Source organism: Paenimyroides baculatum (genome assembly GCF_008629655.1).
GTDB classification, from domain to species: Bacteria; Bacteroidota; Bacteroidia; order Flavobacteriales; family Flavobacteriaceae; genus Flavobacterium; species Flavobacterium baculatum.
The window spans coordinates 115344-163116 of record NZ_VWSG01000008.1; the positions used below are offsets into that span (position 1 = coordinate 115344).

At 36.1% G+C, this 47773-nt stretch carries 39 protein-coding genes (1 of these 39 running past the window's edge); 14 read left to right on the forward strand and 25 right to left on the reverse strand.

All coding sequences use genetic code 11. The annotated features are described in order from the left end of the window. The 3 genes from F0460_RS11510 to msrA form a co-directional block, all read right to left on the reverse strand. Positions 1-2558 carry the 5' portion of a response regulator gene (locus tag F0460_RS11510; RefSeq protein WP_150013360.1) on the reverse strand. 1357 nt of this gene lie to the left of the window's left edge, so only the first 2558 of its 3915 coding nucleotides appear in the window; it begins with the start codon at positions 2556-2558; its stop codon lies beyond the left edge, outside the window. Positions 2559-2803: 245 nt separating this feature from the next. Continuing rightward, a complete protein-coding gene (locus F0460_RS11515) occupies positions 2804-3262 on the reverse strand; it encodes a putative periplasmic lipoprotein (protein ID WP_150013362.1) in 459 nt (152 codons plus the stop codon). A gap of 22 nt (positions 3263-3284) precedes the next feature. Further along, a complete protein-coding gene (gene msrA, locus F0460_RS11520) occupies positions 3285-3974 on the reverse strand; it encodes a peptide-methionine (S)-S-oxide reductase MsrA (protein ID WP_150013364.1) in 690 nt (229 codons plus the stop codon). Positions 3975-4306: 332 nt separating this feature from the next. Here msrA and F0460_RS16200 point away from each other — a divergent pair, with 332 nt between their 5' ends. Next, positions 4307-4453 carry a hypothetical protein gene (locus F0460_RS16200; protein ID WP_190304142.1) on the forward strand — a complete coding sequence of 49 codons (147 nt, stop codon included), beginning with the start codon at positions 4307-4309 and terminating at the stop codon, positions 4451-4453. 1 nt (position 4454) lies between these two features. Here the strand turns inward: F0460_RS16200 and F0460_RS11525 are convergent, their stop codons facing one another. Then, the gene (locus F0460_RS11525) at positions 4455-4790 is read right to left on the reverse strand and encodes a hypothetical protein (RefSeq protein ID WP_150013366.1); all 336 of its coding nucleotides are present in this window, start codon (positions 4788-4790) and stop codon (positions 4455-4457) included. 5 nt (positions 4791-4795) lie between these two features. Continuing rightward, on the reverse strand, positions 4796-5236 hold the full coding sequence (locus F0460_RS11530) for a GNAT family N-acetyltransferase (RefSeq protein ID WP_150013368.1): 441 nt from the start codon (positions 5234-5236) through the stop codon (positions 4796-4798). A 119-nt stretch (positions 5237-5355) separates the two neighbouring features. Here F0460_RS11530 and F0460_RS11535 point away from each other — a divergent pair, with 119 nt between their 5' ends. Continuing rightward, a complete protein-coding gene (locus F0460_RS11535) occupies positions 5356-5904 on the forward strand; it encodes a lipocalin family protein (protein WP_150013370.1) in 549 nt (182 codons plus the stop codon). Positions 5905-6037: 133 nt separating this feature from the next. Here F0460_RS11535 and F0460_RS11540 read toward each other — a convergent pair whose 3' ends face one another. Then, positions 6038-6802, reverse strand: coding sequence for a TIGR03915 family putative DNA repair protein (locus F0460_RS11540; protein WP_150013372.1), 765 nt, complete (start codon positions 6800-6802; stop codon positions 6038-6040). Continuing rightward, a complete protein-coding gene (locus tag F0460_RS11545) occupies positions 6803-8068 on the reverse strand; it encodes a putative DNA modification/repair radical SAM protein (protein ID WP_150013374.1) in 1266 nt (421 codons plus the stop codon). It abuts the gene before it with no gap. A gap of 174 nt (positions 8069-8242) precedes the next feature. Between F0460_RS11545 and F0460_RS11550 the strand changes: the two genes are divergently transcribed. Continuing rightward, a complete protein-coding gene (locus tag F0460_RS11550; RefSeq protein WP_150013376.1) occupies positions 8243-8782 on the forward strand; it encodes a type 1 glutamine amidotransferase domain-containing protein in 540 nt (179 codons plus the stop codon). A gap of 40 nt (positions 8783-8822) precedes the next feature. Here F0460_RS11550 and F0460_RS11555 read toward each other — a convergent pair whose 3' ends face one another. Then, positions 8823-9668: an outer membrane beta-barrel protein gene (locus tag F0460_RS11555; protein WP_150013378.1), complete on the reverse strand. Its 846-nt coding sequence runs from the start codon at positions 9666-9668 to the stop codon at positions 8823-8825. Positions 9669-9677: 9 nt separating this feature from the next. After that, positions 9678-17717: a T9SS type A sorting domain-containing protein gene (locus F0460_RS11560; RefSeq protein WP_150013380.1), complete on the reverse strand. Its 8040-nt coding sequence runs from the start codon at positions 17715-17717 to the stop codon at positions 9678-9680. 423 nt (positions 17718-18140) lie between these two features. Here F0460_RS11560 and F0460_RS11565 point away from each other — a divergent pair, with 423 nt between their 5' ends. Further along, entirely contained in the window at positions 18141-19361 is a 1221-nt protein-coding gene (locus tag F0460_RS11565) for a response regulator transcription factor (protein WP_150013382.1), read from the forward strand. Between the two features lie 188 nt (positions 19362-19549). Here F0460_RS11565 and F0460_RS11570 read toward each other — a convergent pair whose 3' ends face one another. Next, on the reverse strand, positions 19550-20644 hold the full coding sequence (locus F0460_RS11570) for an IS200/IS605 family element transposase accessory protein TnpB (RefSeq protein WP_150013384.1): 1095 nt from the start codon (positions 20642-20644) through the stop codon (positions 19550-19552). A gap of 12 nt (positions 20645-20656) precedes the next feature. After that, the gene (locus tag F0460_RS11575) at positions 20657-21433 is read right to left on the reverse strand and encodes an RNA polymerase sigma factor (RefSeq protein WP_150013386.1); all 777 of its coding nucleotides are present in this window, start codon (positions 21431-21433) and stop codon (positions 20657-20659) included. 2135 nt (positions 21434-23568) lie between these two features. Between F0460_RS11575 and F0460_RS11580 the strand changes: the two genes are divergently transcribed. The 5 genes from F0460_RS11580 to F0460_RS11600 all read left to right on the forward strand — a co-directional run bounded on the left by F0460_RS11580 (position 23569) and on the right by F0460_RS11600 (position 26900). Next, complete coding sequence (locus tag F0460_RS11580; protein WP_150013388.1) at positions 23569-23916, forward strand: helix-turn-helix domain-containing protein; 348 nt, start codon at positions 23569-23571, stop codon at positions 23914-23916. A 177-nt stretch (positions 23917-24093) separates the two neighbouring features. After that, positions 24094-24444 carry an SMEK domain-containing protein gene (locus tag F0460_RS11585; RefSeq protein WP_150013390.1) on the forward strand — a complete coding sequence of 117 codons (351 nt, stop codon included), beginning with the start codon at positions 24094-24096 and terminating at the stop codon, positions 24442-24444. A 293-nt stretch (positions 24445-24737) separates the two neighbouring features. Continuing rightward, the gene (locus F0460_RS11590) at positions 24738-25676 is read left to right on the forward strand and encodes an IS1595 family transposase (RefSeq protein WP_150013392.1); all 939 of its coding nucleotides are present in this window, start codon (positions 24738-24740) and stop codon (positions 25674-25676) included. Positions 25677-25744: 68 nt separating this feature from the next. Continuing rightward, positions 25745-26617 (forward strand): hypothetical protein, encoded by an 873-nt coding sequence (locus F0460_RS11595; protein ID WP_150013394.1) that lies wholly within the window; start codon positions 25745-25747, stop codon positions 26615-26617. A 16-nt stretch (positions 26618-26633) separates the two neighbouring features. Then, entirely contained in the window at positions 26634-26900 is a 267-nt protein-coding gene (locus tag F0460_RS11600; protein WP_150013396.1) for a hypothetical protein, read from the forward strand. A 95-nt stretch (positions 26901-26995) separates the two neighbouring features. On the opposite strand, the gene F0460_RS11605 is transcribed toward F0460_RS11600, so the two are convergent. Then, the gene (locus F0460_RS11605; protein ID WP_150013398.1) at positions 26996-28444 is read right to left on the reverse strand and encodes a hypothetical protein; all 1449 of its coding nucleotides are present in this window, start codon (positions 28442-28444) and stop codon (positions 26996-26998) included. 302 nt (positions 28445-28746) lie between these two features. Between F0460_RS11605 and F0460_RS11610 the strand changes: the two genes are divergently transcribed. Then, positions 28747-29223, forward strand: a complete 477-nt coding sequence (locus F0460_RS11610) for a hypothetical protein (RefSeq protein ID WP_150013400.1) — start codon at positions 28747-28749, stop codon at positions 29221-29223. 55 nt (positions 29224-29278) lie between these two features. On the opposite strand, the gene F0460_RS16205 is transcribed toward F0460_RS11610, so the two are convergent. Together F0460_RS16205 and F0460_RS11615 are read right to left on the reverse strand one after the other, a co-directional pair. Beyond that, positions 29279-29419, reverse strand: a complete 141-nt coding sequence (locus tag F0460_RS16205) for a hypothetical protein (RefSeq protein WP_190304143.1) — start codon at positions 29417-29419, stop codon at positions 29279-29281. 44 nt (positions 29420-29463) lie between these two features. After that, the gene (locus F0460_RS11615) at positions 29464-30246 is read right to left on the reverse strand and encodes a hypothetical protein (RefSeq protein ID WP_150013402.1); all 783 of its coding nucleotides are present in this window, start codon (positions 30244-30246) and stop codon (positions 29464-29466) included. A 74-nt stretch (positions 30247-30320) separates the two neighbouring features. Between F0460_RS11615 and F0460_RS11620 the strand changes: the two genes are divergently transcribed. Further along, positions 30321-32936 carry an NACHT domain-containing protein gene (locus F0460_RS11620; RefSeq protein WP_150013404.1) on the forward strand — a complete coding sequence of 872 codons (2616 nt, stop codon included), beginning with the start codon at positions 30321-30323 and terminating at the stop codon, positions 32934-32936. 161 nt (positions 32937-33097) lie between these two features. Here F0460_RS11620 and F0460_RS11625 read toward each other — a convergent pair whose 3' ends face one another. After that, the gene (locus F0460_RS11625) at positions 33098-33460 is read right to left on the reverse strand and encodes a MerR family transcriptional regulator (RefSeq protein WP_150013406.1); all 363 of its coding nucleotides are present in this window, start codon (positions 33458-33460) and stop codon (positions 33098-33100) included. A gap of 128 nt (positions 33461-33588) precedes the next feature. Between F0460_RS11625 and F0460_RS11630 the strand changes: the two genes are divergently transcribed. After that, positions 33589-33837, forward strand: coding sequence for a type II toxin-antitoxin system ParD family antitoxin (locus F0460_RS11630; protein WP_150013408.1), 249 nt, complete (start codon positions 33589-33591; stop codon positions 33835-33837). After that, positions 33837-34136 carry a type II toxin-antitoxin system RelE/ParE family toxin gene (locus tag F0460_RS11635; protein WP_150013410.1) on the forward strand — a complete coding sequence of 100 codons (300 nt, stop codon included), beginning with the start codon at positions 33837-33839 and terminating at the stop codon, positions 34134-34136. The genes F0460_RS11630 and F0460_RS11635 overlap by 1 nt, the downstream gene beginning before the upstream one ends. A gap of 186 nt (positions 34137-34322) precedes the next feature. Here F0460_RS11635 and F0460_RS11640 read toward each other — a convergent pair whose 3' ends face one another. From F0460_RS11640 to F0460_RS11650, 3 genes are all read right to left on the reverse strand, one after another. Next, entirely contained in the window at positions 34323-35330 is a 1008-nt protein-coding gene (locus F0460_RS11640) for a TQO small subunit DoxD (protein ID WP_150013412.1), read from the reverse strand. Positions 35331-35380: 50 nt separating this feature from the next. Then, entirely contained in the window at positions 35381-35755 is a 375-nt protein-coding gene (locus F0460_RS11645; protein ID WP_150013414.1) for a hypothetical protein, read from the reverse strand. A 153-nt stretch (positions 35756-35908) separates the two neighbouring features. Further along, positions 35909-36625, reverse strand: a complete 717-nt coding sequence (locus F0460_RS11650) for a hypothetical protein (protein WP_150013416.1) — start codon at positions 36623-36625, stop codon at positions 35909-35911. 367 nt (positions 36626-36992) lie between these two features. Between F0460_RS11650 and F0460_RS11655 the strand changes: the two genes are divergently transcribed. Further along, a complete protein-coding gene (locus F0460_RS11655; RefSeq protein WP_150013418.1) occupies positions 36993-39980 on the forward strand; it encodes a response regulator in 2988 nt (995 codons plus the stop codon). A gap of 141 nt (positions 39981-40121) precedes the next feature. Here F0460_RS11655 and F0460_RS11660 read toward each other — a convergent pair whose 3' ends face one another. From F0460_RS11660 to F0460_RS11685, 7 genes are all read right to left on the reverse strand, one after another. Further along, entirely contained in the window at positions 40122-40766 is a 645-nt protein-coding gene (locus tag F0460_RS11660; protein ID WP_150013420.1) for a response regulator, read from the reverse strand. Positions 40767-40874: 108 nt separating this feature from the next. Further along, positions 40875-41045, reverse strand: coding sequence for a hypothetical protein (locus F0460_RS16210; RefSeq protein WP_190304144.1), 171 nt, complete (start codon positions 41043-41045; stop codon positions 40875-40877). Between the two features lie 40 nt (positions 41046-41085). Further along, entirely contained in the window at positions 41086-42519 is a 1434-nt protein-coding gene (locus F0460_RS11665; RefSeq protein ID WP_150013422.1) for a hypothetical protein, read from the reverse strand. A 10-nt stretch (positions 42520-42529) separates the two neighbouring features. Beyond that, the gene (locus F0460_RS11670; protein WP_223810806.1) at positions 42530-45328 is read right to left on the reverse strand and encodes a fimbria/pilus outer membrane usher protein; all 2799 of its coding nucleotides are present in this window, start codon (positions 45326-45328) and stop codon (positions 42530-42532) included. A 5-nt stretch (positions 45329-45333) separates the two neighbouring features. Continuing rightward, entirely contained in the window at positions 45334-46134 is an 801-nt protein-coding gene (locus F0460_RS11675; RefSeq protein ID WP_223810807.1) for a fimbrial biogenesis chaperone, read from the reverse strand. 80 nt (positions 46135-46214) lie between these two features. Further along, positions 46215-46757, reverse strand: a complete 543-nt coding sequence (locus F0460_RS11680; protein ID WP_150013424.1) for a peptidoglycan-binding protein LysM — start codon at positions 46755-46757, stop codon at positions 46215-46217. A gap of 209 nt (positions 46758-46966) precedes the next feature. Next, positions 46967-47509 (reverse strand): peptidoglycan-binding protein LysM, encoded by a 543-nt coding sequence (locus F0460_RS11685; protein ID WP_150013426.1) that lies wholly within the window; start codon positions 47507-47509, stop codon positions 46967-46969. Between the last annotated feature and the right edge of the window lie 264 nt (positions 47510-47773).

Genomic DNA, 47773 nt, shown 5'->3' on the forward strand with positions numbered 1-47773 from the left:
GAACTGTCTTCTTGCGTAAAAGCATCAAAAATGCGTTTTTGTCTTTCCTTTGGAATCCCAATACCTGTATCCCTTACAGAAAAACGTAATGTTATTTTTTCATCGTTTTGCTTTAATCTGCTTACGGCAAATTCTATTTCTCCCACTTCGGTAAATTTTACTGCATTACCCAGTAGGTTTATCAACACTTGTTTTATTCGGGCTTCATCAATCCAAACCGTATTTGGAAGCCCTTGTTCTATGTTAAGTAGTAATTCCAGTCCTTTACTTTGCGCCTGATACAGTATAATGTTAACTACATGGTTTGCCAAATCGTAAACATTGTATCGATCAATAAACAACTCTAGTTTGCCGGACTCAATTTTAGAAAAGTCTAAAATATCGTTTATAATACTTAATAAGCTGTTTCCAGAATCGCTAATGTAATTAAGATACTGCACCTGCATATCTGTTAAAGGCGTTTTAAGCAGCAGATCAGAAAAACCAATTACACCATTTAACGGTGTACGTATTTCATGACTCATATTGGCAAGAAATTCAGACTTTGCCTTACTTGCTAAATCTGCTAATGTTTTTGCTTCTTTTAATTCTTGATTTATTTTTACGGAATTTGTTATATTCTGGGTTGATATCACTACTCCACCAACCGTACCGTTAGATAAATGCCAAGGAATCACCTCCCAGTTAAAATGCTGTGGCGTGCTTTCACCCGGTATCTCAAACTTCTGATTTTCATTTTTGTACGCCTGTCCTTGAAGCGCTTTAGTGTATATAGCCCTTCTTTCGTCGGGAATATTCGGATTTACTTCATATAAATTCTGTCCGATGATATCCGAACAATTGTCATGAAATTCCTGCAACCATCTTTTACTTACCGATATATAATTTAAGTTATTGTCTAGCATTGCTACTGCAGCCGGCACGTAATTTACAAAATACCGTAACATGGCTTCTTTCTTCTCAAGTTCAAGATATGTGTTCTTCGACTGATCGATATCCTGAATAATTCCAAACACCCGCACACATACACCGTCTTCAAATTCAGGAATCCCTTTCACACGAACCCATATCAATGAACCGTCGTGCCTTCTTAGCCTTAGCTCTTCATCGTAAGGAAGTCCTTTTTCTACCGCACGCAAAAACAACTGCTCTATTCTTGGTTTGCTTTTTTCTTCATAGAATGCAATTGCACTATCTAAATCGGGGGTATACTGCTCCGGAACCCTATGAATTTTTTTTGTAGAATCAGACCAGAATATCTTATTCGTTTTCAGGTTCACTTCCCACCCTCCTACACTCGCTACTTTATTTGTTTGTTCTAAAATTTTCTGGGTATAAATCAAATCCCTTTCCAATTGTATCCGCTCGGTCATGTTCAGTGCTGTGCTTACCACATACTGTTTACCGTTCTCATCGGTTTCCAGCATATTGTTGTACATCCAGTAAATATCTTTTCCGGTCTTTGTACGTAGAATCATTGTTCCGGTATCTTCACCCTTTTCTATGATACGCTGCATATAATCATTTAAATTTTGCAGGTGTTGCGGCGGTACCAGTTGCTGTAATGACAAATTGCCGACATCTTCCGGTGAAAAGTCAAGTATTTCTCGCCCTTTTTCGTTCACGGCAAGAATCTTTCCATCTAGATCGTGCATACTCATAAGTCCTATTGCATTTTCAAAGAAATTTCTAAAACGGCGTTCCGAACTTTCTAGTTTTCTGTGTTCTTCAATATCATGAGTAATATTGCGGCCAAAACATATTATTTCGGTATTTTGTCTGTTAGGCTTAAAGTACCATTCTATAAACAACTCTTCCTGATCATCGAGTGTTGTTATTGTTGTGGTAGTAAATCCTCCTGAATTATAAGATAACGCGTCTAATTTTTGTTGCAAATCTGTACTGTTTCCCAATACATCTGATAACTTCAAATAAACCAGTTCACTTTTATTCTTTTGAAACAGAGCTTCGAATGCTGGATTTACATCTTTAAATACCTGATCATTTTTTAAGACACAAATAAGATTATTGGTAACATTAAAGATTTCAGAAAAATATTCCGCCTGAATATTCTCTCTTCTGCGAAGCAGTGTTTTAGTTACTGCTTTGCCCAGATTTTTTAAAGATACAATCTGTTTATCCGAAAGTGATTTAGGGACAAAATCTACCACACATATTGTTGCCAGAACCAACCCGTTTTCATCAACTAAAGGAACACCAGCATAAAACCTTATATTTCCATCGATTATCATTCTTTTGGATGATGTTCTTTCGTCAAGGAAGGTATCTTCAATAATAAGAACATCTCGACTCATGATAGTATACTGACAAACTGTTTCACGACGCGGAACAAAATCTACATCCATTCCAACACAGCTTTGTATACGCTGATGATTTGCCTCCATCACTCCAATGATCGCCACAGGGCAATCGGTAATCAAACATGCTGCTTCTGCAAAAATATCCAATTCAGGATCTTTTTTTAAATCCAATAATTCGTGGAGCTTTAAACTTTCAAGCCTTTGGTTTTCATTAGGCGGCATAGGGTATGTAGTCATATTACTTACAATTAATGTATCCCATAAAAGAGGGATATCTCCTGTAAAGTTATATTATTTTTTTTAAGACCTTAGAAATCTAAAAAAAATATTACATTACGTAGCAGTTTAATCTTTTAGTATTAAATGAATGCTCAATGAGGGTTAAAAGACCCACAAAAAGAAATTCATCTTAGTAATTAAGTTAAATTCCTATTTTGTATAGCCAAATTATTTTAAACCTACTCTTTATTATTAGGCTTAGATTATTTCTTTGTCAATACCAGCCCTTTATCATATTCCAAATTTGCAGGATCTTTAAACACCATTTTTCCGTTTATTTGCTCTACGTCGCCATAACCTTCAACCGCAGATGTTTCAGTTAGTTTAAATGCAACCTGTCTTTCAGACAAAACTCCTTCCGAAGAAAACGTATAATCTGCCAGCAGAATTCCATCTTTAATTTCGCCAATAAAAGTACCCGAATTTCGGTCTTTTTCTTTTAAGGCATACATTAGGTTTCCGCTTGCCTTATTGCCATCAACCATAAGCTGCAACGTTACAGTAGTACCATTTTCCTGGTAATTATACATTCCCGAAAAATCGGTTTGGCTTGAATTAGTAATTGTAGATGTAACCGTATCGTTACTTTCAATCTTTTCTGTTTTTTTGGCACATGCGCTTAACAATACAATCGCACCAAAACAATATAGGATCTTTTTCATAGGATTTCTTTTTAAATTAAAACTATTTTTTCAGATTTTCACTGAATGCTTTTCTAAATTTATCAACTTTTGGTTTAACTACCAAACGACAATATGCCTGATCGGGATTGTTTTCGTAATAATTCTGATGATAATCTTCTGCTTTATAAAACTTTTTAAACGGAGCCACCTGTGTAACAACCGGTTTATTATAAGCCTTTTCTTTATTGAGCTGATCTATGTAAAATTCGGTCAGTTGTTTTTGTTCGGGATTATGATAGAAAACCGCAGAACGGTACTGCGTTCCTACATCATTCCCTTGTCGGTTCAATTGTGTAGGATCGTGTGTTACAAAAAAGGCTTCCAACAGTTCTTTATACGAAATTACAGCAGGATCAAACACAATATTACAGGCTTCTGCGTGATTGGTGTTTCCGTTAGAAACCTCTTCATACGTTGGATTTTCGGTTGTTCCGCCGGTATAACCCGATGTCACGGAAACAACGCCTTCTAACTGTTTAAACTGTTCTTCCACACACCAAAAACAACCGGCTGCAAATGTAGCGGTTTCTGTTTTTCCTGATAAAACAGGCTGTTTTTCAGCAATAGTTTTATTTGTTGATTTTTCTTTAGTGTTAGATTTAGATGTGCTTTGTCCGCACGAAGAAAACGGCAGTGCAAAACAACACAAAAAGAATAAGTTAACCACATTCAGCATTTTAATACTTTTCATACATACAGCTTTTTAACGATTGATAGCTAGTGTAAAGTTCGTAAAATGATGACGGATTTGTTATAAATAAATGCTAAATTACCAATTGCAGGTTTTTTGCTTTTATATATCAAAATAACTAAAGTTCAAGTGCTTTTTCCCACAGATGCACCGATATATTTTAGGATGTACTGTAATTCTACATAATTTAATTTACACAGATTTTGAATGCTACGCATTCAATCATTTTAAACATTTATAAATTTACTATATAGTAACAATAAGAAATCTGTGTATCTGTGGTTTATTTTATAAACATTACAGGGTAATTGAATATCTTTATATAAAAAAGCATGAAAAAATCGTTTTTTAAAATACTGAACAGTATCAATAAAAAAATACTGCCCAGCTATATAGATAAAGATCCTGCAAAATTAAGCAAGGTTCAGCAAGCCGTTCTGGCTTTTCGCTATTGGGTTTTGGTGCAATCTAAAGAGTAAATTACTGTAATTCTGTTACGGTGATATACGTTACACCTTCGGTATCAACCCAGGTAGATCCTGAAACGGTAATGGTTTCACCTTCTTCGTAACGCTTATATTCACTACCCGATTTTTGCAAATTGATTCTGCTTATGGTAGCGTTGTACATTTTTTTGTCGGCAGCCTGTAACACCGCTGTGTAACCGTCTTTTCCGTTAGTTATAGTAGTTATCTTTCCTGTAACTGTTACGTTTTCCTGATTTTGTTCGGTTGTTTCTACCTTGTTTTTCTTACAAACACAACCGGTAGTAACCAATGTTGTAACGGTAAAAAATGCTAAAACTAAATTTTTCATAGTAATTATTTATTTATTGAATATTCTAAATGCAGTAACGGATAAGGTTTTCCCATACCGTCAGTTTCAGAGTAACCTTTTTGTTGATATCCCTGTTTTAAATAAAAGTCGACCGCCTGCGTATTTTGTTCGTTAACATCAACTTTATAAATCTGCAATGTGTTAATAATATAATCTACTGCAATTTTACCAAAGCCATTGCCTCTACTTTCGGCATCAACAAACAACATTTCCAGATTATCATCAGAAACTGAAAAGAAACATGGAATAATCCCAACATCTTCCACAACAAAAACATTCAATTGCGGTAGAAATTCGTTTGGAATCAATTTCTTAAACAGTTCTAAATCTTCTTTCTTCAGAAAATCATGTGTTGCTTTAACCGAACTTTCCCAAATTTCCATAATTCGAGGATAATCTTTTGTATCGGCTTTTCTAATTTTCATACTATTAAAATCAACACTCAAAAATATAAAATCTAAAGAACCAATTCCAATAATAATTTCGTAAATTCATATTGATTATTTCGAATGTGATTTTTTATGTTCGATCTAAATAATTTGCTATGAAAAGAAAAAACGTATTACTAACAGCTGCCGTTATAGTAATTGCAGGTGTTACCGGATTTGTGTATTCGTGCAAATCTGTTAAAGTTCCGGAAGGAATTACCGTTGTTAAAGATTTTAAAATCGAGCCTTACATGGGCACGTGGTACGAAATTGCCCGATTTGATTTTAAACACGAAAAAGATTTAAGTAATGTTACTGCGACCTATTCATTAAACGAAAATGGTACGGTGAAGGTTGTAAACAGAGGTTACAACTATGTAAAAGACAAATGGGAACAAGCCAACGGAAAAGCAACTTTTGTAGACAAAACAAACGAAGGTGCATTGAAAGTATCTTTTTTCGGACCTTTTTATGCCGGATACAATGTGGTTTTAATGCAGCCCGATTATGAAAATGCTTTGATTTTTGGCGAAACAAAAGATTATATCTGGATACTTTCCCGAAACAAAACCATTCCAAACAACGTAAAAGAAAAATTTTTGAAGGAAGCTGAAAATGCAGGTTATGATTTATCGCGATTGGTGTGGACGAAGCATGATAAATAATGTTATTGAGAATCAAAACTCCGTCACTTCGAGTAGCGGAACGTAGTGAAGCGTATCGAGAAGTCAATAAAAAATAAGTTCTCGACAAGCTCGAACTTACGTGCTGTGATGATTTATCTTTAAAGTAAATTATCTATCTCTGCTTCTCAACCAGATATTTCCAATATCGTTTAGGAACATGCTGTACGTGCAGTTTTATGTTCCTACGGGCTTCTATGTTGGTGCTTTTAAAATACTGTTTCCACAAACGTTTAAAAAGTTCGTCGCGTTCGTCCAAAGCAATTGTTAAACTGCTGCTCTGTAAATTTTTCTGTTCGGTGGTATCAATTTCAATTTCCGATACAGCAACGGTGTCATAATAAAATCCGTATTTGCGTTTAACATCGTAAATAATCCAGGGCATATCGGCATATCTATTTCTAAAAAACGATAAGATCAAAGGCAGCACATTAAAATCGGGTTCAATGATTGCATAATACAATCCGTCGTTACTTTTGCTGAAACGGATAAACGCCTTCATGCGGTGGCGTTCCCTGCTTACTTTCTTTAAGGTTTGATGGAAATACAGCACCTGTGTATCGCCAAAATTTTCCAACACATCGGTTTGTCCCTGAAATAATCGCACCATAATGTAATACGCAGCTTGCCATGCTACCGGATCTTCAGACAAAAATGCTCTGTAGATATCATCGACGATCAATTTTCCGAATTTACTTTTCAATCCATTCTGAATCCGCTGCGCTTTATCAACATCGGTAAAAATAGTTCGTTCAGGCAGGAATATATCCGGCTGAAACAAACCTTCGGCAACAGGTACGGCATGCCATTCCTTCATTTCGAAACACTCGAAAACGCAACACAAAAAACCCTGATAACTGCCATCGAAAACATAATTCATCTAAAACAGTTTTAACTGGTTTTCGGCAATTTCTTGCTTATACTTGCTGTTCCCTGTCTGCAAAATAATATTTTTTAACTGTGGCGCGTATTTAAAACCCAAAGGCGTAACCGAATCGGCACAAGTAATAAAATGTTTTGCCCTGTTATAGGCAATTCCCATTTTTTTAAGCTGGTATTCGCGCAAACTTCCATACTTTCTTGCAGAAACAATTTTCATAGCAGATCCTCTGCCGATTCCCGGAACACGGATAATGGTCTGATAATCGGCTTTGTTGATATCAACCGGAAACAAATGTAGGTTTCGCAATGCCCAACCTAGTTTAGGATCAATATCCAGATCCAACTGCGTAAAAGCAGGATTCAGAATTTCGTTCAAAGAGAAATTATAAAACCGTAACAGCCAATCGGTTTGATACAATCGATTTTCTCGGATTAATGGCGGACGCGTACCTATTTGCGGTAAATTGGTATCGGTATTATTTATAGGAATGTATCCGCTGTAATACACCCTTTTTAGCTGATATTTCTTATAAAATTCATCGGCAACACTCATAATTTCCCAATCGTTTTCAGGCGTGGCGCCAATAACCATCTGGGTACTTTGCCCGGCTGGAACAAAAGTAGGAGTATGTTTAATTAATTTTTTTTCGTTTTGAAACGTCTGTATTTTAGTATTTACAAACTGTAAAGGCTTGCGAACGGCATCGTGACTTTTTTCGGGAGCCACCAGTTTTAAGCCGGCTTCGGTTGGCATTTCTAAATTAATACTCATACGGTCAACGTACAAACCCGCTTCCTGAATCAGTTCTTCGCTGGCACCGGGAATCGTTTTTAAGTGGATATAACCGTTGTAACGCTCTTCTAATCGAAGTTTTTTAACGATTCGCAGCAGACGTTCCATGGTAAAATCGGCATTTTTAAAAATACCCGAGCTTAAAAACAAACCTTCAATGTAGTTTCTGCGGTAAAAGTTCATGGTTAAATCTACAACTTCTTCCACAGTAAAGGCAGCCCGTTTTACATCGTTACTTTTACGGCTTACACAAAAAGCACAATCGTAAATACAATGGTTTGTCAGCAGAATTTTAAGCAGTGACACACACCTGCCGTCTTCGGTATAGGTGTGACAGATCCCGGAAGAAGACGCATCTCCAATTCCCCCGGTATTTTTCCGCTTGCTTCCGCTTGAACTGCAACTTACATCGTACTTTGCGGCATCGGCAAGAATCATTAATTTCTCTTCAATTCGTTCCAAAACATTCATTCTTATGATCTTATCAAAGGTACTTATTTCCCAATTTTTAAAAATGTCGTTACCCTGTTAAAAACGACATGGAACTGTTAAGATTTTGATAAGATGTTCTTTAGTGACTGACTATGCATTTTTTAGCTGCCGAATTATTGCTAACTTGTAGTTTCATTTTTAAAAATTAAAGCTATGAATGATTTAAAAGGAAAAAAAGTTGCCATTTTAACCGAAGACGGTTTTGAAGAAATTGAATTGACAAGTCCGCGCGATGCCTTGAAAGAAGCTGGTGCCGAAGTATTGATTGTGTCGCCTAAAAACGATAAGGTAAAAGCAAAATCGGGTGATGATTGGACGAAGGAGTACGATGTTGATCTGCAGTTGGGTGATGCAAAGTCAACAGCATTTGATGCCTTGGTAATTCCCGGAGGAGTGATCAATCCGGACAAATTGCGTGTTAACAAAGAAGCTATAAATTTTGTTCAGGCTTTTTTTAACGAAAATAAACCCGTTGCCGCTATTTGCCACGGACCGCAAGTGCTGATTAATGCCGAAGTGGTTCGGAACAAAAAAATAACATCGGTAGAAGCTATTCAAGTTGATCTTAAAAATGCGGGTGCACATTGGGAAGACAAAGAGGTTGTTGTTGACGGAAACCTGATTACCAGCCGTACACCGAAAGACCTGCCTGCTTTTAACAAAACTACTATTGAAGTTATTGCCAACAGATAATAAAAAAAGCCCCACATACTGTGGGGCTTCTAAGTATCAACTAAAATTCAAATGCATATTTTATTTTAAAACCAAACATAAAGGGTGAAATTGTTTTGTCCTTATACTGCGACTGGTTTAAAACACTGTTTAACGTCAGTGGTTGATCCATGTCCGCGATGTATTCTACGGGTTGTGCTTCTGCTGCTGTTGATGGTCGCATATCGTTCAATCCCATTTCAAAGAATACACCCAAATACAAATCGTTACTGGTATTCAGTGTTTGTTTAACTCCTGTTTCCAAAACCCATGAAAAGGTATTTCGAAGCTTTACAGTACCCTCGGTACGTCGGTCACCAATATTCCCAAATCCTGCGAATTCCGGACCGTTAAGTTCTGCATCCCACTCCGGGTAATAACCGGATGTTTTGAGGTTGTTCCATTCCTGACGGTATTTAGAATTCCCTACCTGTAATCCATAAAGAACACCTGTTCTAAGATACCAGCGAACTACACCCGATGTTTCAAACTGAACTGTTAAAGGAACACGGAAACTCTGCCATTGTACCGACTCTTCAAAATAACCTGTGTTATATCTAAATTCAAATGAGTCTCCCTCTGTATCAACTTCTGCTGAAGTTCCTCTTATACCTGGAGCAGCAAATACAAGTTCTGTTTTTAAATACGATATTCCCGTACCGATACTCCAGTTATTATTCAGGTAATGACTGTACCCAAGACCGACTGAAAATCCTTCAGAATGTTTTGCCATGGGAAATGAATCATCACCCTGATGCTGGATTAAATGTCCTGCACCTTCAATCTGCCATTCCTGCGCTTGCGCTGCATTCACAAAAAGGAATGCAGCCAAGCAGCTAAAGAATGTATTTATGCTATTATTTTTCACTGTTTAAATTTATTGTTTAACAACTATCTTAACCGTTTCCTGTCTGCCTTCAATCTGCAGAACCAGCATATAGATCCCTTCCGAAATACCTGCAGGAAGCTTTACAGATGATACGTTCTCGTTTAATTTCACAGATTGTAAAAGTTTGCCCGATGTGGTATAAAGTGAAGCAGTTGCTCCTTTGAATGCCGACGCCGGATAATCAAATACCACCTCTAACTGCTCGTTTACACGTACCGGATTAGGATAAACATTAATTTTAAAATTATTTGTTCTTGTTATTTCAGAAGCACAGGTATGTATAACATCCCCATTTTCGGTTGTAAGAATTGCACTGTATAAAGCGTTTTCATCTAATACATCCTGCTTTGAATTCCCTGCAGAATAAACCTGCTCTGTACCAATTAACACATCGTTTCTGTACCATTCATATTTTACAAAACGATACCCACCGTTTGTCTGCGGATTATTATTAATTAATAACGTATTGTCAAATTTCTGCACTACGATATCGTCAAATGCAAACGGACGTTCTACGATGATCTGGTATCTTTGAACACTTGTTCCATCTTCTGAAACCACTTCTACTGTATTTCTGTACACACCTGGTTTTGGAATACCGATAACAAAATCACGCGCAGGTGAAACTGTTGCTCCGTATTCTGCATCAATTTGTACTGGTACTTCGTTAGTTGTGTCATTACAGTCCATCATATAGTAGATTACCGCATCCGGATCTGTATAAACAACACCGTTAATAACAATCTCTTGAACAGAAGCATCTTTGCTTTCAATAATCAGCCTACGTTCCACAGAAACCGCCGGAAGGTAGTTGCTGTTCCCTTGCTGCTGAGCTGTTATTAAAACAGAACCTGAATGAATTATTTCTACCCATCCTTGAGGAGATACCGTTGCAGCAGGTGTAGATTGATCATACGTATATGTATAAGTCACAGGAAGCCCTGAAGAAGCTACTGCGCTTAATTGAAAATTCTCTGCCTCTTCTAACTGAACTACTTCCAATTCATCAAACACAATGGTTTGCATTGCTTTTTCAATAACAAGTTCTGCTGTAAGCGTTACCGCTTCACAGTTTACTGCAGATGCAGGCGGGATAACAACAGCAGTAACCGTATAGGCGCCTGCATTTACCGCACCGTTAGCTTCTTCGGCCTGCGGTGTAATGTTATACGATACAGCCGCGCCTGCAGGTAGGTTATCTACCATTAATTTGTGAATAGTACCGTCATAAACTGTTGTAAGGTCATTTAGCAAGATATCAGCTAAAGGTGATTCTTCTACGATTACGGTCTGCTGCTGTACAAATGTATTTCCATTACCGTCATTATAGGTCCAATTAACTGTATAAGTACCTTGTTGTGTATAAGCCAATGCATCTGTTGTAGTTGCAGTTAAAGTTCCCGAACAATTATCTACAGCAGTTGGTACAGGAATATCTGTTGCAATTACAGCACATTCTCTTGTAATCGTTGGTAAGCTTGCCACTACTGGTACAGGTTTTGTAATATCATCAACAATTATTGTTTGTTGCTGTGTAGCCGTGTTACCATTACCGTCGTTGTATGTCCAATTAACCGTATAAGTACCCTGTTGTGTGTAAACCAATGCATCTGTAGTAGTTGCAGTTAAGGTTCCCGAACAATTATCCACAGCCGTTGGTACCGGAATATCTGTCGCAATTACAGCACATTCTCTTGTAATCGTTGGTAAACTTGCTACCACTGGTACAGGTTTTGTAACATCTGTGGTAGTATCTACAAAAATTTGTTTTGACAATGTACAGCCGTTTGAATCTGTTATAAGTACCTCATAAGTACCTTGTGCTAAATTAATTATTTCAGCAGAATTACCACCAATATTCCAACTGTAGCTGTACGGTGCTACACCTCCGCTTACTTCTACAGACGCCTTTCCGTCGCTTCGTCCAGGGCAACTTACTTTAGTTGAATTCATTATCCCTACCAATACAGCTGGTTGCGTTACTGTCACTGTTCTTGTAATGGTACATGCATTTGCATCTGTTACCGTTACTGTGTATGTTCCTGCAACTAATCCTGTAGCTGTTGCCGCAGTTCCGCCGCTTGGTGACCATGAATAAGTGTATGGAGCAGTTCCTCCCGTTACAACAATACTTGCTGTTCCGTTAGTTCCGCCGTTACATGCCACGTTCGTTTGAGAAGTTGTTGCACTCATTGCTGTTGGCTGAGTGATTGTAAAGGTTCTTGTAATGGTACATGCATTTGCATCTGTTACCGTTACTGTGTACGTTCCTGCTGCCAATCCTGTAGCTGTTGCCGCAGTTCCGCCGCTTGGTGACCATGAATAAGTGTATGGAGCAGTTCCTCCCGTTACAACAATACTTGCTGTTCCGTTAGTTCCGCCGTTACATGCCACGTTCGTTTGAGAAGTGGTTGCGCTCATTGCCGTAGGTTGCGTTACAGTAATTGTTTTTGTAATGGTACATGCATTTGCATCTGTTACCGTTACTGTGTACGTTCCTGCTGCCAATCCTGAAGCTGTTGCCGCAGTTCCGCCGCTTGGTGACCATGAGTAGGTATAAGGTGCTGTTCCTCCAGTTACAACAATACTTGCTGTTCCGTTAGTTCCGCCGTTACATGAAATATTCGTTTGAGAAGTTGTTGCACTCATTGCTGTTGGCTGAGTTACGGTAGCACTTACATTTCTTGTACATCCGTTAGCGTCAGTAATCGTTACCGTGTACGTTCCAGCAGCTAAGCCTGTACGGTCTTCTGTGGTGATTCCACCTCCCCAGTTGAAAGTATAAGGTGCTGCTCCTCCTGTTGGAGTTAAGTTAATAGCTCCGGTAGAACCTCCGTTACATGCAATGTTCGTAACTACTGTTGTTCCTGAAATTGCTGTAGGTTGAGTTATTGTTACTGTTCTTGTAATGGTACATGCATTCGCATCTGTTACCGTTACGGTATAAGTTCCTGCTGCCAATCCTGTAGCTGTTTCCGCAGTTCCGCCGCTTGGTGACCATGAATAAGTGTATGGAGCAGTTCCGCCCGTTACAACAATACTTGCTGTTCCGTTAGTTCCGCCGTTACATGCCACGTTCGTTTGAGAAGTGGTTGCGCTCATTGCCGTAGGTTGCGTTACAGTAATTGTTCTTGTAATGGTACATGCATTTGCATCTGTTACCGTTACTGTGTACGTTCCTGCTGCCAATCCTGTAGCTGTTGCCGCAGTTCCGCCGCTTGGTGACCATGAATAAGTGTATGGAGCAGTTCCTCCCGTTACAACAATACTTGCTGTTCCGTTAGTTCCGCCGTTACATGCCACGTTCGTTTGAGAAGTGGTTGCGCTCATTGCCGTAGGTTGCGTTACAGTAATTGTTCTTGTACTGGTACATGCATTTGCATCTGTTACTGTTACTGTGTACGTTCCTGCTGCCAATCCTGTAGCTGTTGCCGCAGTTCCACCGCTTGGTGACCATGAATAAGTGTAAGGTGCTGTTCCTCCCGTTACAACAATACTTGCTGTTCCGTTAGTTCCGCCGTTACATGCCACGTTCGTTTGAGAAGTGGTTGCACTCATTGCTGTTGGCTGAGTGATCGTTGCACTTACTGTTCCCGTACATCCGTTACCATCAGTAATCGTTACCGTGTAAGTCCCAGCTGATAATTCTGTACGATCCTCTGTGGTGATTCCTCCTCCCCAGTTGAAAGTATAAGGTGCTGTTCCTCCTGTTGGAGTTAAATTAATAGCTCCTGTTGAACCTCCGTTACATGCAATGTTCGTAACTACTGTTGTTCCTGAAATTGCTGTAGGTTGAGTTATTGTTACCGTTCTTGTAATGGTACATAAGTTAGCATCCGTTACCGTTACGGTATAAGTTCCTGCAACTAATCCTGTAGCTGTTGCCGCAGTTCCACCGCTCGGTGACCATGAGTAAGTATAAGGTGCTGTTCCTCCCGTTACAACAATACTTGCTGTTCCGTTAGTTCCTCCGTTACATGCCACGTTCGTTTGAGAAGTTGTGGCACTCATCGCTGTTGGCTGAGTTACTGTCGCACTTACTGTTCCTGTACATCCGTTTGCATCAGTAATTGTTACTGTGTAAGTTCCTGCAGCTAAACCTGTACGGTCTTCTGTAGTGATTCCTCCTCCCCAGTTGAAAGTATAAGGTGCTGTTCCTCCGGTTGGAGTTAAGTTAATAGCTCCTGTAGAATCTCCGTTACATGCAATGTTTGTAACAACCGTTGTTCCTGAAACTGCTGATGCAGGTTGAGTAATTGTTACTGTTCTTGTAATTGTACATGCATTAGCATCTGTCACTGTTACCGTGTAAGTTCCTGCGGCTAATCCTGAAGCTGTTGCTGCAGTTCCACCGCTCGGTGACCATGAATAAGTGTAAGGTGCTGTTCCGCCCGTTACAACAATATTTGCTGTTCCGTTAGATCCTCCGTTACATGAAATGTTTGTTTGAGAAGTTGTTGCACTTATTGCTGTTGGCTGAGTGATTGTTACCGTTCTCGTAATTGTACATGCATTAGCATCCGTTACTGTTACTGTATAAGCTCCTGCTGATAATCCTGTTGCTGTTGCTGCTGTTCCACCGCTCGGTGACCATGAATAAGTGTAAGGTGCTGTTCCTCCCGTTACAACAATACTTGCTGTTCCGTTAGATCCTCCGTTACATGAAATGTTTGTTTGAGAAGTTGTTGCACTCATTGCTGTTGGCTGAGTGATTGTTACCGTTCTCGTAATTGTACATGCATTAGCATCCGTTACAGTTACTGTGTAAGTTCCTGCTGATAATCCTGAAGCTGTTGCTGCTGTTCCACCGCTCGGTGACCATGAATAAGTGTAAGGTGCTGTTCCTCCCGTTACAACAATACTTGCTGTTCCGTTAGATCCTCCGTTACATGAAATGTTTGTTTGAGAAGTTGTTGCACTCATTGCTGTTGGCTGAGTGATTGTTACCGTTCTCGTAATTGTACATGCATTAGCATCCGTTACAGTTACTGTATAAGTTCCTGCTGCCAATCCTGTAGCTGTTGCTGCAGTTCCACCGCTCGGTGACCATGAATAAGTATAAGGTGCTGTTCCTCCCGTTACAACAACACTTGCTGTTCCGTTAGTTCCTCCGTTACATGAAATGTTTGTTTGAGAAGTTGTTGCACTCATTGCTGTTGGCTGAGTGATGGTAGCACTTATTGTTTTGGTACATCCGTTTGCATCAGTAATGGTTACTGTGTAAGTTCCTGCTGCTAAACCTGTACGATCTTCTGTGGTGATTCCTCCTCCCCAGTTGAAAGTATAAGGAGCTGCTCCTCCTGTTGGTGTTAAATTAATAGCTCCTGTAGAACCTCCGTTACATGCAATATTTGTAACTACTGTTGTTCCTGAGATTGCTGTAGGTTGAGTGATTGTTACTGTTCTTGTGATTGTACATGCATTGGCATCCGTTACTGTTACTGTATAAGTTCCTGCGGCTAAGCCTGAAGCTGTTGCTGCAGTTCCTCCTGTTGGAGACCATGAGTATGTATAAGGTGCTGTTCCTCCCGTTACAACAATACTTGCTGTTCCGTTAGTTCCTCCGTTACATGAAATATTCGTTTGAGAAGTCGTTGCACTCATTGCTGTTGGCTGAGTTACAGTAGCACTTACTGTTCCTGTACATCCGTTAGCATCAGTAATGGTTACTGTATAAGTTCCTGCTGCTAATCCTGTACGATCTTCTGTGGTGATTCCTCCTCCCCAGTTGAAAGTATAAGGCGCTGCTCCACCTGTTGGTGTTAAGTTAATAGCTCCTGTTGAACCTCCGTTACATGCAATATTTGTAACTACTGTTGTTCCTGAAATTGCTGTAGGTTGAGTAATTGTTACTGTTCTTGTGATTGTACATGTATTGGCATCTGTTACAGTTACTGTATACGCTCCTGCTGCCAAACCTGTTGCTGTTGCTGCAGTTCCACCGCTCGGAGACCATGAATAAGTATAAGGTGCTGTTCCTCCCGTTACAACAATACTTGCTGTTCCGTTAGTTCCTCCGTTACATGAAATATTTGTTTGAGAAGTTGTTGCACTCATTGCTGTTGGCTGAGTTACAGTAGCACTTACTGTTCCCGTACATCCGTTAGCATCAGTAATGGTTACTGTGTAAGTTCCAGCTGCTAAGCCTGTACGATCTTCTGTAGTGATTCCACCTCCCCAGTTGAAAGTATAGGGCGCTGCTCCACCTGTTGGTGTTAAGTTAATAGCTCCGGTTGAACCTCCGTTACATGCAATGTTCGTAACTACTGTTGTTCCTGAAATTGCTGTAGGTTGAGTTATTGTTACTGTTCTTGTAATGGTACATAAGTTAGCATCCGTTACCGTTACGGTATAAGTTCCTGCAACTAATCCTGTAGCTGTTGCTGCAGTTCCGCCGCTTGGAGACCATGAATAAGTGTACGGAGCAGTTCCTCCCGTTACAACAATACTTGCTGTTCCGTTCGTTCCTCCGTTACATGCCACATTCGTTTGAGAAGTGGTTGCACTCATTGCTGTTGGCTGAGTGATCGTTGCACTTACTGTTCCCGTACATCCGTTTGCATCAGTAATCGTTACCGTATATGTTCCAGCTGCTAAGCCTGTACGGTCTTCTGTGGTAATTCCTCCTCCCCAGTTGAAAGTATAAGGTGCTGCTCCTCCTGTTGGAGTTAAGTTAATAGCTCCGGTAGAAACTCCGTTACACGCAATGTTCGTAACTACTGTTGTTCCTGAAATTGCTGTAGGTTGAGTAATGGTAGCAGTTGCTGTAGTAGAACATCCAAGATTATCAGTAACTGTTACTGTATAAACTCCGACACCTAATCCTGTAGCTGTTGCCGCAGTTCCACCAGAAGGAGACCAAGAATAACTATACGGCGGAAATCCTCCTGATGCAGTAACTGTAGCAGTACCATTGTTGCCTCCATTACATGACACATTTGTTTTAGTTGTAGTCGCAGAAAGAGATGAAACCGTTAATGTTGCACTATTTGAAGTTGTCGAACCTGAAGAATTAGTTGCAACACAACGATATTGATATCCGCTCATCGTTCCCGTAGCCCCAGTTATCGTAAGTGTAGTTGTTGTAACTCCCGAAAACGGTGCCCCATTAGCTAAAGCAATAAAACCACTACCTGTATTTTGGTACCATTGATAAGAAGTGGCACCTGTTGCAGTAATAGAAAACGTTGTATTTCCGCCAGAACAGATTGTTCTATTTGGTGGATTTCCTGTAATTACCGGCTTACTACCGATAAATTGACACCCTGAGTATGCCGATGTACCTGCAGAAGCTGAAAGTGACCAGTAAGCCATATTCATTACCGCCAAACGTACTGAACCTGCTGTTGTAGTTGGTGTATCTGTACAGTTAAAATTTCCTGATTGAGCAACAGTATTTCCTGATTGCGCCCCTGTATAAAATGCACTTGTACCTCCAACAAGTCCGGGAGGCATTAATGATGAATTGGGACCTGTTGGAACTCCAACATTCCATCCTGCTGTTGTAGTGGTACCTCCTGGATAATACAAATAATTGATTCCTGCAATACAGTAAGCGCCGCCCGCTGTAATAACTCCGTTTCCTCCCTGAAATGCAATAATCTGATCCCCAGTATTGGCTAATGAAAGACCATTGAGAGATGAACCATCAGTAAGAGTAACAGTACCATTTGTGGTTGACGTGCTGGTTACCGGATTATAAGTAGAAGCTACAAGTCCTACTATGTGTACTTCTGTTCCCATGGGAATTGCCGTACTACTTACCCAGGTAATGCCAGATTCTGATCCTCCGGCAGCTTGCCATGCTCCAGAGCCGTGATACCCTCTATCGGTAAAGCTAATAGTTGTTCCAGCCGAAATATTTGTAAGCAGAACAAAAGAAAACTTGTCTCCCACTCCTGCTAAAGGAGAAGAGTCATAGCTTGTGAAAGCTATATCTCCTGCTGCGAGCGTTGTTTGCGCTACCGTGCTTTGCCGTACAAACATAGTACAGAAAAACACCATAAATAACAGTAATTGTTTTTTCATAAAAAAGTTATAAATTTTAATATATTCCCAATCTTGAGTTTTTATAGAAGTACTTTGACTTACTATTAACAAATTTTAGTTGAAGCGTATTTATTTTTTCATAGGTCCCTTTTTAGTTAAGATATTATTTAGCAATTGTTATACTGAAAGTCGAAAAAATTTCCCATACAAACCCAGTAACATGTTTATGCTACAAATGTGGAAATTTTGATAACGTTAACAAAGGATATATAAGGTAGTTTAAGTGTAGTATGTTAAAATATTTACTACCCGCATGGGTAGCAAAAACACAAAATGTTAAGTATCAAACACTTAATAAAATACTCATAAACCGTGATCTATTTTTAATCCTTTCTCAATAAAAAAAATGTTTTATTGATAATAATTCAAATAAATAGGTATTTTTGCTTAAAATAACATTTTATGAAAAAAATTATTACGCTTTTGCTGTTGTTTTCTACACTTTCCATCTTTGGAAGTACTATTTCTTTAAAAAAATTAAATCAGGAAATAGAACTTTCAAAAAATTTAGGAAATCACGAGGCATGTATCAAATTAGTATGTAATTTTTTAGCACAGCCAAATATAACTTCGGCAGAAAAATATGAAGCCTACGTATTAAAATCGGCTATATATAGAAGACTATATAAATACGAACATGCACTGCATTTTCTTGACCTGGCTCTTAAAGAAGGTATTAAAGGAGATAACAGGGCTACTGCAGAACAGGAAATAAAGGCTGAAAGGTCATTTATCTACTTCGATAAGCAGGCATTCGATATGTCCGAAAAACTTACAACCGAATTGGAGGCAACAGGCTACAGAAACCTTGAGCCAAAATACCTTTTATTTCTTTATACTCAGAAAGGGTATTTTCTATTAAAGAGAAAAGAGTATGCTGCGTCAGAAAAAATTCTAAACAAGGCATTCAATTTAAGTAAAAGACATTTTCCTAAAGAGTTGCCTATTATATTCGGAAAACAAATAGAACTATATCATCACACAGGAAATGTAGAGAAAAGGGATTTAACATACAAAGCCGGAATTCAGTCTGCAAGACAGGCACACAACATCAAATACGAATTCTATTTAGAGGAAGTAATGAAAAACGTATTCAGTAGCAGTAAAGACTATAAGAATGCCTTTTTTCACCAGCAAAAATGTGATTCACTATTTTCTCTTTACAATTCCAATATAAACAGCAGTAAAGTGGAGCTCTTGGAACAGCAGTTGAAAACACAGGAATATAGTTATAGCTCGCAAAAAAAGCACTATATGCTGCTAACTATTGCTGTATTTGCACTGCTTTTATTATTACTTCTTTTTATAACCTATAAACTTTATAAAAATACCAAGCTTAAGAACAAGTTTATAACAGAGGAAAATGAGAGAATACAGAACGAGATAAAATACCACCTGCAAATTTCAGAACAAACACAATCTTCAAATAAAAACAAGCTAGATGGGTTTCATTTTACCGAACGCCAGCTGCAGATCATCGACTTACTAAAGAAAGGCAAAAGCAATAAGGAAATAGCAGCAGAGCTTTTTATTTCCGACAATACGGTTAAATACCATCTAAAAATTATTTATAACGTCCTAAACATAAAACAGCGTAATGAGCTTTTAATTATGTATGCGTAATATTGAGTTTCCTTATCGTTAGATTATAAATCGTCAAAAAAATAATCCTGAAATTTTTCGTGCAATTTTTGCTGATACGCTTATTAAAAACAAGTAAGCCACGCGTTGTATATGCCTGTGCATTTAGTGAGTGTTGCCAACCAAACTCACCCTACGGGTGTACAATCACCCTCATAATTGTATTTTTATTACATAATAAGTTCAATTCCCGCCTTATTAGCCTTGTATTTTATTTTCGTCATCAGGTTGTAATAGCTCCAGTTCCTTAACACAAATTCCTCTGTTTTTGCAACCTCCATCTTTTCCTGTTGGTCAGCCAGAATCAATGTCCCCGCCTTATGTTCCACACATAAATCTATTAACCTTTTACTGTATACGTGCAAACGGTTGTTCACGTAGTTGCTTTCTGCTTTTTTAAGTTTTTCTGTTGCCTTTAATTTTCTTCTGGTTCCTTTGTCCGATCTGCAATATTGGGCACCTACACGTAAACGTTCAAGAGATGCCTGTATGGCAAGCCTTCTATAAAGAAATTCTTCCTGCGTACCAATAGTATAGCGTGCCCTACCTATTTTAACAATTAGCGGATATTCAAACGACATGGAAGCTTCTGCAATGATTTCCGGTTTAAGTGTGGGCTCTTCCTTCTTTATTTCAAATACAGGCAGCCAGAATACCTTACCGTCATTTATTTTTATATGTGACGAACACATTTTTATTTCGCCGCTTATCACCTGTTGCAACACCTTGGTTTTTTCTGTCCTACCCTTCCCCAGATAGATTCGGAAAGGTATTGAGAACAGCCTGAAATAGAATGTCCTTTTCTCTTCGTTATAACAAAATCCGCCAATACCTTCTAAACCAAAAGGAAATGCCATCGTTTTCTTGAAGTTTTTTATCGATCGCTCCCCTTTACAGTAGGCTTCACTTTCTTTTCTAAAAGACGATATTATGGAATTGTTTAAACAAGACAGTATATTCATAGGCATTTCTCCCTTGAAGCGGTCTGATAAGGCACGGTATGTAGTGTTGATACGCGACCGTGTAAGCATTCCAGCCTCGTGTTTCTTTTCATCTGCCAGTTTATATTGTACCCCCTCGGTCAGGTAAAAGAATTCCTTAAGCATTTCCTGCACATAAAGGTGCGATACAATAAGGTTTGCCGCCCGGTAGCATCTGTTGCGCCACCTGTACAGTTTGTCCATTGCCTCTTTCCGTTCTGCATACGTAGGCAGGTCTACTACGATACGGAACTTATGTGTCAGTTTCATTGTTGTCTTTTCCATAATATCTGGGTATTATAATAACTCTTTCATATTTTGCTGTCTAAATTTATAGGCTGCCATAAACTCAGCGTGTACTTCCTTTTGCGAAAGGTTGAGTTCTTGGGCGATGGCTGCAAACGAAAATTTCTTTTCGCAGCGCAGCATTAATACCTGTGACTGCCTTTCACTTATGGTTTGCGGTACTGTTTCAACCATGCCGGTATCTTTCTTCTCAAGTACCTTACGCCGGTCAACAATAACTTTTATATCCTCAATCGCCCGTTTTACCTCGTTAACGGTTTCCATGATACCCTTTCCCATCACCTGAGCAATGGCTTTGTATCGAAAACCGTATTTTAAACAAAGGTTGATCAGATGTCGTCTTTCCGGTCTAATCAGCGGTAACACCGTATTGAGATGATCAAAAAACTGTTGATCTTCTTCCTGACCCTTCAGATCTTGAACTGCATCAGCAGGATCGTAACCAGTTACAGAGTTCTCATAATTTTCATAACTCTCGAACGAGTGAACATTGGTCTTAAAAAACTTGTTCCTTGGTTTTGCATGGTGGGCATAGCAATTTCTTTTCATCACAAACTTCAGGAAAAACAGTATATGTAACGGGTCTTTTATTGTTTCCCTACACTCCCACAACTTCAAAAAAGTATCCTGTACCAAGTTTTCCACGACAAAATCATCGTCAATCCACCGTCTTCCCACCCAAAAAATAAGCCTTCTGTATTGGGCATGTATTTTTTCTAAAGCAGCAGGGTCGCTGTTTTTTAATAATTCAAAATTTCTTTCTGGCATAATGGGGTGATTTTAATTATACTCTTTTTTTAGTCGAACTAGGTTTCGGTCTCTTACTCTTCTCTTATAATTTGAAAGGTTCCTTTCATAATTTATATTGTTCATTTTTGTCTTGACACAAAAACGAACCAAAAAGGTCAAGACTCTATAAAAAGCCTACTCTTCTTATTTTTAAACTAAACAAAATAATACTCGCTACGCTCCCCGATCATCTTACGCTCTCTTCGTCGGTTAAACTATCTCTTTTTCACTAATGGCGCTTTAATCCTCCTTATTAGTATATTCTGTTTTCAATCAAAAATTAAATGCAACTATTTACTAAAATCTAAAACTGAGCATTCACAACGCAGTGAGCGTCGATTCGATGAAAATAGTGCAAAATCAAATACTGCTTGAGCTTTGAAAAGCGAAATCGCAGATTCATGAATACAATATCATAAGATCATAAAGAATGAATAGTTTATTTGATTTAACTATTAAATCGTTAATAGACAATTCAGCTTTCAATCAAAACTCAGATATTGAACAAACTCGTATTTTAAAACCGACATTATTTTTTCAGCGAGTGTCAAATAGGCGAAATTTCCGTGAAAAGAAATGCTGTTTGAGCGCAGCGAAATCGCAGATTCATGAATACATTATCATTAAATAATAAAGAATGAATAATTTATTTCTTTTAGGAAATAAGACTTTACTTGACCGTTGAAAAAATAAAGTCTTGATCTTTTGTAACTTTTACATCAAGGTAAAAGTTAAAGAAAATTGGCAAAACAGGATGATCTTAAATCTCTCATTTTTTTTCAATTATCAATTGACTATGCACTCTGTCATGCTGCACCTGATGCAGCATCGCATCTAGTTTTCCGCAAAGTTTGTCATCTTGAAAAGACTGAATGAATCCTTTCGGTTTTCATTCTCCATAATTCGTAATTAAAACATTAGGTTTCTCTGTCCTTTTCACGCACGAAAAGTACCAAAAGTGCTTTTATTGCGGCGATCTTTTAATCGGTCGAAATTCACTTTTTAAGCTCCCAGATCGAAACGTCGCTATGCTCCCCGATCTGCTTACGCTCCATGCAGTGTTTCGACGCTCGATCAAAACCTCATACCGCTTGATTTATAGTCCTATTCTCTTTCAAATCAAAACCCCAATGCTGAACCATTACCGATTTAAAAACGACATTATTTTTTCAGCGAGTGTCAAATAGGCGAAATTTCCGTGAAAAGAAATGCTGTTTGAGCTCAGCGAAATCGCAGATTCATGAATACATTATCATTAAATAATAAAGAATGAATAATTTATTTCTTTTAGGAAATAAGACTGAATTTGACCGTTGAAAAAATAGAGTCTTGATCTTTTGTAACTTTTGTATCAAGACAAAAGTTAAGACAAATTACAGAGCTTAATGTTCTTTCTAATGAAACTTAATGAAAACTGCATAGACTAGCTTCCTCTATTCCCTAAAAACCACCCCTTTTTAAGGCCCCTACACCATTACCCCAATTATTTCAACCTCCAATTTGGAAAATACAAATAAAGGCAATACTTTTAAAGTGCGAGTTTTTAAGTTAAAATGCCCTAAATATTTGGTGCCAAAGCAATTTGGTACATTATACACGGCGCTGACATTTGTGTATAGAAGATTATCACACTGCTACCACACGTTTAGCCTGTTGCTGTTATATAACTTTTGGTGCACGAGCAGTAAAAAGGAAAAGCTTCAGCACCTTATTAAGGCGGATGCGTTATGGCGGTATGTACAAATTTCGTTCTCATAAATAAAATTTTATGTGGTTATGGAACGATGTTTCTGGAGTGTAAAGAATTCTTTGCAGAAAAAGCAAGGAGCGGTTTCACACTTTAGACTCATGGGCGACCAAACCCGTCTTTAAAACCTAAAGGTTAAAAAGTTACTACCTAAAGCATATGTGAAAACCGCCCATGCCTGTACGAAAGTACAAAACTTTTTAGACATGGAGCGATTTCACGATACTCTCGATAGTAAAATTGGTCGTTTTGAGTCGAGATAACATCGTTTTTAACTTGCCTTGTAAAGGCTCATTATCAATTCGCTAAAACAAATATACAAATATTTTTTAAATATCCAATATGTAGGATAAATATTTTGAATTTAATGAAGAAGATAATTGATTTTGAAACTACACAATTTGATTATGACTTAATTAATCATATTAAAGGTTTACGCAAAATCCACAGCATTACTAAAGAAGAATTAAGTGTAAAAATGGGCGTTGCTAAATCTTTTGTAGGTAACGTAGAATCGGCAACACAACGCCATAAATACGCTACCCGTCACCTCACACTTTTAGCAAAAGCACTTGGTTTTAAAAATATTTCCGATTTACTGAAGTTTCCAACTCCGGAATACGATAAAATAAAAGTAACGGTGGAACAGACATATAACGAAGCAGGAACTAAAGTGATCAAGAGTGAGGTAGTAAAAATTGAGCCTATAGAATAATTCTTGATATGAATAATCATATTAAGTTGTATATGTTCAACAAAATTTATAAATAACTATATTTGATAAAATAATATGCGAAATAAATTAGTAAAAACATGGGCCTATGTTGTCCCATTTGCTAGAAAGTGGTATTAAAGTTTCGAATGTAAACTATTTAGCTGAAATTATAAAGACATGACCCAAGAATATCAACTTTACAGAGTTTCACAATTACTTTCCCGATTTAGAGAACAAGTAAAAATATTGAATTCAAATGGAGAATTTAGCATTAATATTCACGCTGAAAATATTTTAATAAATGTATTAAATAAAATTTATGATTGTAATCTTGAAAATGTCAATTATGTTGAAGGCAAAACCTTTCCAAGTATTGATTTAAGAGATAAAACTAAAAGAATTGCATTTCAAATTACATCAACTGCTAACTTAGAAAAAGTTAATCATACACTAACTAAATTTATTGAAAACGCCCTTTACAAGGAATTTGATAACGTTTATATTTTTATAAGACACCTATATACTTGATTGTACCAATGCTTAATACTACTTAAAATAAAATATTTACGAAAAATGTAAATCATTTAACATATTTAAAAAATTAATTCAATAAAGGTATCTCACCCATTATTGGGCACTTAACAAAAATGAAGCCCTGTTGAATTATTCATAATTTAAAACCTGCACAAAAGAAGATTTTTGAGCAGGTTTTGTTCATTTTAACATATCCAGATTGTTATATCCTTCCATCAAGTTTTGAACAACTTGTTTAAACAAGATTGTTCAGCCGAAAGATTTATTATTAATTTTAATAAAACAAGATGGAATCAGATGTAACAATCTTTAAATCATTAATTCATTTGATGGAAACCTTGCAAACAGAAAATGATTGCAGAGAGTTTTTAGAAAAATTACGTTGGAAAAATGAACCTATTTGTCCTCATTGTGGTAGTGTATCAGAAAGCCATTATAAATTACGTTCGAAAGGTCGATTCAAAGGACTTTATAAATGTAGAGATTGTAGAAATCGGTTTACTGTAACCGTAGGAACTATGTTTGAAGGCTCTCATATAAAATTAAAAAAATGGTTCTTGGCTATCTATATTTTTGCTTCTCATAAGAAAGGAATTAGTAGCGTACAATTAGCAAAAGACATTAATGTTACTCAAAAATCAGCTTGGTTTATGTTAAGCAGAATTCGACATAATTTCCGTGATAAATCAGAAATTATATTCGAAGGCATTACACAAGCCGATGAAACTTATGTTGGAGGTAAAAACAAAAATCGCAATCGAGGAAAAAGAATTAAAAACACCCAAGGTCGTAGCTTAAAAGCTAAAGTGCCCGTATTTGGTTTAATTTCTAATGGATACGTTTATACAAAAGTAATTCCCAATACAAAAGGTAAAACATTGAAAGGTCTTATCAATGAATTAGTAACTAAAGGTTCAATTATTGTAACTGATGGCTGGAGAGGTTATCGTGGACTTTCTGATGACTACATACATAAAATAATTGAACATAATAAAAGGATTTATGTAAAGGATAAATTCCATACTAATAGTATTGAAGGCTTTTGGAGTCAACTTAAACGAGGTATTATCGGAGTTTATCATGTAACCAGCCCTAAACATCTATCTAAATACTGTGATGAATTTGCTTTTAGGTTTAATACAAGAAAATTGAAAGATGGAGAAAGGTTTAATTTAGCTTTAGTTTCAGCAGATGATAAGCTGGAATATAGGGAATTGATTGCATGAAAGGAGATATATTAAAATATTATATGTTATTTTAACATTTTTTATTATTATTGTAGAAAACTACTACAATGAATGATAACCAAGAAGAATTAAATGAATTCCATAACCTTGATGGAATTTCAATAGATAATAGCATTAAGCTAGATGGTGAAATAATTACCTTTGATGGCGAAGCTATTACCTTTGATGAAATTGAAGAAGATATTTCTTCTTCTGAAAAAGAGAAATTATTACAATCTATTAAATCATTTAATGAATGGTTAGTAGAAAAAGATGTTACTAAAGAAACTTTTCAAATTGAAGACGTAATAATAACTCCTTTTCAAAATGAGGATTGGATAATGGATTTTGATACCGAAGAAAATAAAGTTTCGTTCAATCCAATTATGCGAAATAAGGTTTCATTTGAATTTTTTGAAATAGTTATTTTACATGAATTTTTTCATCTTTTAGTGCAGGGTGTACCTAATAAAGATGATGTTACTAAAATAAAAGACTATTTCAGTGCAGATTTTATGAGTTTAATCGATATAGAAGCAGATTTTTATGTAGCTTTATATTTAAAGGAAACCAAATTTTTTAATAATAGAGATTATTGGAATTTATATTTCGAAAATAATTCAAAAATATTTAATGGGAAATGGATCAGAAATAAAAAAATCGAACGTTTTATTGGTTCAATGCTTACAATATATGATTTATTTCAAAATGATTTAATAAGTTTTAATTTATATTTGCCATCAATAACTTCAATCTTAACTGACGATAAATTGAAAATATTATTAATCAGTAAAAATTGCATTTACTTTACTGAAAGAAAATTAGATATTACAACTTTCGAAAAAATAAAAGAAATGTATTCTAATAATATAAATGAATTTGAAGATTTTTATATAGATATTGAGATAGTATCTAAAGGCATTTTACAAAAAGGTTATTAACTATAAAAAATATTGTATGGAATTAACTATAGACAGAGACAAAAATGAAATCGTGCGTGAATGGTTGTCTAAAAAAGATTTTTTTAACATAGAGATATCTTCAAATAGATTAATTATGAAAGCAGATGCTTATAACAGTAGAATATTAGTTGTTATAGGAAGTGAAGTTTTGCGTAATAACAAGTTGGAAATTTTAGAATATGCAATGAAAACTCATAGAAAAGTATGGGTTGTTAATGTTAATAGAGAAACAAATGGCATAGAATGGGAAATGTTTAAATAATAAAAAAAACCTCAGTTTTGTTAACTGAGGTTTTTTACTTTATTCACTAACATCAAAGAAGGTTTCTCTGAAATATTTGCAAATATGTTTAGTAATTACAATCCCAATACATGCTTTGAAATAATTAAATTATCTGTAAAATCCTCATAATATTTTTCCAAATCTTTAGAATCAAATCCTAAAACTGAAACATCTAATTTTTCTTCCATTGTCTTTATTTTTTCTCTCATAGATAAGGCTTTTTCAGTTGCATTTTTCCATGAATTGATATTTGAAGCAGACATTCTAGAACGTTGCAGATTGTATAATCTTACAAACTCATCTAATTTATTTGTATGAGCAGGTAATTCCTTCACTAATTCAGCTAACTGTGAATATTTGCTATCGATATCTTTAATGTAATTTGGATTTTTATTTAGATTTTCAATTAATGAAGAAGTTAAATCAAATGAAGTCATTTTACCTTTGACTTTCCTATTATTTGTTATTGAGTAACCATATTTTGATATGGCACTTTTTAATGTCTCAAATTCCTTAATCTCTTTTATTTTAGTAATAAAGTAACTATCATCAATTAGATAAAGATTGTTTGTTTCTTGATTTTTTAATATTTGATATTTACGATGGCTTGTTTTACCCAAAACTCTATCATTTATTAACTGACCGCTCAAATATTCATAATTGCCTGCTTCAACTAAATATTTTTCAGCAATAATATCAAATGTTCCTACAAACGATTTATAATCGACTTTTTTATTTGTTAATTTCAATATGGATTTTTGATATGTTTTCTTTTTCGCTTCTTCAATTTGCTCTTTTAAATACATTTCCTTTGGAGCTGAATATTCAGGAATTTTCATGTTTAGAAGTTCAGTTTTGTAAGAATTTATTTCTTTCTCTGTAACTCTAAACTCGTCATAATACAACCTCAATTCTCGTTTAACTTGTCTAGGTTGCATACTTGTATTATAACCTTGTTTTTTAACTTCATTAATAACTATTTCCAATTTCATTTTATCAGCCAAGGATTGCGCCTCTTGCAATAAATACTTCTTATTTTTATATCGCTCGTTTGAAGAATTGTATTTTTCAATATATTGTAAAATATCAGTTATTGTAGCTTTAAGAGTATTTGCATACTTTACCTTGTCATTGTATTCATCAACTATTGTTTTCTCACCAAATCTTTCTTTACTACGATTTTTAGATTCGAATTCATTAAAGGCTTTTTCAAGATTTTCGATTTCTTTTGGTTCTGAATAAAATGAAGCCATTTCTTCTACTACTTCATAAATACCAACAGTTTGTGATACTGGGTTATTTTCAATAGATGGTATAATCATTTTTATATCATCATCGCTAATAGTAATAGTTTCAGCGATAAATGGTGTCGAAGGTGCAGAATTGATAGTGTTGGGTAACAAGTCTCTAACTGTTTTTGTTGGTTTTTTCGACTGTGAAAAAGTTTGTGAAGTTGTTAATGCACATAATAATAGTGCATAAGGAAGTTTACGGGAAACCCGTGCTTGTAAATTTTGTAGCATTGTGTGGTAATTTTGTGATTAATTAAAATAAAAGAAGCGTGGACTACATCACGCCAATCACCAGGGTTACCACGCCCTAACTAAAGCAAATGACATAGCCACGCCCATAAGGGCGCACCATTTATCATTATTTGCTTTAGTTTCTAAATCGTGGTAATTCGGTGAAAGCAATAATGTTAATCGTACGTAATTCTTTTAACATCACAAAAATACATAAAAGATGTTATGAAAGAAAGGATTTTGATTAGATGATGATATGGTGAGGTTGTTTAATCTTCATAGATAAACAAAATATTAAAATTATGAAGATATTGTCAAAAATCAGAAGTCTTAAGTTTGCTATTTACAAGTTTTTAGGTAAGTTTATACCTTACTTTAAAAATAAATTACTATTTATGACACTTATTAGATTAAAAGAAGATATCAAGGAAAGGTTGAACGACATTTTAAAGGAAAAATTTAAAGGGTATATACTTGCTACTGATGTTTTATTTGACTGTTCAAATGATGACGAGGTTAAAACTTCTATGGCTAAATACAATATTGATAATACTATAAAAGAATCAAAATTAAATTATTCGATATTGTTTAATTGTAATAATGCGAATGTATTTGATATTATTATTTACTATTGTGAAAATGATATCAAATTAAAATATAAAATAAAGCAAGAGGTTACTTCTGAAGAATTAGATAATTTTAAAGAAGTTGAAAAATGTCTGTTAGAAAATAAAGATTTTTTAATTAGTAAATTTGAAGTTTTCAGGAAAGTATATTAAATAAAAACCTCAGTAATTAAACTGAGGTTTTTTCACTTTCACAACAAATACTGAATTAATCTTCCGACTCTTCTTCCTTGTTTTCGTTTACTTCTGATGTTGAAGTATTATTTTCTGTTGATTCTTGAACTGTTTCTGAATTTGAGGTGTTGATGTTAGAGAAGTGTTCAAGAATATGTTCTGATAATGATTTCATCTTTATAAAGTTTATGATTTATAAAGTATGTATGATGAACGAATTTAAAAGTCTTCATTACATGGGCAATCAATAACATAATTATTAGTGTAAAAATTTATAAAGTCTCTAACAGCAAGAAAAGTATCGTCGTATTTAAAATTTAATATTTTTTTGAAAATCTCAATCTGACTTTTACCATTATCATCACTTTTAGTATGAATAATCATATCTCGAAGCTCTTTTAAATTTTTAATATGTTGATTTTTAGGTGTAGCTTTTTTAAAATAATCTTTTCCTTCATAAAAGTACGGCAATACTTTATTTATCTTATCGTAGAAAGAAAACGTTAATTGTATTTGATCACGATTGTAAACTTCAGTTCGATTTTTTAATTTTTGTTCATAATTCTTATTTACTGGTAATAATGAATTTATAAATGATTCTAATGTTGTGAATAAATTTATGATACAAGAAGAAGAGTAGCCATAAAAGTTATATAATAGATCACTGTTAGTCTCACTAAATGTTTTAACATCACCTAATTTATGTAACATTTCTTTTGATAATTCCTTACGACGCACATTCAGTTTATAGGCAAAATCATAATATACTAATGTAAGGTCTGGCATTGGTATGGTAATATGTTTGCCTGAGTGATTATATATAAATGCATGTAAATTACTACTATCAGATGTTTGCAGTATTACAAAATTACTTTTGCTTGCACGAGCCAATGTACTTTTATCTAAATTATCAACTGGAACAAATTCAAATTGATTATTTTGATGAAGATTAATATCTTTATATACGTCTTCAAATAGATATTTTTTTAAAATATGTTTCATAATGTACTTTTTCCAAATCTAAGTAAAAATCAAATATTTAATTAAATTTATTTTTGGTACATTCAAGTATATAGGTGTCTAAATTAGTTGTATTAGGAGATCCAGGCTCTGGAAAATCAACAATATTAAAACATTTAGCCTATAATATTTGTACCAATAGACCTACCGAAAGTCAATTTAACGACCTAGTTCCTGTTGTAATTAAAGGAAGTGAATTTGCAAAGTATGTTTCAACAACATCAAAAAACCTCTCGGAATACATCATTGATCATATTGATAAAAAGTATGAGTTGTTGTTTACTCAAAAACTTGAAAGTAATCAACTAATTGTCTTAGTTGATGGAATAGATGAGATAAACATAACAAGCCTTCGCCATACTGTAGTAAATCGAATAAATGCTTTTATTGCTCAATACACAGAAACAAAAATTATAGTATCCTCAAGAATTGTAGGATATAAAGAAACTAGATTAAACGGTTACTTCAACCATCTTGAAGTAATGAAATTTAGAGAAAAGCAAATTAAAAAATTTATCACTAATTGGTATTTATCGGTAGAATCAAATTCTGATAATGATCTGGAACAAGCACAACAAATTGCAAACGAACTTTTTTATTCAATAAGACAAAATAAATCAGTATTGAACATGGCAAGTAATCCGTTACTTGTTACAATTATTACACTTATACATTACCAAGGTGGAACATTACCTGAAAGAAGAGCCTCACTTTACGATATAGCCACATCAACTTTTTTAGAAAATTGGGTTCGTCAAAGGGAGTCGCAAAGGAAATCAAATTTTGACAAAGAAACACTTATTGCCATACTTGCTCCAATTTCATATTATATACACCAGAATTTTACTACAGGTCTAATTACGGAAAATGAGTTAAAAGCACTTTTTCAAAAAGAGTATAGAAATGTTTACCCTTACCAAAAACCAAGGGAAGAAGCTCAAGATTTAAAGGACATCATTGACTTTCTGAGGGAAGATGCTGGTTTTCTATTTGAAAAGGGCTTAAGCAAAAATGGAGAATCTATGTTTGGATTTGTCCATCAAACATTCCAAGAATACTTTACAGCACTTGAATTTAAAACACGATGGAAAGAAGGATGTTATAAGACCAATTTTGGAGAGTATGTTTTTAATTCGGCTTGGAGCGAAGTAATTAAACTAACCGCCTCACTATTTAAATTTAGTGAACAAAGTCGTTTAGGAAGGCAGTATGCAACTAATTTTGTAAAGGATATTCTAGCTGTTAACGATATAATTCCCGAAATGTATCGACCTCTCACAGCAGTTCTTCAAATACTTAAAGATGATACAGAAATTGAGTTTCCATTTTTCATAGAAATAATCGACAAAATATTCAATGAAATTTTAATTCATAATGAACATAGTCATTCCGAAAAAAATAATCATAATAAAGAAGTGTTTAGATTCAAGCACTTTATTGAGACATTAATTGAAACTAAAACTTATCAGAATTATATTATTGAACGGATAATTAAAGAAATTAATAACGAAAATGTATCACCTATTTTGAGATTCAACTTAATTCAAATATTAATGCATAAAGCAGAAGCCACTATTGTGTATGAGGAATTGATTAAGATACTTAAATCTGATAATACAAAGCTAAAAGAACTACTATTCAATTATAATGTAGTAATGCCTGTTTCAAATATTGTTTTTTCTTCTGAGTTCCGAGATGAGATTGTAAAATTTATAAACTCAGTTCAGTATTTAAAGGGATATGATGGACATCTTCCAACTCAATACCATTGTGCTTTTGATTCAGCACAAAATAATTATAAGTATTACATCAAAAACGGAGATCTAGGTGATTACATTCAAAAAATAAAAGATGAACGATTTCTATCAATTAGACTAGTTCAAAATGAAAAAATGCGAATTGATTTTGTAAACTTTATTGTTTTTTCAATTGGGATGAGTGATATTGAAGAATTGAAAGAGTTTGTCAAAGTTCTAAAGCAAGAATATAAAGGTCTAGAATTACCTAAAATAGAAAATCGAATAAAAGAACTTGAGGAATTTAAATCTTATGATTTGGAAAAATATGAAATATGTAAATTTAAAGGAACAAAAATATATTTAAAGAAAAGTGACACCTCAAAAATCGCACTGATCAAAGACAATAAAGTTAATTTTATTACTTTTCCACTGAACGAAAAGGATCTAAGTACATATTTTTTAGATGAAACAGAATCTTATCTTAAGTTTCTAGATTTAATGATTCCCATAATAATGAAATCAAAAACTGAATTTGCGATTGATAATTATCAGATACTCCTAAATTTTATTAAGTATCAAAACACTATACACTGGTATACAAATATAGAGACAAGCAATGTTTTAAATTTTGCATTGAAAATTCTATTTAATACCTCTACAGTAGATTCTAAAAAACTCCTCCAATGGATAAAAAATCAAAGAGAAGTTCGTCATAGAAAATTTGAATTAGAAGAGGGTTTTGATAAAAGAAAATTCATTTCAGAAGTTACTGCCTCAAAATTAGACTTATTCGAAAAGCTATATTTAATATACCTCGTTGGTGAAAAATCAGATTATGATAACTTAATATTACCGACAATTGAAAGTATGAAAAAAGCAAAATCAGAAAAGAAAAAAAATGAAATAAGAGAGATTTTGTACGAAGTTTTATAAAGTAACTTCCGCCAACAGTGGTAACTGTTGCACAACTCCATTTTTGGCGATATGACCACGAAATAGTATAAAAACAACCTCTTTAAAAGCGATTTTAAGGAAGTTGTTTTTACCCTTAAATACTGAATTATAAAATAGGTAGCCAATAGTAAGGTTATGAACTAACAACCTCCATCCTCAATATCAACAATACAGTCCGCAAGCAACTTTCTAACATCTTGTAACTGCTGTATTTTAATGTCAATTTCATTGATCTTATTGGTTACTACCTCAACTTTCTTGGTAACGGAAAGTCGTTTGTTATACCAGCTGTCTAACAGCTTTTTAATTTCAGCCAAGGTAAAGCCGCCATCCTTGGTGCCTTTAATCATTTCAACTTTTTGTACAATGCTTTCATCATAGTCTTTGTAGTTGTTGGTTTTTACTTTTTCGTTAACCGTACCTTTAAATAAACCATAATTTTCATAATACCTTAAAGTAGCAATAGGCACGCCGGTGCGCTTAGACAATTCGTTTATTAACATAAGCCCTTAAACAGTCGCCCCTGCTTTTTTCCTTTAGCCGCAACAGATTTGACAAATTTCCTGCAAATAAATTTTGAACAAATACCAAAACTTGGTATATTTGATTTTAGAAATTTAATCAAATAGTAATGGCAAAAAATACATCGATTTTATTGGGCGATTATTTCGACAATTTTATCAATTCACAAATAAAAACGGGAAAATATTCTTCTGCAAGTGAGGTTGTAAGAGCTGCTTTAAGAATGTTTGAACACGAAGAAACTAAAAAAACACAATTAATTAAAGAATTGAAAAAAGGAGAAAAATCTGGTTTCTCAACAAATTTCAATCGAGAAACTTTCAAACAAAATTTACATCAAAAATATTCTGCTAAATAATGAATTACAAAATAAGTAATCAAGCAGAAATTGATTTAGAAAATATTTGGCTTTATACTTTTGAAGAATGGTCTTTGGAACAAGCTGATTATTATCTTGATTTAATTATAGACGAAATCGAATATATTTCTAAAAATCCAAAGTCTGGAAAAGATTATAATGATGTTAGGAAAGGATATTTTAGATCTCAGGCAAAATCACATTTCATTTTTTACCGCATTAATCTAAAAGAAGAAATGGTAGAAATTATCAGAATTCTTCATCAGCAAATGGATATCGAAATGCACATAAACGAATAGTAAACCGTAAAGATACCAATCAAACGTTTACACAATGGTGGCAAGATATGAAGTAGATGGCGCTGACCGCTGAAACGGATTCAGTTTTGCAGCTTCAACCTTCCTATTCGGATGTATGGAACAACTGTTGTAGAAAAATAAAAAGCTGTCCGCACATGTGCAGACAGCTTTTTAGTCAGTAAGGTACTACATTATTTTAGCAGTCCATTCAATACCGCTAATGTCGGTCAGTTTCAAACTAAAACCTTTTTTAAGTGAAATTTCTTCTAGGTCTATAGCTATATCGGCTTTTGCTCCAAGCGGTAAAATCAAACTGTGTGCTCCTGGTTTTATTTTTGCCACATAATGGTTAGTGATCTTTTCTTTTGGAAATTGCGCCAGTTCCTCCTGACCAATGGTCTTAACCACCTGCTTATTTTCATCCAAAATCTGTATGCGTATCAAAAAAGAGCCGTAAACATCTGCCCCCTCTACCCTGAATAACTGAAAGTAAAGTTGCGAACCGTTTTTCCTGATGTTTGAAATTTCAACTTTGGGCCTCACCGATTTGTTATGAAGCGTTCCAAACACACCACCGTGAAAATACTGATTGGTAAACAGCGTCAGTCCAGATATGAATAACGACATTACCAAAACTTTTGGTGCTAGATTTTTAATGGGTAGGTTTCCCGAACCTAAATAGGCAAACCACTTTTTGCGTGTAAAACGATGCGGTTTGTTTAGCAGATACTTATCAAGCGAATAAGCACCGCTTCCTGTTAAAAACAAGACAAAACCGCTTGCTACACCCAAAACACCTATTTGCCATTCGTCCAAACAGGTCGTGCCAAGCCAACCCGAGCCTAACAGTATACCTAATGCCAGAAAGAAGACGCCAATGCTCATCAGCCTGGTAAACAGACCAAGAATGAGAAACAAGCCTACAATGGCTTCTACAATCGTAAAAACAACCATTGAAATTTGCAACGCGTCGGGGTTGGAAACCAGATATTCGATAATTGGTTTAATGCCCAAAGCATTCGGAAGAAAGTGGTTGAATTTTTCTCCTATATAACCAGCTTCTTCAGGAATAAGTTTGTTCTCTAAAATCAGCCTTCGCCAGAATGCCGAAAAATACGTCCAGCCGATTACCCAGCGGAGCGATAACGTAAAAAGTCCGACGTTGCCGGTTGTAAAATCTGTATATTGTTTCATTGAATGTATATTTTATTAAACGTAAAAAATAATAGTATTTAAGTGTAAACTTATACTATGGCAATTTTAAGGCGTTTGTATAAAATATATTTTGGCGGACTGTTGCCCGAAGATGTTTTTTGATAAGTACTGCAAACCTTTGTGGGATGTGCCCCAAAATACTGGTTACCGCAAAAATCTACGCCGTCAAATTGTTTGTTGACGGTAAATTTATAGGCAACTGAAATTTGCTGACTTTTATCTTGGAGATACAGACAGCTGCCAACCGCAGCAGTCGCCTTTGATATGTTGAGTGGCTTGGCATAAGCAGTATTGGCAGTAGACAACATTGCTTCCTTGACAGTACACGGACTTAACGAAAACAACATAAACCACATCAATACGATGTGTCTGAAATTTCTGATATGGCTCTTCGTTTGCAACATTCTTACAAAGTTACAGTTAATTTAATTGTATGCTATAACTATTGATTTAATCTTCAATGAATGAACCTTGCGCTGCTTTAAGTCATCTATAAAGAAGGTGCAAAGTATATACAGTTAGTATAAACTGTTTTGTAAAATAAAAATAAACAATGCTTATCCATTCCTTGTCTCAACAAAACAAGCCATAACCGTATGCACAGGGTGCGGTGACTCACTCGTTGCATCATCCGTGTAAACCACGGCTAATCCAACAAAGGGTAATTGTCCATCTAAATCGTCCGCAGGGGCAAAATCCACAAGCTGATCTTCATTTTTGGTTTGCCCGTCAAGCTTTACGTACTGTCTATTGGATTCGGTTAAAAAAATCTCGCCATCATTTACACCATACCATCCGGTTGCTACCTCTAAAAATAGTCCTTTGTATTTTACTGCCAGTTCGTATGGGATTATGCCTAAATTAAGTTTGTTAGTTTTGGCATCATACAACAAAGTGCTTGGGTCGATTTTTGAATTCTTATTGAGTGATTTGTTGCTGAGGCTACTGTAGCTGTCCAATTCGTGTATAAGCTCGTTAAAAGTTTTTTCCGTCTCGTTTTTGGCAATTTGCAGAAAAGTCGCCATCAGCTGGTTGTGGAAAGTACCGTCTTTCTGCCGCCACAAATAGGGTTGTAATTGTTGCTTTAGGCTTTTAACATATCGGGATACTTGCGCAAACCGCTCCTGACCCACTTTTATATTCGGGTGGTTCTGGGTGGCTGCCTTGGTAAACCCGCCCGAATAACGCTTTACGTATGTTTTACCATTACGCTGGCAAAATATAAAATCTCCCAAACGTCCCCGTATGTTAAAAATATTGTCTGCCTTAGCCATACTCTTGTGTTTTATACCATATTTTGTGCAGTTATCAAAAATACGAAAAAAAATGCTACCTTTCAATTTCTCCACCATTCCCCATTCCCCAATAAAATCGCATCAATGCCGTGTTTACTGCATACCAAAGCCGTGTAATATCCATAGTTTAGTATATTTGACCTTACAGACACGCATTTTTATAGGGTCATTCATTTTACGGATAGAATATAGTTTTTTTAGTATTATTGAGAGATGATTTTTAATGATATTTTAATATGTTGAACGTACGGTTTAATAATTTGCAAAATCATCTATATTTGCTGTAAATAGTCAAAAAACAAAAGACTGCTTTTTTTTAGTTTACAGTTTATTAAATAATCCATTCATGCCAAAAAATATTATAAGAAATCTTCAAATCGGAATTATACTTTCACTGGTGCTCCTTATTGCAAGTTCCGTAGCATCTTATGTGAGTATTCACAAACAGATGGAAAACCGGAAAAGCTTTTTACAAAGTAAGGAATCCATAAGTTTTGTAAAAGATGTGCTAAATGCTCTTCTGGATGCGGAGACGGGCAACCGGGGATATCAGCTTACGCATCAGGAAAGTTTTCTGGAGCCTTTTAATGTAAGTAAAAGTAAATATCTGTCGCTGGTTTCTAAAGCCGGTGAACTGAGCATTTCAGATAAACATCAGGCGGATATACTTCAAAATTTGCTGCACACATCAGATGCGATGATGAAAGACGGCGTTGTGCTTATAGAGAAAAGCAGGAATGGAAATTTAATTACCTCACAGGAACTTTTACAAAGCAAGGTGGGGATGGATAGCTGTCGCAGCTTGGTTCAAGAGTTTGTAAAGTACGAAGAAGTTCAGCTTGCAGCCAAAGACAGAAATTTGAACAGGTCTTCTATGTGGTCTGTATTATTCATTGTTTTTTCCGGCGCTGCAGCCATCAGTGTCACCGTTTTCATTTATGTACAGTTGAGATCTGATATTAAACGCCGGGATATATTGGAAAAAGACCTGTCTTATGCAAAAGAATTGCTTGAGGAAACAAATGAGGTCGCACAAGTGGGCGGATGGGAAGTAAACATGAAATCGGGTGAGCTGTTTTGGTCTCAGGGTACAAGGAAAATTCACAAGGTAAAAAGCAGTTTTCGTCCAAATTTTGAAAATGCCGTTGAATTCTTTGAAGGAAAAAATAAAGAAAGGGTAAGATACCTTTTTGAAAGGGCAGCAAAAGAAGGATTGCCTTTCGATGAGGAACTACAGCTTTTACGAAGTGACGGTGTTACAGTCTGGGTACGGTTGAAAGGTATTCCCGAATTTGATGAACAGGTCTGCCATAGAATTTTTGGAATCATTCAGGATATCGATTCATACAAAAGAATGTTATTGGAAATTACACGTAAGGAAGCAATGATGCAGTCCTTCGTTAAAGATGTACCTGTTCCTTTGGCTATGTTTGATAAAGACCTTAAGTATATCGCAGTAAGCAGCAGATGGAAGGAAGAATTTGGAATAAACCATATCGATCTTATGGGGCAACCCCTGTTTTCTGCAACCTCTGCTACCATTCAGCAAAATGAAATGGAGATTTATCAGAATGCTTTGGCGGGGATTACCTACGTTAATAACGATTTTACACTTCAGGTAAAAGGCAGCAAAGATATGCAGCATTATGATCTTAAAGTAGGACCTTGGTATCTTGATGAAGAGCAGGTTGGAGGAATCATTATTTCGATACAGAATATCACCGGTGCGGTAAGGGTAAATGAAGAACTTAAAAATGCGAAGGAGGCCGCTGATATGGCCAGCAAGGCAAAATCGGAGTTTCTCGCCAATATGAGCCATGAAATACGTACACCTTTAAACGGGGTCATCGGATTCTCAGACCTTCTTATGGGAACTCCACTTAATGAAACGCAGGTACAGTACCTAAAATACATCAATGACTCGGGAGAAAACTTGCTTCATATTATCAGTGATATTCTCGATTTTTCGAAAATAGAATCAGGAAAAATGGAGCTGTTTATCGAAGAAAGCAATTTAAACGAGATGTTAGATCAGGTTATTAATGTGATCCTTTACCAGTCTCAGAAGAAAAATTTGGAGCTTCTGCTTAATGTGGAACAGGGGCTTCCCAATACGCTTATGACTGATGAAGCCCGGTTAAAACAGATTCTGATTAATCTGCTGGGAAATGCGGTAAAATTTACAGAAAAAGGAGAAATAGAGCTGAAAGTGGAAAAATTACGGATGGATGATCAGAATATCGTACTTCGCTTTTCGGTCAGAGATACCGGTATAGGTATTCCGGCGGATAAACAGAAATATATATTCAATGCATTTACTCAGGAAAACAGTTCCATTAGTAAACGCTATGGTGGTACCGGTCTGGGTCTTACCATATCGAATAATATTCTGGGATACATGGGAACACACCTGTCATTGCTAAGTGAACAGGAAAAAGGATCTACGTTTTTCTTTGATATTGAAATTCCGTATCTGATGTCTGAACAGGACGAAGAGATGGAGTTTGCCATTGAAAGCGCATTGGTAGTAGATGATAATGAAACAAACAGGATTATCCTTGAACACATGCTTGCGCACAAAAATATCAGGTCTACATTAGCTGCCAACGGAATAGAAGCTCTGGAGATACTGATGAAGGGCAAACGCTTTGATGTCATCCTGATGGATTACCACATGCCCGTGATGTCTGGTGTGGAAACAATAGAGAAAATAAGAGCGCTCTTCGATGAGCGTAAAGAAATAACACCGTTTATTATACTCTCCTCTTCAGAAGAGAAAGAGGTTGTTAACAGCATTCGCGATAAAGACAATTCGTATTTGCTTTTAAAACCGGTCAAATCAAATGATTTATTTAAAACCTTGCGAAGAGCAGTCTACCGAAGCGTTGTTGACATAGCGCCGACGCAGTCTGAAAATAATTCGTATTCGTTCGCTCCGAAGCTGGAAATTCTTTTGGTAGACGATAATCCCGTAAACATGGCACTGAATAAAAGAATGATGGAATCGCTTACTCCGGATGCTGTGTTAACGGAAGCTGTCAACGGAATGCAGGCGTTGGAAGCATGCCGTAACAAATATTTTTCCATTATACTCATGGATGTACAGATGCCTGTAATGGATGGTATCGAAGCAACAAAACAGATTCGGATGCTGCCTGGCTATGAAAAAATACCGATCATTGGTGTAACGGCTGGCAATGTTGCAGGCGAAAGAGAAAAATGTTTGGAGTCGGGCATGGCAGATTTCCTGCCAAAACCTTTCAAAAAGGCAGATCTGCAGGAAATATTAAAAAAATATATCAGTGCTGATACCGGTAGTGAAAATAGGGTTTAGAATTTATTGGCTGTGGTTGCAAAGGTTGATAATGCACGGAAATCGAAAAAGATTCTTCTTTTTTCGGGATGATGGCTAAGTTTTATTGATTTAAAACAAAAGTAGAATTGCTACAGAACAAAACCGGCAATAGTAAAATGCTTACTTATTATACAGCCTCAGAATCTCTACCAGTTCTGGTACGGACCGTATATTCAGTTTCTCGAACAACCTGTTTTTGTACGTACTGATCGTGGATGAATGCAGATTAAGCTGATTAGAAATTTCTTTGAGAGAAATACCTTCTGCAATCTTGTTGGCAATTTGCAATTCGCGGTCAGATAGCGCTTCAAAGGGTGATTCTTTTGTTGCACCGCTTAAAGATCCTAAAAACATCGCTTCTTTTACAACTTCACTTGCGTACCTGCCGGTACTCAGCATCACCGTAACAGCAGTTTCAATTACCGAAGGATAGCTTTGTTTACTCAGATAGCCACCGGCTCCCATCTTTAGATAACGCATCGCATATACCTCTTCATCCTGAGAAGAAAAGATAAGAATTTTTAAATTAGGTTTATGTATTTTAATATAATCAATCGCTTCCTGAACAGAACCATTAGGCATATTAACGTCCATAATCACCAGATCCAATTCTTCTTTTAGAATTGCTTTGGACAGCGATTTATAATCCTCAACTTCTGAAATTATAGCAGCAGGTAATAGCCGCTTAATGGTTTGTATCAAACCCATCCGTACGATACCGTGATCGTCTGCTACAATAATACGAACGTCTGCTTTTAAACTCATTATCCTATAAATTTACGTAAAGGGAAACCGTTATGCCCGCATTTTCAGCGGGAAGTACTTGGATATTCCCAAACATCAAGGATACAAAATTTTTAGCAATTTACAAACTTAATCCCACGCCTTTTTCCAAATGCCTTGGAATATGGGATCCTCATAAGTGAAGATTGCAGACAAATACTTTTCGGCTATCCCTGTTCCAGAATCGATCACAGAAAGTAGGATCTGAACGTTTTCTGTAACTTCTTGTAAATATATATGTTGCCCATAGCATATTGACATTTAATTCATCCGTTAAAAAAAGCTTTATGAAGAAGTTTTTTTAAATGGCCGTAAAGCTGTAATAAACATTGATAGCGTAAGTGGTATTTTCCTTCCCTACCAAACTTTGAGCTCCAGCAGATGGTATGGTATATCTTACGTTTAGTCCCCGATCCAAAACCGGCGCTCCGTTAAAGAGTATTTTTTGCGGAGTTTTAGATAAGGGAATATCTAAAGAGCTTCCATCCAGGCCAATTTGCAGTATATTGGAGTTGATATCGGTCTGAAGCCCGCCTTTCTTGAAATAATTTTCGTCTGATTTTACATAAAGTTCAAAACTCTCGTTATTAGACAGTAGAATTTGGTTCGCAATAATTTGTGACTGACCGTTGGTGTAATGTGCAGCTGTATTAAAATTAAAGTTTACATTTCTCCCGGAACTGGGGATAGTAATCTCCGACCGCGGAACCACCTTTAACTGAACAGCTGTATTTTGAAAACTGTTTATAGAATTATCTGTATTTGCGGCATTAAAATTCAATTCAAAAGTATAAATACCGGCTTCAAAAAAATTGTTCTTAAAATCTTCCGAAGATATATAAAGCTCTGGAATGAAACTGCTTCTGTTTCCCGCCCCAACACTGAAATTAGCAGGGGAAAAATTCTGAAAACTGGCAGATAGGGCTTTGGTTGTAAGCGCAGATCCACTGCTGCCCAATTTAATGCTTGCTATACTTCTGGTTCCTGGAACACCTTTAGAGGAAGTGAACTGAACGTTTGTGGAAGCAGCTTTAGCCCAAAAATTAAAATCAACCGTATGAGCGATTTCTGTATTATCCAAACTAAACACGCGTGTGCCTGTATTTCGGTAGTCATTTAAAGAAGATACTTCTATATACTTTGTTAAAGAGGTTGTAACCCATCGTGTAAATGAGGGAATAACTAAAATTGTTTTAAAATTACGTGGTGTAAAATCGTTATAGTTCTGAGTGATATCCATAGAGTAGTTCCCCGCCCGGTAGGTATTGGCAGCAAATTGTGCCGCGGGAATTTTAAATATAAAATTGATATTTCCTCTCGAAAATCCTCCTCCGAAACTAATTGTCGGCGGCTCAAACCATTTTAAGGGACTTGTGCTGAACGACTGAAAACCGGGTAAAAAACCCGAAATTCCAGTAGCGGGCAATTGCCCGCCCATACTTTCTAACTGCCACAGCAGCGTAGAACTCGGTAATGTAAACGCGGAAGAAGTGTGGGTGAAAGTTTGTCCGGACAAAGAGGTAAATGTTGGAGCTATCGGTCCGAGTAAAAAAAAACCATAATCCCAGTTTGTTCTGTTAGCGTTGGTCATTACCCTTGTAGGTACTGAGGTAAATTCAGTTCTGTTAAAAATATTATTTTCAGGAATCGTCAGGAAAACATCCTGAGCTTTCATGATGTATGACCCGCAGAACACGGTAAAAATTATTATTAAAAAATCCCTCATCTTTTTCATACGTTTAAATTTAAAACTTTTTCACCTTAATGGTAGTGTCTTTCTTCTTATATTCAAAAACCACGGTATCTGGATATCCTTCTTTTGTCACCTGAATAGTTTGGTTGGGTTGGGCATAGCTGTATTTGTCATTTTCAATATATAGAGTGTATGTTCCATCTTTAAGGAAAAACTCAAACTCATTATTTTGGTTAACCACGGCGGTATATACCGTACCATCTTCACTTTTTGCATACACCACTATTCCGGTTACCTCTGTTTCTAAAACATCATAAGCTTGTTTAATTTCTTTTAATTTACCGCTTACTTTAATGTTTTTCACCAGCCCCACTTTGCGGTTGATATTTTTATAGACCATAATTACAGGATCCGTCATCAGTCGGGCACCCGCACTTTCGTTTACTTTCATTGTATAAATACCGTCGGGCACATTCTGAAAAACTACTTTTCCGTTCTTATCCGTCATCGCAACAAAATTGTCCAGTTTCACTATTTCATTTCCAAGTACCGGTTCACCGGCATCCAGAAGCCCGTTGAAATTTTTATCTTCAAATAATTGGAATGCCACTTTATGGTTTCCAAGGGCTGTAGCGCTGGTAAAATTTTTCTTAATCCCCACTCTGAACTGGTAATAACTGCCACTGCCTGCATATTCAGCCGTAGATTTATAACTCGAAAGATTAAAATAACCTGTGGTAGACCAAGAAGGCGAAACTTTATATTCCAGATTACCACTGAGGTTGCTGTTTAAATTTTTATAAAGTTCCGAATACGACGTTCCTGCTGAAAAAGATCCGATGAGATTATGATTAAGCATCTGGAAGTTATACGAGGCGTATACATTGTAGTTGGCAAAATTACGGTCTGTATTGTAATAAGAATTTAAATCAAAGACATTGTTTGCATTCCATTGAGCTGTTCCGTTAATGGAGAAAGATTTATACCTGTAAGATAAAGTTGTTCTAAAACTGTTGAACCAATCGGCCTTACTGTTCTCTTTTGAATAAGAATATTCCCCCATCAGGTTTAATCCGTGGGCACCTAATGTAGTACTTATGTTGGCTTCCAATCTGTAAGAAAAAAGTTCCTGTGCTGAGTAAAAATTGGCTGTTTTTTGATTTTCAATCTTTGGAGAAAGTAAAAAAATCCACTTATTTTCAGAAAACTGGTAACCTGTTCCTAAAGATTCTGTACTGTTGAAATAATAACGCAAATTACCGGTAGTCTCAGGTAGGATAGACGCATTTTGGAAACTGATGAACTCGGGTTGTACCTGTGAATTCTGATATTGTATAAAAACACGCTGAGAAGCAGAAATTTGGCGTCCGATACGCTGGTTTGAGAAAAAAGATCCTCGTTTAATACCTGCATAACCTTTGGTTGCAAGGGAATTAACAGATTGTATATCCCATAGTCCTATTTTCCCCTCGTAATTGGCTGCAACTGAAGCTCCCGCTTTTTCATCGTTGTTCACAAGTCCTTTTTCATGGCTGATACCACCCTCTGTGCGGATGATATGCTTATTGTTAATTACAAATGATGTTACTGCGTTCGCCACATGCGTGTCTATGCTGAAGCGCGGATCATGGGCGAATAGATACGACACTTTCCCGTTAAATGATTTAGCATTCCCGAAACTGTATTTTGAACCCACCATACTCGACCCTTTTGTTTGATTGATATAGGTACCATACAGATTGTAATTATTTTCCAGTGCAAGAACTTCAACCTGCTTATTTTCACCTAATTTGGTCGAAACCTTTCCACCTCTTCCGAAAACCGGGTAATCGTAATCGTTACTGTTAATATTTCCTACTCGTAATACGGTATTCTTTCTCTCTAGTTCTAACCAGGTATCATACAGGTTATAACGGCCGTCAAGATAGTAATCTGCCCCCATATTAAAGCGTGAATTCAAATTCTCAGTTACCTGAAATGCTGCGTTTCCCCTAAGTTGAAGAAAGTTGAAGCCCGAACTGTTTTCATTATAGCTCATCTCCGCAAAATTACTTCCGCTCACTGATTCATTCCCCCGGGCTATTTGTCTGTCGTGTGACAAAATAACTACATAGAGCGTGTTGCTTCCCACGATTTTGTTATCAAGTAGATCTGTTGCGGTTGCATTTATATTAAATTCAGGATAAAGCATATTCTGTTTTCTAACCCTGATTATGATTTCAACGGTTTGTTTTTCTAAACCTTCCAAAGATAATGTTTGCTGTATCGGCATCATTTCCAAGCCGTCAGGGATTGATTGCAAATCAATCTTAACGGTTCGTTTACTATAACCCTGGTTTTCTACAATCAGCAGGATCGAGGATTGGGGAACGGCAGGGTTGATGAAATTTTCGTAGGTAGCCGTGTAAATGGCAATGTTATTGTTCTCTTCTTTTTTAACAAAGAATGCGATGTTTTCAGTTTTTGCGATGGTTGGGGTGCTGTACGAAACATTGAATGTGATCTCATTAGATCTCAGTTTCATAAAATCAACATTAGCGATGAATTTCAAGGGAAGATTTTTAGACTGACCCACACCTAAGGTAAACTCATTTTTGGGATAGAAAAGTAAACCCGGATAGTTTTCCTGAGGCGTGATAGTCTTAATAGTAATTTCTTCAGAACTTTTATTCTCAATGACTATGAAATTAGTAAAAGTAGCGCCCTTCTCAACAGCTAAACTGTCTTTTTCAAAATGGATTTCGATATCCTTCTTTTCCTGCGCAAAGGCAAACGAAAAGTTCAGAAGAACAAATGCAAGTAAGATTGTTCTTCTAAGAAATACTGTCGATAATACATTTTGTAGTTTCAAGATTTTTAAAATTTAAAGTTTTTTTCGCCTACCCGCAGGTCATTGGATCCTGCCATTTTAATAATAACCACGCCAAGGAAGTTCCCCGAAATGTTCTCCGGTAAAGAAAATTGAACGGTCTGATTGCTATCAGGAAGCATAGAGATGGAAATTGCAGGTAATTTTATTTCCTTACCACTGTCTGTGTCGGTTAGTTCAAACTCAACGGTGGCATCATTAATGGTGTTTCCGTCATTGTGAATATTTACTGCGACTTTTCTTTCCGCTGCATGGTCATTACTCAACTCTGAAATATTGGTAATATCCAAGCTTTTCACCTGGTTCCCAGGTGGAGTATAAAAGATGTGAAGTCCCACTTCAAATAAGGTGATAATACCAATACCATTTTGAACTTTTGCTTGATCTGCCTGTTGAGGAAGCTGTGTGAAAAACAACATGCTGTTCGTAACGGCAGACTTTGATGCGGTTGCCGGAATCTGCATGCTTACTACAATCTCCTTAGTACTTTTTGCAGGAACTGTGACAGCGTTTTCTAAGGTGGACATCCAAGAGGCATTGGAAGTTTTTGAACTGCCTGCATCAAGATAAACCTTATTCCCGTCTTCTTCCCGCATCCAGTCTTTATAGTTGAGGTTAAAAACATAATCCTTATCCGAGCTGTTTTGAAGCGTAACTGTCTGTGTAACTTTTTCTCCCGGACTCCCGGTAAAAAACAAACGTGTAGGCGACATAGATATGCTCTGTGCCAGAATCGAAGAAGCCCCTGTAAGGATAAAGAAAACAAAAAGGTAGATAAACTTGCGCATGGTGTAATTGTTTAATAGTAAAAGATTCCCAAAACTACTGAAAACAAAGCAAAAGGAACCTTTACAGACTAAAAAATTTATTATAAGGCAGTGGCAGTGTAAGTTACGGTCTGCGTATAGGTTCCGGCCGGTTTACCTAATATATCAGATGATGATGATTTCGACGCTGGAATGGTGTAGTCCAGATTCAGTGTTAATGCGCTTCCAAGGGGAGCGTTTGACACTAAAGTCTGATCGCTTGAAGATAAAACAACAGCATTCTTTGTTCCGCCCATTGTTCCCGAAGCTGTTGCAGCTTTAATCGTTAAAACGCTTACTGGGATTAGGTTGGTTCCATTCACAAAACTAGTACCCCCTGCTTTTACTTTTACATTAAAGTTTTTCGTTGATGTTACTTTTAAAGAGTTCGCTTTGGTAACGGTCTGATCAGAGTTGTAGTCTGCTGCAGTCGCATAGTTAAAGTCAACGGTATTACCAATTGCAGTACTTCCTGCATCAATAGAGATTACATCGTTAAGTGTAATGTTTACGGTTGTTGTTGCAGTATTTTGAGCCTGCGCATGGTTGGTTCCAAATAAGATTGCTCCGAAAGTTAAGGCTGCGATTACGATTTGTTTTTTCATGATAGTAATATTTTATTGTTATTTTATTTCTGTTTAATTGTTCTCTCTTGAACATTACAAATCTACGGCGGCGGCAAAAGTTTCTCTGTAGTGGAAAATGGAACTTCATGTAGTATAATAACTACACAAATTATCCGTTTGTTTAATTAGAAAAACCCTCGACACTTGGAAGGTGTCGAGGGCTTGTATAAAATTACTGTTTGTTTGTTTTATAAAGCAGTGGCAGTATAAGTTACGGTCTGCGTATAGGTTCCGGCCGGTTTACCTAAAATATCAGACGATGATGATTTCGACGCTGGAATGGTGTAGTCCAGGTTCAGTGTTAATGCGCTTCCAAGGGGAGCGTTTGAAACTAAAGTTTGATCGCTTGAAGATAAAACAACAGCGTTCTTTGTTCCGCCCATTGTTCCCGAAGCTGTTGCAGCTTTGATCGTTAAAACGCTTACAGGGATTAGGTTGGTTCCATTCACAAAACTAGCACCTCCTGCTTTTACTTTTACATTAAAGTTCTTCGTTGATGTTACTTTTAAAGAGTTCGCTTTGGTAACGGTCTGATCAGAGTTGTAGTCTGCTGCAGTCGCATAGTTAAAGTCAACGGTATTACCAATTGCAGTACTTCCTGTATCAATAGAGATTACATCGTTAAGGGTAATCTTTGCCGTTGTTGTTGCAGTATTTTGAGCCTGCACATGGTTGCTTCCAAATAAGATTGCTCCGAAAGTTAAGGCTGCGATTACGATTTGTTTTTTCATGATAGTAGTATTTTATTGTTATTTTATTTCTGTTTAATTGTTCTCTCTTGAACATTACAAATCTACGGCGGCGGTAAAAGTTTCTCTGTAGTGGAAAATGGAACTTCATGTAGTATAATAACTACACAAATTATCCGTTTGTTTAATTAGAAAAACCCTCGACACTTGGAAGGTGTCGAGGGCTTGTATAAAATTACTGTTTGTTTGTTTTATAAAGCAGTGGCAGTATAAGTTACGGTCTGCGTATAGGTTCCGGCCGGTTTC

Coding starts and splice junctions, on each gene's coding strand:
- F0460_RS11515 (WP_150013362.1), bottom strand. CDS start 3,262: ATGAAAAAGATCCTATATTGTTTTGGTGCGATTGTATTGTTAAGCGCA.
- msrA (WP_150013364.1), bottom strand. CDS start 3,974: ATGAAAAGTATTAAAATGCTGAATGTGGTTAACTTATTCTTTTTGTGT.
- F0460_RS16200 (WP_190304142.1), top strand. CDS start 4,307: ATGAAAAAATCGTTTTTTAAAATACTGAACAGTATCAATAAAAAAATA.
- F0460_RS11525 (WP_150013366.1), bottom strand. CDS start 4,790: ATGAAAAATTTAGTTTTAGCATTTTTTACCGTTACAACATTGGTTACT.
- F0460_RS11530 (WP_150013368.1), bottom strand. CDS start 5,236: ATGAAAATTAGAAAAGCCGATACAAAAGATTATCCTCGAATTATGGAA.
- F0460_RS11535 (WP_150013370.1), top strand. CDS start 5,356: ATGAAAAGAAAAAACGTATTACTAACAGCTGCCGTTATAGTAATTGCA.
- F0460_RS11540 (WP_150013372.1), bottom strand. CDS start 6,802: ATGAATTATGTTTTCGATGGCAGTTATCAGGGTTTTTTGTGTTGCGTT.
- F0460_RS11545 (WP_150013374.1), bottom strand. CDS start 8,068: ATGAATGTTTTGGAACGAATTGAAGAGAAATTAATGATTCTTGCCGAT.
- F0460_RS11550 (WP_150013376.1), top strand. CDS start 8,243: ATGAATGATTTAAAAGGAAAAAAAGTTGCCATTTTAACCGAAGACGGT.
- F0460_RS11560 (WP_150013380.1), bottom strand. CDS start 17,717: ATGAAAAAACAATTACTGTTATTTATGGTGTTTTTCTGTACTATGTTT.
- F0460_RS11565 (WP_150013382.1), top strand. CDS start 18,141: ATGAAAAAAATTATTACGCTTTTGCTGTTGTTTTCTACACTTTCCATC.
- F0460_RS11570 (WP_150013384.1), bottom strand. CDS start 20,644: ATGGAAAAGACAACAATGAAACTGACACATAAGTTCCGTATCGTAGTA.
- F0460_RS11575 (WP_150013386.1), bottom strand. CDS start 21,433: ATGCCAGAAAGAAATTTTGAATTATTAAAAAACAGCGACCCTGCTGCT.
- F0460_RS11580 (WP_150013388.1), top strand. CDS start 23,569: ATGAAGAAGATAATTGATTTTGAAACTACACAATTTGATTATGACTTA.
- F0460_RS11585 (WP_150013390.1), top strand. CDS start 24,094: ATGACCCAAGAATATCAACTTTACAGAGTTTCACAATTACTTTCCCGA.
- F0460_RS11590 (WP_150013392.1), top strand. CDS start 24,738: ATGGAATCAGATGTAACAATCTTTAAATCATTAATTCATTTGATGGAA.
- F0460_RS11595 (WP_150013394.1), top strand. CDS start 25,745: ATGAATGATAACCAAGAAGAATTAAATGAATTCCATAACCTTGATGGA.
- F0460_RS11600 (WP_150013396.1), top strand. CDS start 26,634: ATGGAATTAACTATAGACAGAGACAAAAATGAAATCGTGCGTGAATGG.
- F0460_RS11605 (WP_150013398.1), bottom strand. CDS start 28,444: ATGCTACAAAATTTACAAGCACGGGTTTCCCGTAAACTTCCTTATGCA.
- F0460_RS11610 (WP_150013400.1), top strand. CDS start 28,747: ATGAAGATATTGTCAAAAATCAGAAGTCTTAAGTTTGCTATTTACAAG.
- F0460_RS16205 (WP_190304143.1), bottom strand. CDS start 29,419: ATGAAATCATTATCAGAACATATTCTTGAACACTTCTCTAACATCAAC.
- F0460_RS11615 (WP_150013402.1), bottom strand. CDS start 30,246: ATGAAACATATTTTAAAAAAATATCTATTTGAAGACGTATATAAAGAT.
- F0460_RS11625 (WP_150013406.1), bottom strand. CDS start 33,460: ATGTTAATAAACGAATTGTCTAAGCGCACCGGCGTGCCTATTGCTACT.
- F0460_RS11630 (WP_150013408.1), top strand. CDS start 33,589: ATGGCAAAAAATACATCGATTTTATTGGGCGATTATTTCGACAATTTT.
- F0460_RS11635 (WP_150013410.1), top strand. CDS start 33,837: ATGAATTACAAAATAAGTAATCAAGCAGAAATTGATTTAGAAAATATT.
- F0460_RS11640 (WP_150013412.1), bottom strand. CDS start 35,330: ATGAAACAATATACAGATTTTACAACCGGCAACGTCGGACTTTTTACG.
- F0460_RS11645 (WP_150013414.1), bottom strand. CDS start 35,755: ATGTTGCAAACGAAGAGCCATATCAGAAATTTCAGACACATCGTATTG.
- F0460_RS11650 (WP_150013416.1), bottom strand. CDS start 36,625: ATGGCTAAGGCAGACAATATTTTTAACATACGGGGACGTTTGGGAGAT.
- F0460_RS11655 (WP_150013418.1), top strand. CDS start 36,993: ATGCCAAAAAATATTATAAGAAATCTTCAAATCGGAATTATACTTTCA.
- F0460_RS11660 (WP_150013420.1), bottom strand. CDS start 40,766: ATGAGTTTAAAAGCAGACGTTCGTATTATTGTAGCAGACGATCACGGT.
- F0460_RS16210 (WP_190304144.1), bottom strand. CDS start 41,045: ATGTCAATATGCTATGGGCAACATATATATTTACAAGAAGTTACAGAA.
- F0460_RS11665 (WP_150013422.1), bottom strand. CDS start 42,519: ATGAAAAAGATGAGGGATTTTTTAATAATAATTTTTACCGTGTTCTGC.
- F0460_RS11675 (WP_223810807.1), bottom strand. CDS start 46,134: ATGCGCAAGTTTATCTACCTTTTTGTTTTCTTTATCCTTACAGGGGCT.
- F0460_RS11680 (WP_150013424.1), bottom strand. CDS start 46,757: ATGAAAAAACAAATCGTAATCGCAGCCTTAACTTTCGGAGCAATCTTA.
- F0460_RS11685 (WP_150013426.1), bottom strand. CDS start 47,509: ATGAAAAAACAAATCGTAATCGCAGCCTTAACTTTCGGAGCAATCTTA.